54 protein-coding genes, 1 tRNA gene and 1 pseudogene (1 of these 56 running past the window's edge) are annotated in these 56,312 nt (G+C 60.9%); 36 read left to right on the top strand and 20 right to left on the bottom strand.

The genetic code is table 11. The features are described 5' to 3' along the window. Positions 1–619, bottom strand: partial view of an MOSC domain-containing protein gene (locus tag AC13RE_RS26870; RefSeq protein ID WP_488565189.1) — the 5' portion only. 5 nt of this gene lie to the left of the window's left edge; only the first 619 of its 624 coding nucleotides appear in the window; it begins with the start codon at positions 617–619; the stop codon falls past the left edge of the window. A 57-nt stretch (positions 620–676) separates the two neighbouring features. Between AC13RE_RS26870 and recR the strand changes: the two genes are divergently transcribed. From recR to AC13RE_RS26805, 13 genes are all read left to right on the top strand, one after another. Then, the gene (gene recR / locus AC13RE_RS26865) at positions 677–1,282 is read left to right on the top strand and encodes a recombination mediator RecR (RefSeq protein ID WP_112338892.1); all 606 of its coding nucleotides are present in this window, start codon (positions 677–679) and stop codon (positions 1,280–1,282) included. 207 nt (positions 1,283–1,489) lie between these two features. Beyond that, positions 1,490–2,773 (top strand): lytic murein transglycosylase, encoded by a 1,284-nt coding sequence (locus AC13RE_RS26860; RefSeq protein ID WP_488565188.1) that lies wholly within the window; start codon positions 1,490–1,492, stop codon positions 2,771–2,773. Between the two features lie 158 nt (positions 2,774–2,931). Next, positions 2,932–3,540, top strand: coding sequence for a ribosome maturation factor RimP (gene rimP, locus AC13RE_RS26855; RefSeq protein ID WP_488565187.1), 609 nt, complete (start codon positions 2,932–2,934; stop codon positions 3,538–3,540). A gap of 63 nt (positions 3,541–3,603) precedes the next feature. Next, the gene (nusA, locus tag AC13RE_RS26850) at positions 3,604–5,208 is read left to right on the top strand and encodes a transcription termination factor NusA (protein ID WP_015338278.1); all 1,605 of its coding nucleotides are present in this window, start codon (positions 3,604–3,606) and stop codon (positions 5,206–5,208) included. Further along, positions 5,205–5,897 carry an RNA-binding protein gene (locus AC13RE_RS26845; protein WP_015338277.1) on the top strand — a complete coding sequence of 231 codons (693 nt, stop codon included), beginning with the start codon at positions 5,205–5,207 and terminating at the stop codon, positions 5,895–5,897. Before nusA ends, AC13RE_RS26845 begins: the two co-directional genes overlap by 4 nt. A gap of 101 nt (positions 5,898–5,998) precedes the next feature. Continuing rightward, the gene (gene infB, locus AC13RE_RS26840) at positions 5,999–8,716 is read left to right on the top strand and encodes a translation initiation factor IF-2 (protein ID WP_488565186.1); all 2,718 of its coding nucleotides are present in this window, start codon (positions 5,999–6,001) and stop codon (positions 8,714–8,716) included. 89 nt (positions 8,717–8,805) lie between these two features. Continuing rightward, complete coding sequence (locus tag AC13RE_RS26835; RefSeq protein ID WP_488565185.1) at positions 8,806–9,414, top strand: hypothetical protein; 609 nt, start codon at positions 8,806–8,808, stop codon at positions 9,412–9,414. Between the two features lie 69 nt (positions 9,415–9,483). Next, positions 9,484–9,891: a 30S ribosome-binding factor RbfA gene (rbfA, locus tag AC13RE_RS26830; protein ID WP_112338886.1), complete on the top strand. Its 408-nt coding sequence runs from the start codon at positions 9,484–9,486 to the stop codon at positions 9,889–9,891. Between the two features lie 12 nt (positions 9,892–9,903). Then, positions 9,904–10,836, top strand: coding sequence for a tRNA pseudouridine(55) synthase TruB (gene truB / locus AC13RE_RS26825; RefSeq protein ID WP_132721748.1), 933 nt, complete (start codon positions 9,904–9,906; stop codon positions 10,834–10,836). A 92-nt stretch (positions 10,837–10,928) separates the two neighbouring features. Further along, positions 10,929–11,780: an alpha/beta fold hydrolase gene (locus AC13RE_RS26820; protein WP_488565184.1), complete on the top strand. Its 852-nt coding sequence runs from the start codon at positions 10,929–10,931 to the stop codon at positions 11,778–11,780. A 152-nt stretch (positions 11,781–11,932) separates the two neighbouring features. Further along, entirely contained in the window at positions 11,933–12,202 is a 270-nt protein-coding gene (gene rpsO, locus AC13RE_RS26815; protein WP_015338271.1) for a 30S ribosomal protein S15, read from the top strand. A 325-nt stretch (positions 12,203–12,527) separates the two neighbouring features. Beyond that, the gene (pnp, locus tag AC13RE_RS26810; protein WP_112398691.1) at positions 12,528–14,666 is read left to right on the top strand and encodes a polyribonucleotide nucleotidyltransferase; all 2,139 of its coding nucleotides are present in this window, start codon (positions 12,528–12,530) and stop codon (positions 14,664–14,666) included. Between the two features lie 216 nt (positions 14,667–14,882). Further along, entirely contained in the window at positions 14,883–15,899 is a 1,017-nt protein-coding gene (locus tag AC13RE_RS26805; RefSeq protein WP_488565183.1) for a class I SAM-dependent methyltransferase, read from the top strand. Between the two features lie 43 nt (positions 15,900–15,942). Here AC13RE_RS26805 and AC13RE_RS26800 read toward each other — a convergent pair whose 3' ends face one another. The 4 genes from AC13RE_RS26800 to fabA form a co-directional block, all read right to left on the bottom strand. Next, a complete protein-coding gene (locus tag AC13RE_RS26800) occupies positions 15,943–16,521 on the bottom strand; it encodes a GNAT family N-acetyltransferase (RefSeq protein ID WP_488565182.1) in 579 nt (192 codons plus the stop codon). Between the two features lie 77 nt (positions 16,522–16,598). Further along, on the bottom strand, positions 16,599–17,405 hold the full coding sequence (gene fabI, locus AC13RE_RS26795) for an enoyl-ACP reductase FabI (RefSeq protein ID WP_112338882.1): 807 nt from the start codon (positions 17,403–17,405) through the stop codon (positions 16,599–16,601). 4 nt (positions 17,406–17,409) lie between these two features. Next, a complete protein-coding gene (fabB, locus tag AC13RE_RS26790) occupies positions 17,410–18,633 on the bottom strand; it encodes a beta-ketoacyl-ACP synthase I (RefSeq protein WP_092720354.1) in 1,224 nt (407 codons plus the stop codon). A gap of 53 nt (positions 18,634–18,686) precedes the next feature. After that, positions 18,687–19,202, bottom strand: a complete 516-nt coding sequence (fabA, locus tag AC13RE_RS26785) for a 3-hydroxyacyl-[acyl-carrier-protein] dehydratase FabA (RefSeq protein WP_015338264.1) — start codon at positions 19,200–19,202, stop codon at positions 18,687–18,689. A gap of 297 nt (positions 19,203–19,499) precedes the next feature. Here fabA and irrA point away from each other — a divergent pair, with 297 nt between their 5' ends. After that, complete coding sequence (gene irrA, locus AC13RE_RS26780) at positions 19,500–19,922, top strand: iron response transcriptional regulator IrrA (RefSeq protein ID WP_112338881.1); 423 nt, start codon at positions 19,500–19,502, stop codon at positions 19,920–19,922. 40 nt (positions 19,923–19,962) lie between these two features. Here irrA and AC13RE_RS26775 read toward each other — a convergent pair whose 3' ends face one another. Further along, positions 19,963–20,598 carry a trimeric intracellular cation channel family protein gene (locus AC13RE_RS26775; RefSeq protein ID WP_112338929.1) on the bottom strand — a complete coding sequence of 212 codons (636 nt, stop codon included), beginning with the start codon at positions 20,596–20,598 and terminating at the stop codon, positions 19,963–19,965. Positions 20,599–20,738: 140 nt separating this feature from the next. On the opposite strand from AC13RE_RS26775, the gene AC13RE_RS26770 reads away from it, so the two are divergent. After that, positions 20,739–21,218, top strand: coding sequence for a hypothetical protein (locus tag AC13RE_RS26770; RefSeq protein WP_132721758.1), 480 nt, complete (start codon positions 20,739–20,741; stop codon positions 21,216–21,218). 79 nt (positions 21,219–21,297) lie between these two features. Here the strand turns inward: AC13RE_RS26770 and AC13RE_RS26765 are convergent, their stop codons facing one another. The 5 genes and pseudogenes from AC13RE_RS26765 to AC13RE_RS26745 form a co-directional block, all read right to left on the bottom strand. Beyond that, on the bottom strand, positions 21,298–22,089 hold the full coding sequence (locus AC13RE_RS26765) for a YdcF family protein (protein WP_488565181.1): 792 nt from the start codon (positions 22,087–22,089) through the stop codon (positions 21,298–21,300). A gap of 72 nt (positions 22,090–22,161) precedes the next feature. After that, the gene (locus AC13RE_RS26760) at positions 22,162–22,881 is read right to left on the bottom strand and encodes a YoaK family protein (RefSeq protein ID WP_488486380.1); all 720 of its coding nucleotides are present in this window, start codon (positions 22,879–22,881) and stop codon (positions 22,162–22,164) included. A 107-nt stretch (positions 22,882–22,988) separates the two neighbouring features. Continuing rightward, positions 22,989–23,227, bottom strand: a pseudogene (locus tag AC13RE_RS26755) (GIY-YIG nuclease family protein). 185 nt (positions 23,228–23,412) lie between these two features. Continuing rightward, positions 23,413–23,488: transfer RNA gene (locus AC13RE_RS26750), tRNA-Ala, on the bottom strand. Between the two features lie 151 nt (positions 23,489–23,639). After that, positions 23,640–24,020 carry a TIGR02300 family protein gene (locus tag AC13RE_RS26745; RefSeq protein ID WP_015338257.1) on the bottom strand — a complete coding sequence of 127 codons (381 nt, stop codon included), beginning with the start codon at positions 24,018–24,020 and terminating at the stop codon, positions 23,640–23,642. 287 nt (positions 24,021–24,307) lie between these two features. Here AC13RE_RS26745 and AC13RE_RS26740 point away from each other — a divergent pair, with 287 nt between their 5' ends. The 3 genes from AC13RE_RS26740 to rpsA all read left to right on the top strand — a co-directional run bounded on the left by AC13RE_RS26740 (position 24,308) and on the right by rpsA (position 27,015). Beyond that, positions 24,308–24,472: a hypothetical protein gene (locus tag AC13RE_RS26740; RefSeq protein WP_488565180.1), complete on the top strand. Its 165-nt coding sequence runs from the start codon at positions 24,308–24,310 to the stop codon at positions 24,470–24,472. A 26-nt stretch (positions 24,473–24,498) separates the two neighbouring features. Then, the gene (gene cmk, locus AC13RE_RS26735) at positions 24,499–25,131 is read left to right on the top strand and encodes a (d)CMP kinase (RefSeq protein ID WP_488565179.1); all 633 of its coding nucleotides are present in this window, start codon (positions 24,499–24,501) and stop codon (positions 25,129–25,131) included. 180 nt (positions 25,132–25,311) lie between these two features. Then, positions 25,312–27,015, top strand: coding sequence for a 30S ribosomal protein S1 (gene rpsA / locus AC13RE_RS26730; protein WP_132721766.1), 1,704 nt, complete (start codon positions 25,312–25,314; stop codon positions 27,013–27,015). 102 nt (positions 27,016–27,117) lie between these two features. Here rpsA and AC13RE_RS26725 read toward each other — a convergent pair whose 3' ends face one another. The 3 genes from AC13RE_RS26725 to AC13RE_RS26715 all read right to left on the bottom strand — a co-directional run bounded on the left by AC13RE_RS26725 (position 27,118) and on the right by AC13RE_RS26715 (position 30,582). Further along, positions 27,118–28,809 carry a hypothetical protein gene (locus AC13RE_RS26725; RefSeq protein WP_488565178.1) on the bottom strand — a complete coding sequence of 564 codons (1,692 nt, stop codon included), beginning with the start codon at positions 28,807–28,809 and terminating at the stop codon, positions 27,118–27,120. Between the two features lie 237 nt (positions 28,810–29,046). Further along, positions 29,047–29,673: a ribonuclease D gene (locus tag AC13RE_RS26720; RefSeq protein ID WP_112398639.1), complete on the bottom strand. Its 627-nt coding sequence runs from the start codon at positions 29,671–29,673 to the stop codon at positions 29,047–29,049. Positions 29,674–29,754: 81 nt separating this feature from the next. Beyond that, positions 29,755–30,582: a MerR family transcriptional regulator gene (locus AC13RE_RS26715; RefSeq protein ID WP_488565177.1), complete on the bottom strand. Its 828-nt coding sequence runs from the start codon at positions 30,580–30,582 to the stop codon at positions 29,755–29,757. A gap of 221 nt (positions 30,583–30,803) precedes the next feature. Here AC13RE_RS26715 and AC13RE_RS26710 point away from each other — a divergent pair, with 221 nt between their 5' ends. Together AC13RE_RS26710 and AC13RE_RS26705 are read left to right on the top strand one after the other, a co-directional pair. Then, a complete protein-coding gene (locus tag AC13RE_RS26710; RefSeq protein WP_488565176.1) occupies positions 30,804–32,075 on the top strand; it encodes a 4-aminobutyrate--2-oxoglutarate transaminase in 1,272 nt (423 codons plus the stop codon). Between the two features lie 72 nt (positions 32,076–32,147). Further along, positions 32,148–33,629 carry an NAD-dependent succinate-semialdehyde dehydrogenase gene (locus AC13RE_RS26705; RefSeq protein WP_488565175.1) on the top strand — a complete coding sequence of 494 codons (1,482 nt, stop codon included), beginning with the start codon at positions 32,148–32,150 and terminating at the stop codon, positions 33,627–33,629. 7 nt (positions 33,630–33,636) lie between these two features. Here AC13RE_RS26705 and AC13RE_RS26700 read toward each other — a convergent pair whose 3' ends face one another. Continuing rightward, complete coding sequence (locus AC13RE_RS26700) at positions 33,637–34,410, bottom strand: metallophosphoesterase (RefSeq protein ID WP_488565174.1); 774 nt, start codon at positions 34,408–34,410, stop codon at positions 33,637–33,639. A 350-nt stretch (positions 34,411–34,760) separates the two neighbouring features. Here AC13RE_RS26700 and copD point away from each other — a divergent pair, with 350 nt between their 5' ends. Further along, the gene (gene copD, locus AC13RE_RS26695) at positions 34,761–35,645 is read left to right on the top strand and encodes a copper homeostasis membrane protein CopD (RefSeq protein WP_488565173.1); all 885 of its coding nucleotides are present in this window, start codon (positions 34,761–34,763) and stop codon (positions 35,643–35,645) included. On the opposite strand, the gene AC13RE_RS26690 is transcribed toward copD, so the two are convergent. After that, complete coding sequence (locus AC13RE_RS26690) at positions 35,642–36,412, bottom strand: TIM barrel protein (RefSeq protein WP_488565172.1); 771 nt, start codon at positions 36,410–36,412, stop codon at positions 35,642–35,644. The genes copD and AC13RE_RS26690 overlap by 4 nt on opposite strands. A 64-nt stretch (positions 36,413–36,476) precedes the next feature. After that, positions 36,477–37,427 (bottom strand): helix-turn-helix domain-containing protein, encoded by a 951-nt coding sequence (locus AC13RE_RS26685; protein ID WP_488565171.1) that lies wholly within the window; start codon positions 37,425–37,427, stop codon positions 36,477–36,479. 86 nt (positions 37,428–37,513) lie between these two features. Between AC13RE_RS26685 and AC13RE_RS26680 the strand changes: the two genes are divergently transcribed. The 5 genes from AC13RE_RS26680 (at position 37,514) to AC13RE_RS26660 (ending at position 43,816) form a co-directional block, all read left to right on the top strand. Next, positions 37,514–38,788 (top strand): ABC transporter substrate-binding protein, encoded by a 1,275-nt coding sequence (locus AC13RE_RS26680; RefSeq protein WP_488486369.1) that lies wholly within the window; start codon positions 37,514–37,516, stop codon positions 38,786–38,788. Between the two features lie 175 nt (positions 38,789–38,963). Beyond that, the gene (locus tag AC13RE_RS26675) at positions 38,964–39,824 is read left to right on the top strand and encodes a carbohydrate ABC transporter permease (protein ID WP_488565170.1); all 861 of its coding nucleotides are present in this window, start codon (positions 38,964–38,966) and stop codon (positions 39,822–39,824) included. Continuing rightward, complete coding sequence (locus AC13RE_RS26670; protein WP_015338242.1) at positions 39,821–40,657, top strand: carbohydrate ABC transporter permease; 837 nt, start codon at positions 39,821–39,823, stop codon at positions 40,655–40,657. Before AC13RE_RS26675 ends, AC13RE_RS26670 begins: the two co-directional genes overlap by 4 nt. A 15-nt stretch (positions 40,658–40,672) precedes the next feature. Next, positions 40,673–41,761, top strand: a complete 1,089-nt coding sequence (locus tag AC13RE_RS26665; protein ID WP_488565169.1) for an ABC transporter ATP-binding protein — start codon at positions 40,673–40,675, stop codon at positions 41,759–41,761. Positions 41,762–41,812: 51 nt separating this feature from the next. Then, positions 41,813–43,816, top strand: a complete 2,004-nt coding sequence (locus tag AC13RE_RS26660) for an aldo/keto reductase (protein WP_488565168.1) — start codon at positions 41,813–41,815, stop codon at positions 43,814–43,816. 96 nt (positions 43,817–43,912) lie between these two features. Here AC13RE_RS26660 and AC13RE_RS26655 read toward each other — a convergent pair whose 3' ends face one another. Further along, complete coding sequence (locus AC13RE_RS26655) at positions 43,913–44,446, bottom strand: methylated-DNA--[protein]-cysteine S-methyltransferase (RefSeq protein ID WP_488565167.1); 534 nt, start codon at positions 44,444–44,446, stop codon at positions 43,913–43,915. 254 nt (positions 44,447–44,700) lie between these two features. On the opposite strand from AC13RE_RS26655, the gene AC13RE_RS26650 reads away from it, so the two are divergent. Beyond that, positions 44,701–45,036 (top strand): DUF6665 family protein, encoded by a 336-nt coding sequence (locus AC13RE_RS26650; protein ID WP_488565166.1) that lies wholly within the window; start codon positions 44,701–44,703, stop codon positions 45,034–45,036. 3 nt (positions 45,037–45,039) lie between these two features. Here the strand turns inward: AC13RE_RS26650 and AC13RE_RS26645 are convergent, their stop codons facing one another. After that, entirely contained in the window at positions 45,040–46,242 is a 1,203-nt protein-coding gene (locus AC13RE_RS26645) for an ROK family transcriptional regulator (protein ID WP_488565165.1), read from the bottom strand. Positions 46,243–46,473: 231 nt separating this feature from the next. On the opposite strand from AC13RE_RS26645, the gene AC13RE_RS26640 reads away from it, so the two are divergent. From AC13RE_RS26640 to AC13RE_RS26600, 9 genes are all read left to right on the top strand, one after another. Beyond that, positions 46,474–47,712, top strand: coding sequence for an extracellular solute-binding protein (locus AC13RE_RS26640; protein WP_488565164.1), 1,239 nt, complete (start codon positions 46,474–46,476; stop codon positions 47,710–47,712). Between the two features lie 74 nt (positions 47,713–47,786). Next, a complete protein-coding gene (locus tag AC13RE_RS26635; protein ID WP_488565163.1) occupies positions 47,787–48,671 on the top strand; it encodes a carbohydrate ABC transporter permease in 885 nt (294 codons plus the stop codon). Further along, positions 48,671–49,516: a carbohydrate ABC transporter permease gene (locus tag AC13RE_RS26630; RefSeq protein ID WP_488565162.1), complete on the top strand. Its 846-nt coding sequence runs from the start codon at positions 48,671–48,673 to the stop codon at positions 49,514–49,516. Before AC13RE_RS26635 ends, AC13RE_RS26630 begins: the two co-directional genes overlap by 1 nt. After that, the gene (locus AC13RE_RS26625) at positions 49,513–50,535 is read left to right on the top strand and encodes an SIS domain-containing protein (RefSeq protein WP_488565161.1); all 1,023 of its coding nucleotides are present in this window, start codon (positions 49,513–49,515) and stop codon (positions 50,533–50,535) included. The genes AC13RE_RS26630 and AC13RE_RS26625 overlap by 4 nt, the downstream gene beginning before the upstream one ends. Further along, the gene (locus AC13RE_RS26620) at positions 50,536–51,465 is read left to right on the top strand and encodes a PfkB family carbohydrate kinase (RefSeq protein WP_488565160.1); all 930 of its coding nucleotides are present in this window, start codon (positions 50,536–50,538) and stop codon (positions 51,463–51,465) included. Continuing rightward, positions 51,462–52,526, top strand: a complete 1,065-nt coding sequence (locus AC13RE_RS26615; protein WP_488565159.1) for an ABC transporter ATP-binding protein — start codon at positions 51,462–51,464, stop codon at positions 52,524–52,526. The genes AC13RE_RS26620 and AC13RE_RS26615 overlap by 4 nt, the downstream gene beginning before the upstream one ends. 148 nt (positions 52,527–52,674) lie before the next feature. Further along, positions 52,675–53,892, top strand: a complete 1,218-nt coding sequence (locus AC13RE_RS26610; RefSeq protein ID WP_488565158.1) for an MFS transporter — start codon at positions 52,675–52,677, stop codon at positions 53,890–53,892. Positions 53,893–54,277: 385 nt separating this feature from the next. Then, on the top strand, positions 54,278–54,910 hold the full coding sequence (locus tag AC13RE_RS26605) for an outer membrane protein (RefSeq protein WP_488565157.1): 633 nt from the start codon (positions 54,278–54,280) through the stop codon (positions 54,908–54,910). A gap of 266 nt (positions 54,911–55,176) precedes the next feature. Further along, positions 55,177–55,494 (top strand): hypothetical protein, encoded by a 318-nt coding sequence (locus tag AC13RE_RS26600; RefSeq protein ID WP_488565156.1) that lies wholly within the window; start codon positions 55,177–55,179, stop codon positions 55,492–55,494. 6 nt (positions 55,495–55,500) lie between these two features. Here AC13RE_RS26600 and AC13RE_RS26595 read toward each other — a convergent pair whose 3' ends face one another. Then, positions 55,501–55,872 (bottom strand): hypothetical protein, encoded by a 372-nt coding sequence (locus tag AC13RE_RS26595; protein WP_488565209.1) that lies wholly within the window; start codon positions 55,870–55,872, stop codon positions 55,501–55,503. Positions 55,873–56,312 lie beyond the last annotated feature (440 nt).

The raw sequence follows: 56,312 nt of genomic DNA, 5'->3' as shown, positions 1-56,312 counted from the left end.
CCGCTGCGTCGCTTTCGATGAACGCACGCAGCTTATAGTGGATAGGCGCCGCCAGATAGCGCGCCCGATCTTGCGGCGACAATCGCCTGCCGAAGGTCGCCATCATTTCCGGCATGGTGACCCTCGCGCCGGCATAAGGCAGATAGGTGACCGGCATGTCAGCGCTCACCGTGCCGCTCGCAAGAACGCGGCAATAGATGCCGGGCCGTCCGGCCCGGATATAGCGCTTGACGAATTGCGGATCGCCCATCTTCGCTGCGAAGGTGGAACAGGGAATACGCGCCGAGGTCACTTCCAGAACCAGATCGCCGGCTATGAATTGATCGCCGACGGCGATCTCGCGATTGTCCAGGCCTTCGATGATGAGATTTTCACCGAAGGTGCCCGGTTCCAGCGATCGTCCAAGCTCGCTTGCCCACCAGTCCAGCGTCACCGAACCCTCGACATAAACCGCCTGGTCACGGCCGCCATGATGCTTGCGATTGCAGATGGCATCACCGAGCAGCCCTAGCTCGTCGATCATGACGGCACCGTTGACGGCATGCTTGTTGATGCCTGTCTTCGCTTTCTTGCCCGGCAGCGTTTCAGGAACACCACGGCACACGGCGAGAATTTTCATCGGTCAACCGTTCCTTCCGAGATTCCGTTCCTTGAGCATATGAGCTAAAAGCCTCCCATGGCAAAGCGAGTCACCGGCCCCGAAATCGAAAAACTCATCCAGCTCCTGGCGAAAGTGCCGGGCCTCGGGCCGCGCTCGGCGCGCCGCGCGGCGCTGCATCTGATCAAGAAGAAGGACCAGCTGCTCGGGCCATTGTCCCATGCCATGGGCGATGCCTATGACAAGGTGAAGATCTGCTCGCGCTGCGGCAATGTCGATACCGTCGATCCCTGCACCGTCTGCACCGACGACCGCCGCGACCAGTCCGTTATCATCGTCGTCGAGGATGTCTCCGACCTCTGGGCTCTGGAGCGCTCAGGCGCGATGAACGCCGCCTATCACGTTCTCGGCGGCGTCCTGTCGCCCCTCGACGGCGTCGGGCCTGACGATCTCAACATTCGCGGATTGATCGCCCGCGTCGGCGAAGGCGGTGTCCGTGAGATCATCATCGCGGTCAATGCGACGGTCGAGGGGCAAACCACAGCACACTATATAACCGACCAGCTTGATGGCCTTGAGGTCAAGATCACCCGCCTTGCCCATGGCGTGCCCGTCGGCGGCGAGCTCGATTATCTTGACGAGGGCACGCTTGCGGCGGCGCTGAGGGCGCGGACGGCGATTTGATTTGAGAGCTGCAACAAAGGAAAGAGTATGAGGAGAGTTTTTACCCCCCTCTGTCAGCTTTCGCTGACATCTCCCCCACAAGGGGGGAGATTGGTCGCTCGCAGCACCGACCTGCCTCAAACCAATATTCTGCCTGCAGATGCCGAGAGAGATTTTACGGATAGGGGCCGCAGCGAACTCCCAACAATCTCCCCCCATGTGGGGGAGATGTCGCGAAAGCGACAGAGGGGGGTATCAGCGGCTCGGCATGCGCAAAGACTATTTTCCCTATTCTACATCCTCCTCCTCGCCCTCCTTCCCCTCCCCGCTCTCGCCGCCTCGAAAGCCGATGTCGAAGCGCAGTTTCAGGTCTGGATCCAGAAGGATCTCTGGCCGGAGGCGCGAAAGGCCGGAATTTCGGAAAAGACCTTCCAGGCCGCGTTTGCCGGCGTAACGCTGAACTGGGATCTGCCCGATCTCGAGCCGCCGGGCTTCCCGAAACCGAAGCAACAGGCGCAGACCCAGGCCGAATTCTCCTCGCCGGCCCCCTATTTCAATGAGGGACGGCTGCAGAAACTGGCCGTAACCGGGCGGAGCCTCGCCTCGCAATATGGGCCGGTGCTGCGGCGGATCGAGAAGACCTATGGCGTACCGGGGCCGATCCTGCTTGCCATCTGGGGCCGCGAAACCGGCTTCGGCATCGCCAAGCTGCCGAATTCGGCAATTCAGGTCCTGGCGACCAAAGCATTCATGTCGACGCGCAAGGACATGTTCCGCAACGAGCTGATCGCTGGACTGCGCATCCTCGAACATGGCGACGTTACGCCTGATCAGTTCAAGGGCTCCTGGGCCGGCGCACTCGGCCAGCCGCAATTCATGCCGACCAACTACCTGAAATATGCCGTCGATTTCGATGGCGACGGCCATCGCAACATCTGGACTTCAGTGCCCGACACGCTGGCATCCATCGCCAACTATATGGTTCAGAAGGGCTGGCAGCGTGGCCGCGGCTGGGGCTATGAAGTCACCATTCCGCAGAACGTCTCCTGCGCCCAGGAAGGGCCCGATCTCGCCAAGCCGATTTCGCAATGGGCCTCGCTCGGCATTCAGCGGGTTTCCGGCAAGTCATTTCCATCCGACGAAATGCGGGCGAGCGGCATGATGCTGGTGCCGGCCGGCCGCGACGGGCCGGAATTCATCGTCACGCCGAACTTCTACGTCATCAAGGAATACAACAATTCCGACCTCTACGGCCTCTATATCGGCAATCTAGCCGACCGCATCGCCAATGGCAGCGGCGCCTTCCAGGAAAAATGGGGTGATGTCGGCAAGATGCTACGCTCCGACGTCGCAAACATGCAGAAGGCTCTGGAGCGCAAGGGCTACGATGTCGGCGGTACCGACGGCCTGCCCGGCTATAAGACCCGACGCTCGATCGGCCAGTGGCAGGAAAAGAGCAGCATGAAACCCACCTGCTATCCGGACAGCTCCATGCTTGGCGTGCTGAAATAGCTGCGGAAACGCCTTTCGGCGCGAATGCCTTGCAATTTGCCGGAAAGAGGCTTATATCCGCATCAAATTCTTGATCGTGTGATGAAGAGTGGGCCGCAAGGACCCGCTCTTTTTTATTAGCGCGATCTCCCAATGCATGAACAATGCGGAGTGAATGCTTGTCGGACGTGACAAACGCAGACGATACCAATGAACCCCGGCTGATCGTCGAAACTGGCCTTGATCAGCGCGTCGCCGCCATCATCGAGCCCGTCCTTGTGGGCATGGGCTTCCGTCTGGTGCGCGTGCGTCTCCTCAATCTGAACGGCCTGACGCTGCAGGTCATGACCGAGCGCAACGACGGCACCATGACCGTCGAGGACTGCGAAGAGGTCTCCACGGCCATTTCTCCGGTCCTAGATGTGGAAGATCCGATCGATAAGGCGTATCATCTCGAAGTGTCTTCGCCGGGCATCGACCGCCCGATGGTGCGAAAGTCGGATTTCCAGCGCTGGATCGGCCACATCGTCAAGTGCGAAACGTCGATCCTCGTCGATAACCGCAAGCGTTTCCGCGGCAAGATCGTCGCCGTCGATGCCGATGGCTTCACGATCGAACGCGATGAAGCGACCCGCGGCGAGGAACAGAAGGTAACCATTCCGTTCAGCACGCTGGCTGAGGCCAAGCTGATCCTGACGGACGATCTCATCCGCGACGCGCTGCGCGCCGACAAGCTTGCGAAAGCCGAGGCAGCGAACCAGAACGAAGCGAACGACGAAGAAGAATAACCGATCAACGAACCGCCTGACGGAACGGGAAACCTGAAGGCAGGAAGACGGAGACTAAGAACAATGGCAGTCAGTGCGAACCGGCTAGAACTTCTGCAGATCGCAGATGCAGTGGCGCGCGAAAAGGTCATCGACCGCGAGATCGTGCTTGCCGCAATGGCGGATGCGATCCAGAAGGCCGCGCGCTCGCGTTACGGCACGGAGTCGAATATCCGCGCCGACATCAACCCGAAGACGGGTGAAATCCGCCTGCAGCGTCTGCTCGAAGTGGTCGAGAAGGCCGAGGACTATTCCACGCAGATCCCGCTGGAGCTGGCCCGCGACCGCAATCCGGACGCAGCCCTCGGCGATTTCATCGCCGATCCACTGCCGCCGATGGACTTCGGCCGCATTGCCGCCCAGTCGGCCAAGCAGGTCATCGTGCAGAAGGTGCGCGAAGCCGAGCGTGACCGCCAGTTCGACGAATTCAAGGATCGCGTCGGCGAAATCGTCAACGGCACCGTCAAGCGCGTCGAATACGGCAACGTCATCGTCGATCTCGGCCGTGGTGAAGGCATCATCCGCCGCGACGAAATGATCCCGCGCGAAAACTTCCGCTACGGCGACCGCGTTCGCGCCTATGTCTACGACGTACGCCGCGAGCAGCGCGGCCCGCAGATCTTCCTGTCGCGCACGCATCCGCAGTTCATGGTCAAGCTCTTCACCATGGAAGTGCCCGAAATCTACGACGGCATCATCCAGGTGAAGTCGGTTGCCCGCGATCCGGGTTCGCGTGCCAAGATCGCCGTCATCTCGAACGACTCGTCGATCGATCCGGTCGGTGCCTGCGTCGGTATGCGCGGTTCGCGCGTTCAGGCCGTCGTCGGTGAGCTGCAGGGTGAAAAGATCGACATCATTCCCTGGTCCAGCGAGCCGGCGAACTTCGTCGTCAACGCGCTGCAGCCGGCCGAAGTCGCCAAGGTCGTTCTCGACGAAGATGCAGAGCGCATCGAAGTCGTGGTGCCGGACGAGCAGCTTTCGCTTGCCATCGGCCGCCGCGGCCAAAACGTCCGCCTCGCATCGCAGCTGACCGGCTGGGATATCGACATCATGACGGAAGCCGAGGAATCGGAACGCCGCCAGAAGGAATTCAACGAGCGTACCAACCTGTTCATGGATGCGCTCGACGTCGACGAAATGGTCGGCCAGGTTCTGGCCTCGGAAGGCTTTGCCGCCGTTGAGGAACTGGCTTACGTAGATCTCGACGAAATCTCCTCGATCGACGGTTTCGACGAAGATACCGCGCAGGAAATCCAGACCCGCGCCCGCGAATATCTCGAGAAGCTCGAAGCCGAGATGGACGAAAAGCGCAAGGCGCTCGGCGTCTCCGACGAGCTGCGCGAAATCAACGGCATGACCGCACAGATGATGGTCGCTCTCGGCGAGGACGGCATCAAGACGATCGAGGACTTCGCCGGCTGCGCCGCTGACGACCTCGTCGGCTGGAGCGAACGCAAGAACGGCGAAACGAAGAAGTTCGAAGGCCTGTTCTCCAAGCTTGAAGTCTCGCGCGTCGAAGCCGAACAGATGGTCGTGCAGGCTCGCCTGCTGGCCGGCTGGATCACCGAAGCCGATCTCGCCGCTGAGACCGAAGAGGTCGCGGAGGACGAAACCGAGCAACAAGCATGACGATCACCGAGGGGCCTAGCGCACCGACCGAGGACAATGATCTCGGCGGTAACGACGCAAATGGCCGCATGTGCATCGTAACACGCGAAAGCGGATCACCCGACGAATTGATCCGCTTCGTAGCCGCTCCGGACGGAACTGTCGTTCCCGATCTGAAGCGGCAACTGCCGGGACGCGGCTGCTGGGTTAAGATAGACCGGGCACTGGTGGACAAGGCAGTGGCGAAGAAACTGTTTTCCCGCGCTTTGAAGGCGGAAGTGACGGCACCGGCAGATCTCGGTGCCGTGGTCGACCGGCTTCTCTTGGCGCAACTGGCCGGGATGATGCACATGGCTCGCAAGGCGGGCCGGTTCGTCAGCGGTTCGTCGAAGGTTGATGGCGCCGTTCGCAACGGCTCGGCAATTGCCGTGTTTCATGCGATCGCCGCCGCCGCCGATGGCGTCCGCAAGATCGACCAGGCACGAAAAGCCTGGCATCTCGGTATGGAAACCGAAAAGGAAATACCTTCCTTCCGTGTCTTTACGGAAGCGGAGATGGAAGAACTGATGGGCCAGAATGCTTTTATCCATGCCGCAGCGCTTGCAGGGCAGGCGGGTGAGGGTGTAGTGAAGCGCGCAAACCTGCTCGAACGGTACCGCAACGGCGGTCAGTCCCGGGCAACGGGCGGCGCTGGCCGGCGAAAACAATGACGCGGTCACCGGCCTTTGCCGGACGCCTCATTAAGGTACATGCATTGAACGACAGGGTCTGACGGACGTTTCCGTGCCCTGTCCGAAGGAACAGGAACGGAATGACCGACAATCAAGACGACAAGACGCTGAATGTTTCAGGTAAGAAGACTCTCACCCTGAAGCCATCAGGCGTAAACCAGGGCACCGTGCGCCAGGACATGGGCCGCGGTCGCACCAAGGCGGTCGTGGTTGAGACCCGTAAGCGCCGCCCGCTACGTCCTGAAGACGAAAAGCCAATCACGCCGGTAACGACCGCCGCGCCCTCGGTGACGCGCGTCGCCGAACCGACGCCGCAGCCGCCGCGCCCGCCGCAGCCGGCTCCGCGCATTCATCAGCCTGGTGGCCAGCAACAGCGGCCGGGGCAGCCCAACCAGGGTAGCCAGCAGCGCCCGCAGCAGGAGCGTTCGTCGCGACCGGTGGTCTTGAACCATCTGTCGGCCGGCGAAATGGATGCTCGCCGCCGTGCACTCGCCGAAGCCCAGGTTCGCGACGCTGCCGATGCCGTGCGCCGTGCCGAGGAAGAAGCACGCCGCGCTCAGGAAGAAGAGGCACGCCGCATCGCCGAACAGGCTGAAACTGCACGCCGCGCCGCAGAAGAGGCCGCGCGCGCCGCCGAAGCCAAGGTCGAGACACCCGCACCGGTGGAAGCGCCGAAGCCGGCAGTCCAGGCGCCTGCGGCTCCCGTCGTTGCACGTCGTCCGGATGCGGCTCCTCAGCCGGCACGCCCTGGCGCTCCTGCCGGCGAGGCACCGGCCAACCGCCGTCGCGTCAATGAAGAAGAGAGCGATCGCGGCCCGCCCCGAGGCGCTCCGGCACGCGGCAAAATCGTACGTCCGGAACCGGCAAAGCCTGTTACCACGCGTCCGAAGACCGAGGACGAGCGCCGCCGCGGCAAGCTGACGGTCACCACGGCCAATGTCGACGAAGACGGCAATGCCCGCGGCCGGTCACTTTCGGCCATGCGCCGCCGCCAGGAAAAGTTCCGGCGCAGCCAGATGCAGGAAACGCGCGAGAAGATCTCGCGTGAAGTCGTGCTCCCCGAGACCATCACCATTCAGGAACTGTCGCAGCGCATGTCCGAACGCGCCGTCGACGTCATCAAGTACCTGATGAAGGAAGGTCAGATGATGAAGCCGGGCGACGTCATCGACGCCGATCTGGCCGAACTCATCGCCGGCGAATTCGGCCACACGGTCAAGCGCGTTTCGGAATCCGACGTCGAACAGGGCATCTTCAACGTTGCCGACGAGGAAGGCGAACTGGTTTCCCGTCCGCCCGTCGTCACGATCATGGGCCACGTCGACCACGGCAAGACCTCGCTGCTTGACGCCATCCGTCATGCGAACGTGGTGGCCGGCGAAGCCGGTGGCATCACCCAGCATATCGGTGCCTATCAGGTCGAGCAGAACGGTCAGAAGATCACCTTCATCGACACCCCCGGCCACGCCGCCTTCACGGCGATGCGTGCTCGCGGTGCCCAGGCGACCGATATCGCGATCCTGGTCGTCGCAGCCGACGACAGCGTGATGCCGCAGACGATCGAATCGATCAACCACGCCAAGGCGGCGGGTGTTCCGATCATCGTGGCGATCAACAAGATCGACAAGCACGAAGCCAACCCGCAGAAGGTCCGCACGGAACTGCTGCAGCACGAAGTCTTCGTCGAATCAATGGGCGGTGAAGTGCTCGACGTGGAAGTCTCCGCGAAGAACCGAACCAACCTCGACAAGCTGCTCGAAGCCATCCTGTTGCAGGCGGAAATCCTTGACCTCAAGGCCAATCCGAACCGCACGGCCGAAGGCACCGTCATCGAAGCTCAGCTCGACCGCGGCCGCGGCTCCGTCGCCACCGTGCTCGTGCAGAAGGGTACGTTGCGTCCCGGCCAGATCGTCGTTGCCGGCGATCAGTGGGGCCGCGTTCGTGCGCTCGTCAACGACAAGGGTGAGCATGTGAAGGAAGCAGGCCCGGCCATGCCGGTCGAACTGCTCGGCCTTTCCGGCGCACCACAGGCCGGCGACAAGTTCGCCGTCGTCGAAAGCGAAAGCCGCGCCCGCGAGATCTCGGAATATCGCCAGCGCCTCACCCGCGACAAGGCGGCTGCCCGCCTGTCCGGCCAGCGCGGTTCGCTCGAGCAGATGATGACCCAGCTTCAGACGGTCGGCGTGAAGGAATTCCCGCTGGTCATCAAGGGCGACGTGCAGGGCTCGATCGAAGCCATTGCCGGCGCTCTCGACAAGCTCGGCACCGACGAAGTTCGTGCCCGCATCGTCCATTCGGGCGCAGGCGGCATCACCGAGTCGGACGTCTCGCTGGCGGAAGCCTCCAATGCAGCGATCATCGGCTTCAACGTCCGCGCCAATGCGCAGGCACGTCAGTTCGCCGAGCGTCAGGGCATCGAGATCCGCTACTACAACATCATCTACGACCTGGTGGATGACGTGAAGGCGGCGATGTCGGGCCTGCTCTCTCCGGAGCGCCGCGAAACCTTCCTCGGCAATGCCGAGATCCTCGAGGTGTTCAACATCACGAAGGTCGGCAAGGTCGCAGGTTGCCGCGTCACCGAAGGCAAGGTCGAGCGTGGCGTCGGCGTCCGCCTGGTGCGCGACAACGTCGTCATCCACGAAGGCAAGCTCAAGACCCTCAAGCGCTTCAAGGACGAAGTGTCGGAAGTCAATGTCGGCCAGGAATGCGGCATGGCCTTCGAGAACTACGAAGACATCCGCGCCGGCGACACGATCGAGTGCTTCCGCGTCGAGCATATCACCCGTACGCTGTAAGCGATCCTTCGATTTGCGAGATATCAAAACCGCCGGCCAAAACCGGCGGTTTTTCATTGGATGCTACCGAACGGGGATGCGCAACCGATATGACGACAGGATCTGAGGACGAACATTCAATCTCCGTCTCCTTCATTCGCCAGCCGGACGAGCACGTCGCGGTGATGCTGAGGGCGGGCAGGCGCGTGGCGCGCCGCAGCCCGCAAAAAGTCCAGAACGAGGTGGCATGGTTCTTCATATCGGCGATCGCCGTCGGCGTTGGCCTGCCGGTTCTCTTCTATTTGCTAAGACACTATGTCTATGTCCCCGTCTTCGGACTATCGCCTTCCATCCACGAAGCCGAGCTTGCTATTATATGGCTCGTGCCTTCCCTCATGATCTACGCGCTCATTCTGGTCTACTATCGCTGGGCAATGCGGCGGCGACGGGCGGTGATGCGCTCGCGCATTCGCCCCGGTGTCAGGATCACCGCGACGGCCAATGCTCAGGGTGCGTCCTGGGCGTCGACAGATACCAGGATCTGGTTCGGCTGGAGCGAAATCATCAATATCAGCCGCGCCGACGGGCGGATCGAGTTCGATCTCGAATCCTTCGTTACCTATATTCCTGCCTCCGCCTTTTCCGATCAGCAGGCGCAGGATGCCGCTTTCGCAAGGATTCTCGGCTTCTGGCAGGCCGCAAACCCTGTCCAGCCTTGACCTTTGGCTCGGATCGAGTCATTTGACCCCCTTTATCGCGTCCAATGGGACGCTGCCAACGGAACAACCATGACCAAACCAACTTCCTCCGCGCCGTCGCAGCGCATGCTTCGCGTCGGCGAGCAGGTGCGCTCAGCGATCACGCAGGTTCTGCAGCGCGGCGAAGTGCGCGACGACCTGATCGAGCGCACCGTGATCTCCATTTCCGAAGTGCGCATGTCGCCCGATCTGAAGATCGCGACGGCCTTCGTGACGCCGCTCGGCGTTTCCGACCACGGCGCCGTCATCGAAGCGCTGAACCGCCATGCAAAATACATCCGCGGTCGCCTCGGCCCGCAACTGCGCCAGATGAAGTACATGCCGGAAGTTCGCTTCCGCGATGATACGAGCTTCGACAATTACAAGAAGATCGACGCGCTTCTGCGCTCGCCCGAGGTCAGCCGCGATCTCGACGACGACAACGACCAAGATCAATAACAGAGACAGAGAATGTCCAAGCCACGCAAGCCCAAGGGCCGTCCGATTTCGGGCTGGCTCATCCTCGACAAGCCGATTGATTTCGGCTCGACCGAAGCCGTTTCCAAGATCAAGTGGTTGTTCAAGGCCCAGAAGGCCGGCCATGCCGGCACGCTCGATCCGCTCGCCTCCGGCATGCTGCCGATCGCGCTCGGCGACGCCACGAAGACGGTTCCCTACGTCATGGATGGCCGCAAGATCTATGAATTCACCGTGACCTGGGGCGAGGAACGCGCTTCCGACGACCTCGAGGGCGCAGTAACCGCCACCTCCGACAAGCGTCCGAGCGAAGAGGATATCCGCGCGCTGCTGCCGAACTATACCGGCGTCATCAACCAGATTCCGCCGCAGTTCTCCGCCATCAAAATATCAGGCGAGCGCGCCTATGACCTCGCCCGCGAAGGCGAGACGGTCGAGATCCCCTCGCGCGAAGTCGAGATTTTCCGCCTGACGCTGCTTGCCTGCCCGGATGCCAATACGGCGCATTTCGAAGTCGAATGCGGCAAGGGCACCTATGTGCGCGCGCTCGCCCGCGATTTCGGCCGCGATCTCGGCTGCTACGGCCATATTTCCGGTCTGCGCCGCAGCTTCGTCGCGCCCTTTGCCGAGGAGGCGATGGTACCGCTTGCCGATCTCGTGGCGCTGGAGGAGATCGAAGATGCTGACGAGCGACTGGCAGCCCTCGATGCGCTGCTGATCGATACGGCGGAAGCTCTTTCTTCGCTGCCGCATCTCGTCATCAGCGACGACCAGGCGCACCGCCTGAAGATGGGCAACCCGATCCTGGTGCGCGGCCGCGATGCGCCGATTGCCGAGACCGAGGCCTATGCCACCTCCCGCGGCAAGCTGATCGCCATCGGCGAGATCGGCCAGGGCGAATTCCGCCCCAAGCGCGTGTTCGGCTGACCTCGATCAACCGGAAATAGCGGCTATTGCGGGCAATGGCGATGCGATATGTTCCCCGACGGGCCATCATGGCCCGTCCAAAGGGGGCAAACATGCGCGGAGTTGCATTCGGAATACTTGCATTCCTTTCCCTGTTCCTGACAGTTGCGAACGCCCAATCTGCCGAGCGGTGGGCCGGGCTACCGCCATTTCCGCCAATGCCGCAGCCGAAAACGAGCGGCATGGCCGATGTCAACGACATCAAGATGTATTATGCCGAATATGGCGCGGGCGACCCGATCCTCTTCATCCATGGCGGCCTCGGGAATGCCGACGTCTGGGGCGCTCAGGTCGCCGATTTCGCGAGAAATCATCTCGTCATCGTCGCCGACAGCCGCGGGCATGGCCGCTCGACGCGCAGCGAAAAACCCTTCGGCTACGATCTGATGACTTCGGATTATGTTGCACTGCTCGACTATCTGAAGGTCGGCAAGGTGACGTTGGTCGGATGGTCTGACGGCGGCATCATCGGCATCGACATGGCGATGAAACATCCCGAAAAGCTGACGCGCGTGATCGCGCAAGCCGCCAATGTTACGACCGACGGCGTGAAGCCCGACGTCATGAGCAACAAGACTTTCAACGATTACATCAACGTCGCCGGCGAATATTACAAAAAACTGTCGCCGACCCCGAACGAATATGAGGCTTTCGTCAACCAGATCTCGCAAATGTGGGCGACGCAGCCGGCATGGACCGCAGCCGACCTCAGCAAGATCACGGTGCCGGTGACGCTTGCCATCGGGGACCATGACGAAGCGGTGAAGCTTGACCATACCGAGATGATGGCGAAGGAGATCCCGGGCGCGAAGCTTGTTATTCTGAAGGATGCCAGCCATTTCGCCATGCTGCAGGATCCGGAAGGCTACAATGCCATGATCCGGGACGCCATGGCGGGGCGCTGAAAAGCGCCCAGGGAGAACCCTCTTTCAATTGGCGCTCAATTGGTTTATAGGCAGCGCCAGCATCAGGCATGCCTGATTGCATTCGCGGCCAATGCTGGACGACATCCCGGCGTTTGGCGACTTCAATCTCCTCTCATAGAAAGGACCATCCGATGTCGATCACTGCTGAGCGCAAGGCTGCGCTGATCAAGGAATACGCTACCGTCGAAGGCGACACCGGTTCTCCGGAAGTCCAGGTTGCGATCCTGACCGAGCGCATCAACAACCTCACGGAACACTTCAAGGACCACAAGAAGGACAATCACTCCCGTCGTGGCCTCCTGACGATGGTTTCCAGCCGGCGCTCGCTTCTTGACTACCTCAAGAAGAAGGACGAAGGCCGTTATACCAAGCTGATCACCAGCCTCGGTATCCGCCGCTAACGGAATTTCCGGCGGGCGTTCACCTGAACGTCCGCCGGATGCTTATGAAGGGTATGAACCCTTGAGACCAGTTTCCCTCGCGCCTTATGCCGGTGCGACGCGAAACTGCCGGCAGGCCGGATGGGCCGGTGCTGCCAACAACAACCGTTGACCTGTCATGGGGCAGGATTGCCGGATGCTTTCAGCCGAAGCCTAGCGCTTCGGCCTGATTTCGAAAGCCTCTCGTTGTCTTGCCCGTGATGCGTCACACTTCGTGCGGTCGAAGATGTGCCCTGCCGAATTCGTCGGCGACGGCGCCTTTTCCCGCATCATGCAAGGACAAGATATGTTCGATATCCATACCGTCGAAATCGAGTGGGCAGGCCGCCCGCTGAAGCTCGAAACCGGCAAGATCGCCCGTCAGGCTGACGGCGCCGTTGTCGCCACCTACGGCGAGACCGTGGTGCTTGCGACCGTCGTTTCCGCCAAGGCGCCGAAGCCGGGCCAGGACTTCTTCCCGCTCACCGTCAACTACCAGGAAAAGACCTACGCAGCCGGCAAGATCCCCGGCGGCTACTTCAAGCGCGAGGGTCGTCCGAGCGAAAATGAAACGCTCGTTTCGCGCCTGATCGACCGCCCGATCCGCCCGCTCTTCCCGGAAGGCTACAAGAACGACACCCAGGTCGTCGTCACGGTCATCCAGCATGACCTCGAAAACAATCCGGACATCCTGTCGATGGTCGCAACCTCGGCTGCCCTGACGCTCTCGGGCGTTCCCTTCATGGGTCCGGTCGGCGGCGCGCGCGTTGGCTACATCAACGGCGAATACGTGCTCAACCCGCATCTCGACGAGATGGACGAATCGAGCCTCGACCTCGTCGTCGCCGGGACGCAGGACGCCGTTCTGATGGTTGAATCCGAAGCCAAGGAACTGCCTGAGGACGTCATGCTCGGCGCCGTCATGTTCGGTCATCGCGGCTTCCAGCCCGTCATCGACGCGATCATCAAGCTCGCCGAAGTCGCCGCCAAGGAACCGCGCGACTTCCAGCCGGAAGATTATTCCGAGCTCGAGAAGGAAATGCTCGGTCTCGCCGAAGCCGAACTACGCGACGCCTACAAGATCACCCAGAAGGCCGATCGCTACGCCGCCGTCGACGCCGTCAAGGCGAAGGTGAAGGCACACTTCCTGCCGGAAGAAGGCGAAGCCAAGTACACGGCCGAAGAAGTCGGCGCCATCTTCAAGCACCTGCAGGCGAAGATCGTTCGCTGGAACATCCTCGACACGTCGAGCCGCATCGACGGCCGCGACCTGTCGACCGTTCGCCCGATCGTTTCGGAAGTCGGCCTTCTGCCGCGCACGCATGGTTCTGCGCTGTTTACCCGCGGTGAAACGCAGGCAATCGTCGTCGCCACGCTCGGCACCGGCGAAGACGAACAGTATGTCGACAGCCTGACCGGCATGTACAAGGAGCGTTTCCTGCTCCATTACAACTTCCCTCCCTACTCGGTTGGCGAAACCGGCCGTATGGGCTCCCCGGGTCGTCGCGAAATCGGTCACGGCAAGCTCGCATGGCGCGCTATCCGCCCGATGCTGCCGTCGGCGGAACAGTTCCCCTACACGCTGCGCGTCGTTTCCGAGATCACCGAGTCCAACGGCTCGTCCTCGATGGCAACGGTTTGCGGCACCTCGCTCGCCCTCATGGACGCCGGCGTGCCGCTGGCGAAGCCGGTTGCCGGCATTGCCATGGGTCTGATCCTGGAAGGCGATCGCTTCGCCGTTCTCTCCGACATTCTCGGTGACGAAGACCACCTCGGCGACATGGACTTCAAGGTCGCCGGCACTGCCGACGGCATCACCTCGCTACAGATGGACATCAAGATCGCCGGCATCACCGAAGAGATCATGAAGGTCGCGCTCGGCCAGGCGCAGGGCGGTCGTGCCCACATCCTCGGCGAAATGTCCAAGGCAATCACCGAAAGCCGTGGCCAGCTCGGCGAATTCGCTCCGCGCATCGAAGTCATGAACATCCCGGTCGACAAGATCCGCGAAGTCATCGGCTCCGGCGGCAAGGTCATCCGCGAAATCGTCGAAAAGACCGGCGCCAAGATCAACATCGAGGACGACGGCACCGTCAAGATCGCCTCCTCCTCCGGTAAGGAAATCGAAGCGGCCCGCAAGTGGATCCACTCGATCGTCGCAGAACCGGAAGTCGGCCAGATCTACGAAGGTACCGTTGTCAAGACCGCCGACTTCGGCGCGTTCGTCAACTTCTTCGGCGCCCGCGACGGCCTCGTCCACATCTCGCAGCTCGCTTCCGAGCGCGTTGCCAAGACGCAGGATGTCGTCAAGGAAGGCGACAAGGTCTGGGTCAAGCTGCTCGGCTTCGACGAGCGCGGCAAGGTTCGCCTGTCCATGAAGGTCGTCGATCAGGCCACCGGCCAGGAAATCGCTGCCGACAAGAAGAAGGACGACGCAGCCGAATAAGCTGCGCCTTCATCCAAGTTCCGGGGCGCGGGATTTTTTCCGCGCCCTTTTTATATTTAAGAGGTTAGCCGGTTCGGTTTTGCCGAAACTACGTGCCTGGCCCCTCACCCTAACCCTCTCCCCGCATTGCGGGGAGAGGGTTAGGGTGAGGGGCACGCGCGGAAACAGATACCTGCCAGCAAGCCCGACCAACGAAACAATAACGAGACCACGCCCATGAGCCGCGATGCCCTGAAGACCCTGTTCCATCCCTTTGCCTCCGGCACTGTCGACGCACCCGGCGAGGGCGAGCGGATCCTGTTTCTCGGCGCCGAGGCGGGCTTTGCGCTGCCGGAGGGGTTTGCTGCCGAGCTTTCGGCCGTCCAGGGCTTCCGCCCCTTCTATCGCCAGCTGCAGGCGCAGCGCATCAACGTGACGCCGGAGATCGAGGGTGAAGGCTACGACGGAGCGCTGGTGCTCTGCGGCAAGCACAAGGGCGAGAATGAGGATCATATCGCCGAAGCGCTATCGCGGGTAAAGGAAGGCGGCCTCATCGTCGTCGCCGGCGGCAAGGAAGATGGCATCCAACCGCTGCGCAAGCGCGTCGAGGCCTTCGGGCTCGAAATCGAGCACATGCCGAAATATCACGGCGTGGCCTTCTGGTTTGCGCGCCCTGCCGATATCAAGCTGTTGACGGCGCAGCTCGCAAAGCCGGCGATCCTCGTCGACGACAGCTTCACCACGGCGCCCGGCATGTTCTCCCATGATCGTATCGATGCCGGCTCGGAACTGCTCGCCTCGCGCCTGCCGACCGATTTTGTCGGCGATGCCGCCGATTTCGGCGCCGGCTGGGGCTATCTCTCGGTCGAGCTCGCAACGAAATCGCCGAGGATCGAGCGCATCGACCTCTACGAGGCCCACTACGGCGCCCTGGAGGCCGCACGCGCCAATCTGCTGTCGCACTGCCCGAAAGTCGCTCAGCGCTTCTTCTGGCACGATCTGGCAAGTGAGCCGGTCAAGGACAAATACGACCTGATCATCATGAACCCGCCCTTCCATGAGGGCCACGCCGCCGAGCCTTCGCTCGGTCAGGCGATGATCAAGACGGCCGCCTCGGCTCTGCGCGGCGGCGGCCGGCTGATGCTGGTCGCCAATCGCGGCCTGCCCTACGAGCCGGTGCTGGCCGAAAATTTCAAGGAATTCGGCGAGACCTGCCGCAACGCCCGCTACAAGGTGCTCTGGGCAAAGAAATAAGGAATGATGGCGGTCAGATGGCCGCCATTTTTTTGAGTGGAGATCAGGAAGTTCGTTTCGCAGCTCTTGCGGCCCATTCGCGGTCGAGCACGGCGTAGACGCATTCGTCGCCCCAGACACCATTGAAGCGATCGTTTTCGATCAAAAGGGCCTCGCGGCGCAGACCGAGGCGTTCGACAACGCCAATGGATCCGGCATTTTTCGCATCCAGCCGTGCAAAGATCCTGTGAAAGCCGAATTTTTCAAAACCGAGGGTAATCACGGCTTGCGCCGCCTCGGTAGCATATCCCTTCCTGGCATAGGCTGGGTTGGAGGTATAGCCGAGTTCGGCCTGAAGTGCGGCCTTATTTGCGAATGTCAGGCTGACGTCACCTACCAAGGCGCCATCCTCCCGCCGAATGGCAGCGCAGAGCAGAGTATCCCCATCTTCGGAGAAAGGGGAATTCAGGCGGATATCGAAACGTTCCCTCATCTCTTCGGGCGAGGGAGGATTGCGGTAAAGAAAACGATAGATCTCCGGCAGGGAGCGATAGGCACTGTAGGCGACAAAATCCTCGGGCACAAAGCGGCGGAGGACGAGGCGATCAGTCGATGCCAAAAGTTCTGCGTCGTTAAACGTCATCGGGAATCCTCTGGAAGGATATCCGGAAATTCGATCCTCCCGGCCAAAACCGGGAGGACACGACTGAGATCGGGAGCTTATTCCGTATCCGCGCTCGACAGCGTTTCCAAGGTCGGCATGGAGGTGATGTTGTAGCCGGCATCGACGAAGTGGATTTCGCCGGTTACGCCGGCCGAGAGATCCGACAGGAGATAGAGCGAGGAGGAACCGACCTGGTCGATGGTGACGGACTTGCGCAGCGGTGCGTTGCGCTGGTTCCACGAGAGAATGGCGCGGGCGTCGGAAATGCCGGCGCCGGCGAGCGTCCGGATCGGGCCGGCGGAGACGGCGTTGACGCGGATGCCGCGCGGGCCGTAATCGGCCGCGAGATAGCGCACGGATGCCTCGAGCGCGGCCTTGGCGACGCCCATGACGTTGTAGTTCGGGATCACGCGCGTCGAACCATTATAGGTTAGCGTCAGCATGCTGCCGCCTTCCGTCATCAGTTCGGCGGCACGCTTGGCGACCTCGGTGAAGGAGAAGCAGGAAATCACCATCGTGCGGGTGAAATTCTCCCGCGTGGTGTTGGCGTAGAGCCCCTTCAGCTCGTTCTTGTCGGAAAAGCCGATGGCATGGACGATGAAGTCCAGCTTGCCCCAGCGCTCCTTGATGGCGTCGAAGACGGCATCGACCGAAGCGAGATCCTCGACGTCGCATGGCAGAAGGAAATCCGAGCCGACTTCGGCTGCCAGCGGCTTGACGCGCTTGCCGAGAGCTTCACCCTGAAAGGTGAAAGCCAGTTCCGCGCCTTCGGCTGCCAGCGCCTTTGAAATACCCCAGGCAATCGAATGATTGTTTGCGACGCCCATGATGAGGCCGCGCTTACCCTGCATAATTCCCGTCATTGCCTTATCCGTTGTAGCGCTGGAATACGAGCGTGGCGTTGGTGCCGCCGAAGCCGAAAGAGTTCGAAAGAGCGATATCGAACTTGGCGTTGTCGATACGCTTGCGCACGACCGGCACGCCTTCGAATTCCGGATCGAGTTCGGTGATATGGGCGCTTTCCCCGATGAAGCGCTCCTGCATCATCAGGATCGAATAGATCGATTCCTGAACGCCCGCTGCGCCGAGCGAATGGCCCGTCAGCGACTTGGTCGACTGGATCGGCGGGATCTTGTCGCCGAAGACTTCGCGGATCGCGCCGATTTCCTTGCTGTCGCCCACCGGCGTCGAGGTGCCGTGGGTATTGATGTAGTCGATATCGCCCTTCACCGTGGCAAGCGCCTGCCGCATGCAGCGTACCGCACCCTCGCCCGAAGGTGCTACCATATCGTACCCATCAGAGGTGGCGCCGTAGCCGATGATTTCGGCATAGATCTTGGCGCCGCGGGCCTTGGCATGCTCAAGCTCTTCCAGAACCAGCACGCCGGCGCCGCCGGCAATGACGAAGCCGTCACGCTTGGCGTCATAGGCACGCGAGGCGGTTTCCGGATGGTTCTCGTTGAAATCGGAGGACATCGCGCCCATGGCGTCAAAGAGGTTCGACATGGTCCAATCGAGATCCTCGTGACCGCCGGCGAACATGACGTCCTGCTTGCCCCATTGGATCATTTCGGCGGCATTGCCGATGCAGTGCGCCGAGGTCGAGCAGGCTGACGAGATGGAGTAGTTGACGCCGTGGATCTTGAACCAGGTCGCAAGCGTGGCCGACGCGGTCGACGACATCGACTTCGGCACGGCGAAAGGGCCGATGCGCTTCGGGCTATTGTTCTTGCGGGTGATATCGGCCGCCTCGATCAGTGTGCGGGTCGAGGGGCCGCCGGAGCCCATGATGATGCCGGTGCGCTCGTTGGTGATATCACCTTCCTCGAGACCGCTATCGGCGATCGCCTGCTTCATGGCGACGTGGTTCCAGGCACCGCCCTGCGACAGGAAGCGCATCGCGCGGCGATCCACCAGGTCGGTCGTATCGATCTTCGGCGCGCCCCAGACCTGGCACTTGAAGCCATGCTCGGCGAAATCAGGAGAGAAGGAAATGCCGGATTTGGCGTCGCGCAGCGAGGCGGTCACTTCTTGAGCATTGTTTCCAATCGAAGAGACAATACCCAGACCCGTAACAACTACCCGTCTCATGTCGATGACCTTTTCTAAAACATCTGTCTTTGTGGAGGCGGCGATGCCGCGGTTCAGGCAACCTTGTCCTTGGACAGGCCCACGCGCAGGTCCGTCGCCTGATAGATGGTCTCGCCATCGGCCTTCAGCCAACCGTCAGCGGTGCCAAGGACGAGGCGGCCGCGCATGACGCGCTTGAAATCGATGCCGTATTCGAGAAGCTTCGTGTCCGGGCGAACCATGCCCTTGAACTTCACTTCGCCTGTCGAAAGCGCCATGCCGCGACCGGGCTCACCGAGCCAGCCGAGGAAGAAGCCGGTCAGCTGCCACATGCCGTCGAGGCCGAGGCAGCCCGGCATGATCGGGTTACCGGCAAAATGGCAGGGGAAGTACCAATCATCGGGGCGCACGTCGTATTCGGCGCGGATATAGCCCTTGTCGAAGGCCCCGCCCGTTTCGGAAATATCTGTAATGCGATGGACCATCAGCATCGGCGGCAGGGGAAGCTGTGCGTTGCCCGGGCCGAACAGCTCGCCGCGGCCACAGGACAGGATTTCCTCGTAATTGAAGCTGGATTGTCTCGTCGTCATAAAAATTCCGTTTCCCCCGCATGAATGCCGATGGATGTGAAGCTTTAGTGCAAGATCGACAGAAAATGAAGCGTAACCATCACACTCTCATTCAGTCGTTCGATCGAACGCAGTAGCTCTTATGTGGTGGTCGCATACAGGAACGCCAGAGCCGCTACCAGTGCCAAATGCGGCAAAAGCCCGATTTTTCCGGCTTTTGAGCACCTTCCCACCCCACGGAAACTATTGAAAGCAATCAAGGCAAAAGTTATATGGCTTAGTAAAGAATTATAGAGATCAGGAATCTGGAGTCCCTGGATGGCAGAACATGCCGAAATCGCGATCGAAACCAGGCTGCGTAATGTGGGCCTAAGGCCGACTAGGCAGCGGATCGCACTGGGAGACCTCCTTTTCGCCAAGGGTGACCGCCATCTGACCGTGGAAGAGCTTCACGAGGAAGCCGTTGCCGCCGGCGTGCCCGTCTCGCTCGCGACCGTCTACAACACGCTGCATCAATTTACCGAAGCAGGCCTGATCCGTGTGCTCGCTGTCGAAAGCACCAAGACCTATTTCGACACCAATGTCTCCGATCACCATCACTTTTTCGTGGAAGGCCACAACGAGGTGCTGGATATTCCGATCAGCAATCTGACGATCGACAATCTGCCCGAGCCGCCGCAGGGCATGGAAATCGCCCATGTCGACGTAGTGATCCGCCTGCGGCGCAAGCAACAGCGCTGAAATAAGCGCCGCATCAGCTCACCTGCGACAAGATTCTCCCTCACATTACATCGTCCGGATGCCGGCCTGGCTTATGGTGATAGGTCGGAAAGGTCCAGCCGAACCAGAGCGCGCCGCCGCGCACCGCAAAGGCCGCGATCACTCCCAGCCCCGCCGAGGCATAAAGCGGCAGCATCGTTGCATTGGCGGCGGTGAAGACGCTGGCGCCGACGAGCGAAGCGGTCACGTAGATTTCCGGACGCAGCAGCACCGAAGGTTCGTTTGCCAAGAGATCACGTAAAATGCCGCCGAAGGTCGCCGTCAGCGCGCCGGTGACGATGGCGACGGTGGGCGAGCCCGTCGCCGCCATGCCCTTAGCCGCCCCCATCACGCAATAGGCCGACAGTCCTACCGCATCGAGCCAGATAAGCAGCCGATAGCGCGATTCGAAGAGATGCGCGGTGAAGAAGACCAGGACGCCGACCACGGCGCAGATAATGATATAGGTCGGGTTCAGTACCCAAAAGACCGGCACGCGGCCAAGGACGATATCGCGCAGCGTGCCGCCGCCGATGCCAGTGACGGCCGCCAGGAACAGGAAGCCGATCAGATCGAGCTGCTTGCGCGAGGCCGCGAGCGCGCCGGTTGCGGCAAAAAGGGCGACGCCGGCATAATCAAGAAACGAGAGAAGCGACATCGAAAACTCCAGCGGAACGCCCGCGATTTTTCCGAAATGAATCACGACGGCAAGGGCCGCGCAAGCAGGCGCGTGCAAAGATGTCGCAGCGGCTGCGGCTGTTATCGCGGCCGTAACGGCGCTTCGAAAAGGAATCCCCCGTGAAATCCCTGCTGATCGTAATCCTCAATCTCTTCGCTCTCGTGGTCATGCCCGCCGTGGCCGAGGCGCAGCAATCGATCCTGCAGGACCCCGTGGCCTTCGAGAAGGACCATTTCACCAAGAGCTGTGACGGCCAGGTGAGCTTCGGCGACAAATTCGCCACCCAGCAGGACATCAACAACGACAAGCTGATGGATATTGTCGTCAATGAAGGCGAGATCACCTGCAAGGGCGAAAAGGGACCCTACTGCACGGACGAAGGCTGCCCCTACAATTTCTATGTCCAGGTGGCCGAAGGCGGCTACCTGATGATCGCCACGGCGAAGATCTACGGCTACGATTTCATCCAGCGCTTCGGCAACATGGTGCTGGTCATGAAGATGCATCCGCGCTTCTGCGACCGCAAGGATGGCGAAGCGGTCTGCGAAATCACCGTCAGGGTGCGCGGCACCAAATTCGTCACCATATCCCAGAAATAGGTTTTACGGCGCGAACACGTCATTTCAGACCGGACAGATGGTCACGGTCCGGACACGTGGCAACGGTCCGGTCACGTGGTTATGGTCCTGGATATAGCGCCGAGGTGCGGCCGGCGGCGTAATAGCCGACCAGACCGACCCATTCGCGCAATCCGGTCGCCAGCAGTTGCGCATTGCGCGAAGGCTGGGTGAAATCGAAGCCGAGACTTTCCTTGCCGGTGCTGCGATAGTCGACCGGCCAGGGCACGACATTGATGCCCTGCTTGCGGAAAATGCCCATCGAGCGCGGCATGTGGAAGCCCGAAGTGATGAGCAGGCAATCCGAAAGCCCGTTCTGCGCCAGCAGCTCCTTCGTATTGACGGCATTCTCGAAGGTGGTGCGCGAGGTCTTGTCCTCGACCATGCGGCTTGTCGGAATGCCGAGCGCGGTAAAGAAACGCTCGGAAATCACGGCATCGCCCTCATAGGTGCCGCCGATCGAGCCGTCGCCGCCCGAGATCACGATGCGCGCCTGCGGGTATTTCTGCGCGAGACGCAGCGCTTCGATCAGGCGATCGCCGGCCGAATCGAGTTCGTAGCCACCTCGGACCGTCGTCACCTCGTTCTGCGTGGCGCCGCCGAGAACGATCATGCATTTGAGATCGGCGGGATCGGCAGCCGGATGCGGAAAGCGCTCTTCGAGCGTTTGAACGACATAGGCGCCGGCCGTCGTATAAAGCGAGACAAACAGGATCAGCGCCGACAAGAGCGCCGAGGTGATGACGGTTGCTCGCCAGCGCAGCAGTGCGGCGATGAATGCCAACAGGACAAACAAGAAGGCCAGCGACAGCGGCTGACCGAAGATCCAGACAAGTTTCGAAAAAACGAACACGGCACATCCTTACGCTTGTCGGCAAAACGATTCGCTTTACTCCCTAGCAGATTTTTGTGCACTGCAATGTGGCTATTTCGCCCGCCGTGCCAGCGGCGGCGGCGCGAAGCGCTGATTGAAGCGGCGCTGCAGCGGACGGGGGATGAAAAGCGTCGACAGCGCCAGGACAAGCGCGACCATCGACACCAGCCAGAGCGCGTGTGCGCCAAAGGCGCCGGCCAGAAGCGCGCCGATGATGGCGCCTGATATCATGCCGCTCCAGGGCACGATCTGCACCGTCCAGAGAAAATCCCGATCCCCCAGCAGGAAACGGCCAAGACCACGCCCGAAGCGCGACAGCGCCCCGGTAACATAGGTGAGGCCGATGGGCAGGCCTTCGATATGCTCGACCGTGGCATTGACCATCCCCATAGCAAGAACCACCAGATAGAACTGCACCAGAAGCAGCGACGGCTCCGCAAAGCCCGCGGCAGCGGCCAGAAGGATGCTGACGCAGGCAAGCACCACGAAAGCTCGCCGATCCGCGGCATGGGCAATGACGATGCCGAGCGCATTGCCGATGATGAATGTCAGGATGGCCGAGAAAAGCACCGCCGCATGACCAAACTCGCCCATTCCGAGGGCAATCGCCGCCCGTGTCGTATTTCCCGTCATGAAGGACACGAAATTGCCCGTCAGCATCAGCCCGACGGCATCGGTCATGCCCGCCAGAAAGGCAATCGAGGCAACGAGCAGAAACCCCGTCACGGTACGGCGGGTCTTGATGAGACGACGGCGGCGCTGTCTGGTCATGGGCGATTCGGGGCGAGTTACGGAGGATTGGAGGTTAGCATGAAGTTGGGGGGATGCGGAGGATTATAGCGCCGGTTTACAACGGAGGACGTCTCTCCAAAGCGCGGTTACAATCTCTTCCTGGCAAAGGCGCGACCCGATCCGGATTTGAGATATTTTTCAAATGCGAACGCCTGCGCCTCATCGGAAAAGCCGATGTAGGTTTTGACCGACCACGGCGCATACTTCGATGTATGAGGCACTTCTCTGGCATTGTGCTTCGCCAGACGAGCTTTCAAGTCTCCGGTCACGCCGATATAGTAACGATCAGGAAAATCATGGCTTTGAGGATATAGACGTACTTCATGCACCGCATGATAGCTAATAGCAACGTCGACACAACCGATGCATTATCGACCAGTCGTACAAAACCCATCTTACAGTTTAGCTCATTGAGTCCGCTTGGAGAAAGTCCGCTTTCGTTACTGCGTAACTTCAGCGCGACAGCCTTCGTCTACTGACTTGCCGAGCCGAAGCTCGGAGAGCGAAGGCTGGTGGAGCTAAGCGGGATCGAACCGCTGACCTCTTGCATGCCATGCAAGCGCTCTCCCAGCTGAGCTATAGCCCCATCAAGATGGTGCCGTTTGACCGGCCCTGGGTCCCTTCCGAGCGCTTCGCCCGTCGGGGTGGCGGCTTATTACTTGTGGTTTTCACAGATAGCAAGCCGAAAAATTCGGCCCGGGAAATTTTTTCTTTCACCGGGCCGATCGTCTTTCAGATCAGACGTCGTCTTCGTCGCCGGTGACGCCGATGATGTCGCTCATGTCGTCATCGTCTTCATCTTCATCGGCTTCGAGGAAGGTATCGTCGTCATCGTCGCCGATTTCGACATCGTCATCGCCGATATCCGGAATGTCGTCGCCGCTTGCAGCCTCATCGGCATCTTCGAGCGATACCAGTTCGACTTCCGTGTTTTCGGTATCGACTTCGGCCACTTCATCCTCTTCCGGAACTTCCTTGGAAGCGGAGGTTTCTTCGAAGAAGGACAAGGGCCAGGACTTGCCGGTATAGGGCGAGACCACCGGATCCCGGTTCAGGTCATAGAACTTCTTGCCGGTATCGGGGTCGGTACGTTTTGTTCCAAGTTCCGCTTTCGCCACTGTCAAAGCCTCATGAATGGCCGAATGAAAATTCGGCAATGCCGGGGAAGCCGGCGTTTTAAGGGAAATATCAGCCGGTCCCCTTAATCGTTGCCGCCGTTTCTGTCAAAGCTAAAGTTCACGCCGCTTTGCATAGGGTTTTAGTATAGTGGTCGGCAGGCCTTTGCCAAAGGGCTGTACGAAGCGGGAGGTCGTCGAGGAGATGCTCACCCGGAAAATGCAATGGCCCAGGCGCGCTGAGCCATAGACCGTGGAAAGATGGGCTGCCGGAATTCATCGCAACCCAGATGAAAGGCATCGCCGGCATCAAAATCGACATCGAAGCGATTGACGGCAAATGGAAGGTGAGCCAGAACCGGCCGCTGGTTGACCGACAGGGCGTCGCCGAGGGCCTTTCGGCAATCGAGCGCTCGGCGGCGGCGGAAATGGTGCGTCGCTACAGCAAACAATGAGAGACCGGTTAGGGACGGAAGAAGACATGATCATCGCCATCGACGGACCAGCGGCTGCCGGCAAGGGAACTCTGGCACGCCGGATCGCCGAAGCCTATGGCTATCATCATCTCGACACCGGCCTCACCTATCGCGCCACGGCCAAGGCGCTGCTCGATGCCGGGCTGCCGCTCGACGATGAAGCGATTGCCGAAGGCATGGCGCGCAAGGTCGATCTCGCCGGGCTCGACCGGGCCGTTCTGTCCCGACATGAGATCGGCGAGGCCGCCTCGAAGATCGCCGTCATGCCGGCCGTCCGCCGGGCGCTGGTCGAGGCGCAGCGTCGCTTTGCCGAAAAGACGCCAGGTGCCGTGCTCGACGGCCGCGATATCGGCACCGTGGTCTGCCCGGGCGCACCGGTAAAACTCTATGTGACGGCCTCGGCCGAAGTCCGGGCGAAGCGGCGCTACGAGGAAATCGTCGACGCCGGCGGCAGCGCCGATTACGACGCCATTTTCGAGGACGTGAAACGGCGCGACGAGCGCGATATGGGACGTACCGACAGCCCTTTGAAACCAGCTGAAGACGCGCACTTGCTAGATACCTCAGAAATGAGTATAGAAGCGGCGTTTCAGACGGCGAAATCGATCATCGACGCCGCTCTGAGCCGAAATGCCTGAAAATTTGAGCGGCCTTCGCGCGCCTCGCGCCGGAAACCGCCGATTTCAAGATAGCCTGACATTCCGTCCAAGCGCCGGATAGCTTCCCGAAGGGAGGCGGACTGGGGTCAGGCCTGTTCAACGCGAACCACCGGCGCATCAGTGTCCAGATTGCATGATCGGGACACGCCAGGAGATTTTATGTCTGTAACTTCCCCCTCTCGCGAAGATTTCGCGGCCCTTCTCGAAGAATCCTTTGCCAAGAACGATCTGGCTGAAGGCTATGTCACCAAGGGCATCATCACCGCCATCGAAAAGGATGTCGCCGTTGTAGACGTCGGCCTCAAGGTCGAAGGCCGCATCGCGCTGAAGGAATTCGGTGCACGCGCCAAGGACGGCACGCTCAAGGTTGGCGATGAAGTCGAAGTCTACGTCGAGCGTATCGAAAACGCGCTTGGCGAAGCCGTTCTGTCGCGCGAAAAGGCTCGCCGCGAAGAAAGCTGGATCAAGCTCGAAGTCAAGTTCGAAGCTGGCGAGCGCGTCGAAGGCGTCATCTTCAACCAGGTCAAGGGCGGCTTCACCGTCGATCTGGATGGCGCTATCGCCTTTCTGCCGCGTTCGCAGGTCGACATCCGTCCGATCCGCGACGTTACCCCGCTGATGCACAACCCGCAGCCCTTCGAAATCCTCAAGATGGACAAGCGCCGCGGCAACATCGTCGTTTCGCGTCGTACGGTTCTGGAAGAGTCCCGTGCCGAGCAGCGTTCTGAAATCGTTCAGAACCTCGAAGAAGGCCAGGTTGTTGACGGCGTCGTCAAGAACATCACCGATTACGGTGCGTTCGTTGACCTCGGCGGCATCGACGGCCTGCTGCACGTCACCGACATGGCATGGCGCCGTGTGAACCATCCGTCGGAAATCCTGTCCATCGGCCAGCAGGTCAAGGTACAGATCATCCGCATCAACCAGGAAACCCACCGCATCTCGCTCGGCATGAAGCAGCTCGAGAGCGATCCGTGGGATGGCATCCAGGCCAAGTATCCGGAAGGCAAGAAGATCTCCGGTACCGTCACGAACATCACCGACTACGGTGCGTTCGTCGAGCTGGAGCCGGGCATCGAAGGCCTCATCCACATTTCGGAAATGTCCTGGACCAAGAAGAACGTTCACCCCGGCAAGATCCTGTCCACGAGCCAGGAAGTCGAAGTCGTCGTTCTCGAAGTGGATCCGACCAAGCGTCGTATCTCGCTCGGCCTGAAGCAGACGCTGGAAAATCCGTGGGCAGCATTCGCCCGCAACCATCCGGCTGGCACCGAAGTCGAAGGCGAAGTCAAGAACAAGACCGAATTCGGCCTATTCATCGGCCTCGACGGCGATGTGGACGGCATGGTTCACCTCTCCGACCTCGACTGGAACCGTCCGGGCGAGCAGGTCATCGAAGAGTACAACAAGGGTGACGTCGTCAAGGCTGTCGTTCTCGACGTTGACGTCGAGAAGGAACGCATCTCGCTCGGCATCAAGCAGCTCGGCAAGGATGCAGTCGGCGAAGCAGCAGCTTCCGGCGACCTGCGCAAGAATGCAGTCGTTTCCTGCGAAGTCATCGCAGTCAACGAAGGCGGCATCGAAGTGAAGCTCGTCAACCACGAAGACATCACCTCGTTCATCCGCCGCGCCGATCTGTCGCGTGACCGTGACGAGCAGCGCCCTGAGCGTTTCTCGGTTGGTCAGGTTGTCGACGCTCGCGTCACCAACTTCTCCAAGAAGGACCGCAAGATCATGCTGTCCATCAAGGCTCTGGAAATCGCAGAAGAGAAGGAAGCCGTTGCTCAGTTCGGTTCTTCCGACTCGGGCGCTTCGCTCGGCGATATCTTGGGTGCGGCTCTGAAGAACCGCAACGCCGAATAATCTTCGGTCGAAGCCTGGAAACAAAAGACCCGCCGGAGCGATCCGGCGGGTTTTTCTTTGTCCACTATGCGGTGCCCGTGCCGCCTGTCTGCTGCGAGCCGGCTATTCCCAGGCGACCATGCGCTGGTAGAAATCGAAGGCATGGTCGTGCAGAGGGTCGCGCAGAGGCTGCGGCAAGGCAACGAGCTCCGGCCTGACGCTATCATCCCTCGCGGAGGCCGGGCCAGCTTCCGCTTCGTCAGATGCCTCGCCCTCTGACTTTGCCGATGCTTCCTCCGCATCGGCGTGCTCTTCATCCTGACCTTGCCGGCTCTCCTCGTCCTGAGCTTGTCCGCCCTCCTCATCGCCGACGGGATCGACGCGATTGAGCAATTTCGATTCGCTGTTCTTGGCGGGGGTGTCTGCCGGTAAATAATTCGCCACGACGAAGGGAACGCCGAGCGGCAGGGATGCCGACATCGTCGCCTGCTCCGCAGCCTCATACACCGCCATCGGCGTTACAGGCGACGTCTGCAACGTCGGCTTGCCGGAAGCGATGGCGAGAGCACCGGATGTTTCGGATCCTTCCGCCAATAACACCGGCATGGCCGCCGCCGCGACCGGGCTCTTGAGACCTTCATGGACGGCCGTCGGCTGCGTGGACGATGCCTGCGCCGCGGTATTGCCGGTCAGCGCCTGGGCGATGATCTTCTCGACGGAAGAGGAGGGATTGTTGATGATCTGAAGAAGATCGGAACTGGTTGCCATCGCTGGCGGACTGATGACGACCTGCAGGCCCTGTTTGATGTCGGCTTCTATCTGCTGGATATCGCGCGGCACCGGCGGCGGCGCGAGCGGCGACCGGATCAGCGCGACTTCGGTCGGTAGTTCGGCTTCGGCGGCGATCGCCGTCAGCAGCACGCTCGCGGTCAAATCATCGACAAGAGAAGCGAGCTCGGAAGGCTGGACGGTGACGGCCGCAGGGGCAGCGGCACCGCTACTGGCAGGCGCGGCTTGCGGGGCGGCGACGGTAGCGTTTTGCGCAACCGTCTGTGTTTGAGCCGCCTGGGCAGCAGCCGGCGCGGATTGAGATTGTACGGAAATGCCCGATTGTGGCGTCGGCTGCGCCGCAGGTGCCGGCTGTGCAGCAGGCTGAGCCGTCGGTGGTGTGACCGGCGCAGGCGCAGATGCGGGCATAGCGGAGGCCGGTTCTTCTGCGGCAGCTGCGAGTGCCGTTGCCTGGGCGGCCAGATCGGCTACCTTCTGCAGCGGAGCCAATGTCGGTCCCTGCGCAGCTGGCGTTTCCACTTTGCCGGCATTCTGCCCATAGGAATTGACGACCGCCTTCAGGACGGCGTCCGGCTCGGTGACCGACGCCTGCTCCAGGCGGAGAGCCAGCTGCACCGCCTGCGGGCTTTCCGGATCCTGCAATGCCGCTGCCAGAAGCGGCAAGGATACCGGCGTCCTCATCTGCGCATCCATCCGCTGCTGCGCGGCGGCGAGTTGCGGCGGCGTCAGGCTGCGGATTGCGGCGGCAATACGTTGCGCATAGGCGGTATTGCTTTCGCCCGGCTCACGGGAAACATTCACCACCTTGCTGGCGGCATCGATCGCGGAAAGCAGGCTGTCGAGCATGCGTTCGCGGGCCGCGACCAGCAACATGTTCAACTTTCCCTCGACGCTGGCATTGACGGTGCTCGATAGAACGGCGAGCGGCGTTGCCGTCGTCTGAAGCCCAGAGGTCTCGGCCGTCGCGGCAATCGGCTTCTCAACGGACACACCCACAGCGGACACGGCACCAACGGGAAGCAACATGACATGCTCCTTTATCTGGCAAGACGACGATGGAAGCGGGAAGCAGGTTCAATCGAGGTCCGCTCATGCGGCCTGTGGATTTCCTAGCGCCGGATGACCGAACTGACGAGGCGCGAACGCGCAGAACTGGAAATCATCCGCAAAATAGCAGTCGAATCCTTAACAGATCCCTAAATAAAAGGGCCAATGCCACTTCCGCGACACTGGCCCCTGGATTTCGCGCTGCAAGCGAAGCAATCAGCTATGCGCGAAGATATCCGCCTCTTCCCAGCCAAGGAGGTCGAGCTTGGCGCGCGTCGGCAGGAAGGCGAAACAGTCATCCGCATAGTCCATGCGGCCATCGCGCAGCAGGCGTTGTGTCAGCTTTTCACGCAGGGCATGCAGATAAAGCACGTCGGATGCGGCATATTCGAGCTGCGCCGGGGATAGCGTTTCCGCCGCCCAGTCGGACGATTGCTGCGCCTTGGAGATGTCTACCTCGAGCATCTCCTTGAGATTGTCCTTCAGGCCGTGACGGTCGGTATAGGTACGGCAGAGGCGCGAGGCGATCTTGGTACAGAAGACCGGTGTCGTGGTGACGCCGAAGGTGTGAAACAGCACGGCGATGTCGAAGCGACCATAGTGAAAGATCTTCTGATGCGTCGGGTCGGCCAGCATGGCAACGAGATTGGGGGCCTGCTTCTGGCCAGCCGCAATGCGGATGATGTCAGCCGTGCCGTCGCCGGGCGAAAGCTGCACGAGGCAAAGTCGGTCACGGCGTGGGACGAGGCCGAGAGTTTCGGTGTCGATGGCTATCGCGCCGGTGTAGCGGGCGGCATCCTCAGTAGAAATATCGCCTTCATGATAGCGGATGGTGGCAGCCATGAGATTCTCCCGGCTCTGTCGTTCTGAATTCGCTTTTCGTCCGTTCTATAGAACGGAGAGGATGAGAACCATACCGGCCGGTCAAAATGTCGGCGGCGTGTTGATCCAGAGCAATATGGTCTCACCATCATGGCGATTGCGCCAGGAATGATAGCGGCGGCTTTCGAAATAAAGGGAATCGCCTGGCAGGAGATCGAAGAACTGGTCGCTGTCGAGCACCAGCTCCAGGTGACCGGCGAGAACATGGATGAACTCCTCGCCCTCGTGGCGATAGGCACCCTCGCTCGTCGCACCAGGTGCGAGCACGAAGCGATGGCAGTCCATCATCGTCCGTCCTTCGGCGAGAAGCTGGACAGTGACGCCCGGCGTCGTTGCCGGCCAGGCACGCCATTCGCCGGATCGGACGAGCGCGGAAGCATCCTCCCGCTCCTCGCCGGACAGGCGCGATACCGTCGTGCCATAATAATCAGCCAGATCATGCAGGGTCTTGAAGCTGACGCCTTGTGAGGTGCGTTCCAGGGTCGACAGCGTCGAGGACGTCATGCCCATGTCGGCGGCGACCTGCTCCAGTGTCTTGCCGGCGGCATGGCGCAGTGACCGGAGCCTGCGGCCGATATCGGAGGAGGCCAGCTGCTCACCATTTTCAAGACCGGCAGTCCCTTCCTCCGTGTCGAGCGCTTCGCGAATCGCTGCAGGATTGAGGCCACGTTCAGCGCGGAACCATGCAATACGCTTCAATCGCGCCACATCCTCGGCGCTGTACTGCCGGTGCCCGGTCTCGGAGCGGGAGGGAACCACAAGCCCCTGGCTTTCCCATAGCCGCAGCGTGGAGGCCGACACGCCGGCAAGACGCGCCGCTTCCGCCACCTTGTAGCGCACCGGATATCGCTCCGGCTCGATGCTGCTCATTCGCCAAGATCCCTGGTTATCGTTTTTCGATCCGTTTAGCACGGATGAAACGACTTAGCGCGCCTTAAAGGAAAGCTGCAACCTTCTGCCCGCCTTCGGCTCATTCTTGTCTCTCTCACAAAATCCCGCTTGAAATCCTACAGGAAAAATGTAGGAGTTTTGTAAATAACTTGCAGAACTTCTGCAAGATAATTCGAAAACACCTTGTGGGAGCCACTGCAATGACCTTGACCGAGCGGAAGAACGCCGCCATTTCCCGCGGCGTCGGCATGACGACGCAGATCTATGCTGACCGTGCCGAAAATGCTGAGATCTGGGACAAGGAAGGGCATCGCTATATCGATTTCGCTTCCGGCATTGCTGTGGTGAATACAGGCCATCGCCATCCCCGCGTGATTGCCGCCGTCAAGGACCAGCTCGACCGCTTCACGCATACCTGCCATCAGGTCGTACCCTATGAGAGCTATGTGCATCTGGCCGAGCGGCTGAACGCGATCGTTCCCGGCGATTTCGCCAAGAAGACGATCTTCGTGACGACGGGTGCCGAAGCGGTCGAAAATGCCGTCAAGATCGCCCGCGCCGCCACCGGCCGCTCCGCCATCATCGCCTTTGGCGGCGGCTTTCACGGCCGTACCTTCATGGGCATGGCGCTGACCGGCAAGGTCGCACCTTATAAGATCGGCTTCGGCCCGATGCCGGGCGATGTTTTCCATGCACCCTTCCCGGTGCCGCTGCACGGTATCAGTGTCGAGCAGTCGCTGGCGACACTGAAGAAGCTGTTTGCCGCCGATGTCGATCCACAGCGTGTGGCCGCGATCATCCTCGAGCCCGTGCAGGGCGAAGGCGGCTTCTATCCCGCGCCAGCCGCCTTCATGAAAGCGCTGCGCGAGATCTGCGACCAGCACGGCATTCTCCTGATCGCCGACGAGGTGCAGACCGGCTTTGCGCGCACCGGCAAGATGTTTGCGATGGACCACCATGAGGTGGCGGCCGATCTCGTCACCATGGCAAAGAGCCTTGCCGGCGGCTTTCCGCTCGCCGCCGTCACCGGCCGCGCCGAAATCATGGATGCACCCGCTCCAGGCGGCCTCGGTGGCACCTATGGCGGCAATCCGCTCAGCATCGCCGCAGCCCATGCGGTGCTCGACGTCATCGCCGACGAGGGTCTGTGCGACCGCGCCAATCAGCTCGGCTCACGCCTGAAACAGCGACTGGAATCGCTGCGCGACAAGGTACCCGAAATCGTCGATATCCGCGGCCCCGGCTTCATGAATGCGGTTGAATTCAACGACGCGACGACGAAGCTGCCGAGCGCGGATTTCGCCAACAAGGTGCGGCTGATCGCGCTCGACAAGGGCCTGATCCTTTTGACCTGCGGTGTTTACGGCAATGTCATCCGCTTCCTATCGCCGATCACCATTCAGGACGGCGTCTTCAGCGAAGCACTCGACATTCTCGAGGCATCGCTGCTGCAGGCAAGCGCCGCCCGCTAATCGCCGCCATCAGCATTTTCTTAATTATCCGCCCGCGCGGCCAGCCGGGTGAAACCTGTCGGAGTGCATAGCATGTCCTTTACAACAGCAATGACCAAGCATGTGCCGTTCTCCTCGCGCTTCCTGCGCGCCGCCGGTTATATCAACGGCGCCTGGACGGCTGGCGGGGCAACGAAGACATTCGATGTCGTCAATCCCGCCACCGGCGAAGTGCTTGCCTCGCTGCCCGATATGGGCGCCGCCGAGACGACCGCAGCCATCGATGCCGCCTATATCGCCCAGGCCGCCTGGGCCGCCCGTCCGGCTAAAGAGCGGGCAGCAATCTTACGGAAATGGTTCGATCTCATGATCGCCAATGCCGATGAGCTGGCGGCAATCCTGACCGCCGAAATGGGCAAGCCGCTTCCTGAAGCCAGAGGCGAGATTCTCTACGCCGCTTCCTATGTCGAATGGTATGCGGAAGAGGCTAAACGCATCTATGGCGAAACCATCCCCGCCCCCTCCAACGACAAGCGCATGGTCGTCATCAAGCAGCCGGTCGGCGTCGTCGGCACGATCACGCCCTGGAACTTCCCGGCGGCCATGATCGCCCGCAAGATCGCGCCGGCGCTGGCCGTCGGCTGCACCGTGGTCTCGAAGCCGGCCGAACAGACGCCGCTGACGGCGATCGCGCTTGCCGTGCTTGCCGAGGAGGCAGGCATTCCCCCAGGCGTCCTCAACATCATCGTCGGCATCGATGGCCCGGCGATCGGCCGCGAGCTTTGCGGTAATGCGAAGGTGCGCAAGATCAGCTTCACCGGCTCGACCGAAGTCGGCCGCATCCTGATGCGCCAGTGCGCCGACCAGATCAAGAAAGTCAGCCTTGAGCTCGGCGGCAACGCGCCCTTCATCGTTTTCGACGATGCCGATCTCGACGCAGCCGTCGAAGGCGCCATGGCTTCGAAATATCGCAATGCCGGCCAGACATGCGTCTGCGCCAACCGGATCTATGTGCAATCCAGTGTCTACGACGCCTTTGCCGCCAAGCTCGCCGCGAAAGTGGGCGAACTTTCCGTCGGTGACGGCTTCAAGCCGGGCGTAACCGTGGGGCCGCTGATCGACGAACAGGGCGTCGCCAAGGCGGAAGACCATGTTCGGGATGCCGTTTCGAAGGGTGCTCGCGTCGTGGCAGGTGGCAAGCGCATCGAAGGCGTCGGCACCTTCTTCGCGCCGACCATCCTGACTGGCGTCGACCGGAGCATGAAGGTCGCCCGCGAGGAGACATTCGGGCCGGTGGCACCGCTCTTCCGCTTCGACACCGTCGAGGATGTCATCGCCCAGGCGAACGACACCGAATTCGGCCTCGCCGCCTATTTCTTCGCCGGTGACCTCAAGAAGGTTTGGCGCGTGGCGGAAGCGCTGGAATACGGCATGGTCGGCATCAATACCGGCCTGATGTCGACAGAGACGGCACCCTTCGGCGGCATCAAGCAATCCGGCCTCGGTCGTGAAGGCTCGCGCCATGGCGCCGACGACTATCTCGAAATGAAGTATCTCTGCATCGGCAATCTGTAGCCGGCTATCAGGTTGAGGTGATATGAATGCGGCCCTGCCACAGGCGGGCCGCGCTCAGCCGGTCGGTGTAAAAGGCGCCGGTATCGAGATTGAGCCTGAGACCATTGACTTCGGCCTGCTGGATCGGTGTATGGCCATGGATGATCAGCTTCGGCAGCGGCTGTGCGCTGTCGTAGAAGCGCGAGCGGATGAAGACGAGGTCGTCGTCTTGCTGATCGGCAATCGACCGATCCGGATCGATGCCGGCATGGACGAATAGCACCTCTGGCGTATCCAGCAGGATCGGCAGTCGGCGCAGGAAATCAACGTGATCCTCTGGCAGCCAGCTTCGGATAAAGGTATCGAGCTTCTTCCGCTTTGGATATAGCTGCTGCAAACGAGGGATATCCACGCCATAGGAAGCAAGCGTCGCATCCCCGCCGAGCGCCACCCAATCCTCAAGCGATATCTCGCCGTCGACATAGGACAGCATCGCCATCTCGTGATTGCCGGTCAGGCAGATGCGGTCGAAACCGTTCGGCGGCGGCGCCATCAGGCGACTGACGACCTGCGCCGAGGCAGGACCGCGATCGATGAAATCCCCCAGCATGACGATGAGCTTTCGGCCGGGAAGCCCCGCCGCGTCGGCAAAGATCTTGCGCTCCAGTGCGCTCAGGAGATCGTAACGGCCGTGGACATCGCCGATGACGTAGGTGGGCATGTCGAGGTGTTCGAGCCATTCCCGGCGTCGACGATGGCCGAAGCCATTGGTCATTTTTTCGCGTATCCTGGACGCCGCCATGAAACTGCCTTTCGAGCGCACACCCCGGAACGCCTCAACTGTGTCTGCAAAAAGAACTCAAAAGCGACGATTCTTTGCCAGAAAGGCGGAAATTATCGCTGGTGACGGTTCTGGCAGCAGGACCGAACCTGCAGCACCAACCCGCCTTGCGGCAAAGCGTCCCGAACGGCACCTTTATGCATGGAGAAAGTTGACAGTGCGTATCCGCAATCTTATCGCGCTACCCACGCTGGCGCGAGACCTTCCGCCGTCAACCCTGGAAACCCAGAAGTTGGGGGCCTCGGCACGGGCTGCCGCCTCAAATTGGAACGTCCCATTCATGGCGACTGTAAACTTATCGTGAAGCCCTGATGGATACGACGATAGCGCTCCAACTCTGCCGCTTTCTGCATGATGCATCCCTGATGCTTCTATGGGGCGCATGCGCCTATCTCTCTCTCCTCGTACCAAGAGCACTTGCTGACACCGTTTGGCGCATGATTGCGAGACCGTTTGTGCTGATTGCCGTGGTTGCGGTTTTAACGGCACTGGCCGCGCTGCCGGTGACGACGGCGGATATCGGCAATGGCTGGAGCGATGCGCTCGATGCCGGCATGATCCATGAAGTGGCTTTCGAAACCACGGTCGGGCTCGCCTGGCAGGCGCAGATGCTGGCGGCCATCGTGATGATTTGCGCTTTGCTGCCGCCACAGAACTGGCGCCGCCACGGGCTGGCCCTGGGCGCCGGCATTGGCCTTGCCTCTCTGTCATTGACTGGGCATGCCTCGATGCTGGAGGGGTGGATGCAGCAGGTGCATCGGGCCAATGATATCCTGCACGTGCTTGCCGGCGGCGGCTGGCTGGGGGCGCTGGTGCCGCTGATCCCTATCCTTAAGCTTCTCGGCCGGCCGGAATATAGGACGGAAGCGCAACTCGCGCTGCGCCGGTTCTCCAATGCCGGTCATGTTGCGGTCGCGCTCGTCATCCTCTCCGGTATCGTCAATACGCTGCTGATCCTGAAACGGCTGCCGACGGACTGGTCTTCGTCCTATCAGAAGCTGCTTGCCATCAAGATCGCCCTGGTTGCCGTCATGACCGTATTGGCGATCATCAACCGCTACGTCTTCGTTCCCTGGATCGGCCGCAAGCCGGACCGGGCGTTGCTAGCCCTCCGGCTCGGCGGTATCTCCGAGATCGTGATCGGCATTATCGTCATCGCGCTGGTTGCCGTCTTTGGCATGATGGAGCCAGTCTAGCCGCCGAGCGATTTCACGACCGAACGAACGGCCGCCGGATCTTGTGTCGTCGGCTTGTATTCCAGGCCCGCCCTGCCGCGATAGCCTTGGGCGTACAGCCAATCCAGCCGTTCCGCCAGATCGATATGGCCGGTGCCGGGATCGTTGCGGCCGGGATGATCGGCAACATGGAGATGGACGATGCGGTCGATGCGATCGCCGATCACCTGCTGCGTGTCCTCGCCCATGACGGCCGAATGATAGAGATCGTAGACAATGCCTATTTCCGGACGGCCGACCTCATCGACGATATCAAGGCCCTCCGCCGTCGAAGACAGGTAATAGCCGACATGGTCTATCTTCGTATTCAGCGGCTCAAGGCCGAGCCGGACGCCGGAGCCTTCTAGAAGGTCAGCACCGGCGCGAAGGGTAGCGACGATGGCCGCGCGCTGCTCGGCGCGGGAAAATTCCGCCAGATCATCGCCGGCCTGCGCGATCAGAACTGGCGCGCCGAGGCGCTGGGCGACAACGACGGACTCCTGCAGTCCCTTCAGCCAAATTTGTTTGTTTGCCGGATTCGTCAGCGCAATCATCGGCTCCGCGACGAGACCGGACACCGGGACGCCGGTTTCGGCGACGGCAGCTGCAATTGCGTCCAGATCCTTGTTCGTCCAGTGCCAGAACTCGACCGCATCGAGTCCCGCCGCATGTGCCAGCCGGACACGATCGGCAAAGACATCGCCATCGCGCGCAAACAACCACTCGATACAGGCCGAAAACTGTCGCATGAGATTCTCCTCCCTCGATTTGGTCAGGAGCAATGCGCGAGATCATGCGCAACGGCAAGCCTCTCTAGCGATGATACTGCTGTGGCAGCCGCGGCATCGAAGGTTTGATGGCCTCTACCTTCACTGCTGAGAGCACGCGCATATCACGGCGGAAATCGGAAGGCGACATCCCGGCAATATGGCGGAAGGACTTGTTGAAAGCGCTGATGGAGCCAAAGCCGCTATCCATGGCGACCTGCAGAACATTGGCGCCGTCGCACATCAACATCGCCTGCGCCCGCGAAAGGCGCAGCAGGTTCACATATTTGGCCAGCGTCATGCCGGTGGATTTCTTGAAGAGGTTCATTGCGTATTTCGGATGGAGGTGAGCCGCCTTGGCGATGTCAACCGTATCGATGTCATGGAGGAAATTATCGGCGATGAAATCGCACATTCGCGCGAGGCTGCGCGAAGATTGCGGATGAGCCTGGTCATTGGCCGCATTCCCAGTCTTTTCCGGAACCATGCGATAGGGCTCGAAGGCGATGCGCTCCAAACGCAGCAGGAGTTCCGCGACGGCATGTTCCGCCTTGGCACCGTCGCCGGACATGACATAGCGGTGCCATCGGGCGAAATTTTCGTCATCGGCGGCATCTGTCGCCGAGCTTATCAATGCCTGTCCGCGAATGAGGCGGCCGGAGATATCAAGCGGCAGCCGCAGGCGGAAAAAATGGACGAGCGGCAGATGCGCGCCGGCATAGATCGAATCGTCGGACAGTTCGTCCAGCTGATGCGGCTGGCCGCCCCAGAAAAGACAGATCTCACCGGCTCGCAAAGTAAGCTCGTGATCGCCTATGCGGTAGTGCACGGTCCCGCGGACAATGTAATTGACTTCCACCTGTGCGTGCCAATGCGGCTTTGCCATCGGCAACGGCTGGTTATGAAACATCTGCAGGACGTTTGGGAGCCCTTCGACACTGCTTGCACCCGGCTGATAAACTGCCCGTTGACCCACCTTACTTTTCGCCAAGTCCATGTTCCCTTTTTAGGAGACAGAAGCGTACCGGCGGATAGTTTAAGCGTGTTCTACTGAGGACGGCAATTGAAAAGGGAGGATTTTCAATGCGTTTAAAACTTGCTGGAGCGACGGCACTTGCTGCCCTGCTTGCTTCCGGTTCTGCCTTTGCTGAGCAAACCACCATCACCGTATGGAGCTGGAACATCGCCGCGTCGGCCCTGAAGTCGACGGTCGAGGGATTCAATAAGAAAAATCCTGACATCAAGGTCGAGGTTCAAGACATCGGCAACCCAGGGGTCTTCGACAAGATGCTGGCCGCCTGCGCTGCCGGCGGCGATGGGCTGCCCGACGTCGTGTCGATCGAAAACCACAAGGCTTCGATCTTCTGGAACCGCTTTCCGGACTGCCTGACCGATCTCACGAAACTCGGCTACAAGGATGAGCTGAAGAAGCAGTTCCCGGATTTCAAGCGCGCCGAGCTTGAGGTCGGCGATGCTGCCTATGCGATGCCATGGGATTCCGGTCCGGTCACCATGTTCTATCGCCGCGACATGTATGAAAAAGCAGGCGTCGATCCGGCAACGATCAAGACCTGGGACGATTTCATCGCCGCCGGCAAGAAGATCTCCGCCGCCAATCCGGGCGTGATCATGACGCAGGCCGATCTCAACGGCGACACCGAATGGTTCCGCATGCTCGCCAATGAACAGGGCTGTGGGTATTTTTCAGGTGACAGCCAAAACATTACCGTCAATCAGCCCGGCTGCGTCAAGGCATTGGAGAAGGTAAAGGAAATCAAGGACGCGGGCCTGATGAGCGCCGCGAACTGGAACGAGAAAATCCAGGCGAACACGGCAAGCAAGGTGGCGTCGCAGCTCTATGGCGGCTGGTATGAAGGCACTGTCCGCTCCACCTCACCGGATCTTGCCGGCAAATGGGGCGTCTACCCGATGCCGAGCATGACAGCCGACGGCCCGCACGCAGCCAATCTTGGCGGCTCGTCGCTCGCAATCGCCAGCGGATCCAAGCACAAGGAAGCCGCCTGGAAGTTTCTCGAATACACACTTGGCACCAATGAGGGCCAGGTGACCATGCTAAAATCCTTCGGCCTCGTGCCGTCGCTGCTGACGGCGGTCCAAGATCCTTTCGTCAATCAGCCGCAGCCCTATTGGGGCGGGCAAAAGGTCTGGGCCGATATTCTCGCCACCCTGCCGAAAATCAACCCGAGCCCGGGCACCCAGTATTTCAGTGATGCCGATGAGGTCATAAAGGCTGTCCAGACGAAATATCTCGCTGGCGGCTATCCGAATGGCAAGGCCGCGCTCGACGATGCAGCCCAGCAGATCGCTTCGGCGACAGGTCTGCCGCTCGCGAAATGAGTGACACTACCGGGCGTGCCTCCCAAGCCGCGCCCGGCATCCCCGCCGCCCTAGAATCAAAGAAGTAGCGCGTGACGTCGTCCGAAAACCGCCTACATTTTTCGGCGTCACGCTCTAGGGGCGGCGGGGATGTGATGTCACGCATCATTTTCCTGCGCTAAAGGAGAAGGCTTTCATGCGGTTGCGAAACCGGAGCGCCTATGCGTTCCTTGCACCCTATCTTCTGGTATTCGCCGCTTTCTGGGTCTGGCCGATCATCGATTCGTTCCTGATATCGTTCCAGAATACCCGGGCTAATCCCTGGACCTTCAATCTGTCGCTCAATTGGGGGCGGCTGTTCGGCGATCCGGCATTCTACAATGCGCTTGAAAATACGCTGATCATCCTGATCGTTCAGGTGCCGGTCATGATCACGCTCGCCACCGTCATGGCGGTGCTGCTGAATTCGCCGCTGCTGAAGGCGCGTGGCATTTTTCGCTTTGCTTTCTTCGCGCCCGTGGTTGTCGGAGAAGTGGCCTATGCCGCCGTCTTCCGCCTGATGTTCAACGTCGACTTCGGCATCATCAACAAGCTGCTCGGCGGCGTGGGCATAGCGCCGGTGTCGTGGTTTGCCGACTCGCATGTCGCAATGGTACTCATCGTTATCGCCGTCACCTGGCGCTGGGCGGGTTACAACGCCATCATCATTCTTTCCGGGCTGCAGTCGATCCCCGAGGATGTTTACGAGGCCGCGACCCTCGACCGCGTCAGCCGCTTCAAGCAGTTCATCCACATCACCCTGCCGCTCTTAAAGCCGATCATCCTCTTCTGCGTCGTCCTGTCCGTCATCGGCACCATGCAGCTCTTCACCGAACCATATCTGATCACCAATAGAGGAGGCCCCGGCGGCGGGACGGAAACGCTCGGCCTGCTGCTCTATCGCCAGGCTTTCCAGTCCACCAACTTCGGCTACGCCTCTGCGATCGCCTATACGATGGCGGCGCTTGCGGTGGCCATCTCTCTTCTCAATCTCTGGGTGGGGCGCGAACCGAAATGAAATCAAAGTCCAAATCCACTCTGATCCGCTCGATCGCCTTGCACGGCCTGCTGGCGCCGCTCGCCATCATCTGGCTGTTTCCGATCTGGATGATGTTCGTCTTCTCGACCATGCCCGATTACGGCATTTTCAGCCCCGGCATCGTCCTGACACCGTCGACTGGTTTCATGGACAACTTCCGGAACCTGCAGGCCGACACCAACTTCGTCGGCGCGATGACGATCTCCATCGTCGTTGCCGTCGTCTATACCTGCCTGTCTGTGCTGCTGACGTCGATGGCCGGATGGGCGCTGGCGCGCTACCAGTTCGCCGGTCGCTCGGGCGTCATCGGGATCATCCTCGGCACGATCACGCTGCCCTACTCCGTCGTCATCATTCCGCAATTCATCATGGTGGCACGCGATTTCGGGCTGGCGAACACGTGGGTAGCGCTGATCGTTCCGCCGCTCTTCAACTCGCTCGGCGTCCTCTTCATGCGCCAGGCCTTCTCGATGATGCCGGGCGAACTCTTTGACGCCGCCCGCGTCGAGGGCGTCAAGGAATGGCAGATTTTCCTGCGCATCGCCCTACCGCTGGCGCGGCCGACGATGGCGGCACTCGCCATCATCCTGTTCCTGGCTTCCTGGAACAATTATCTCTGGCCGTTGCTCATCAACTCCCGGCCAGGAATGATGACCGCGCCCGTGGCGCTCGGAACGCTGATCGGCCTCACCAGGGTCTCCTGGGGCGGCATCATGGCCGGTGCCGTGATGCTGACGGCGCCGATCCTCATCATCTTTGTTCTCCTGCAACGCCACTTCATCGCCGGCATTGCCGCCGGCGCAATCAAATAATTCCGGGAGACCCGTATGGCTGAACTGTCTCTTACCAATGTCGTCAAACGCTACGGTTCGCTGGAAATCATCCACGGCGCCAATCTCGAGGTGAAGGACGGCGAGTTCGTCGTCTTCGTCGGGCCGTCCGGATGCGGCAAGTCCACGCTGTTGCGCATGATCGCCGGGCTTGAAGACATTACCGGCGGCGAACTCAAGATCGGCGGGCGCGTCGTCAACGATGTGGAGCCGGCCGATCGCGGCATCGCCATGGTCTTCCAGTCCTATGCCCTCTATCCGCACCTGACCGTCGAACAGAACCTCAATTTCGGGCTGCGTATGAACGGCAATCCGAAGGCCGACACCGACCGTCGCGTCAAGCAGGCGGCCGAGATCCTGCAGATATCAGAGCTGATGCAACGCCGGCCGAAACAGCTCTCCGGCGGCCAGCGCCAGCGCGTCGCCATCGGCCGCGCCATCGTGCGTGAACCGCAGATCTTCCTGTTCGACGAGCCGCTCTCGAACCTCGATGCCGAACTGCGCGTGCAGATGCGCGTGGAAATCTCCCGCCTTCACAAGAAGCTCGGCACCACGATGATCTACGTCACGCACGACCAGACGGAAGCGATGACGCTCGCCGACAAGATCGTCGTGCTGCGCGGCGGCAACATCGAGCAGGTGGGCGCGCCGCTCGATCTCTATGACGATCCGGCCAATCAGTTCGTCGCCGGCTTCGTCGGCTCGCCGAAAATGAACTTCCTGCAGGCCGAGGTCGCAGACAATCAGCAGGGCCGCGTCGCCGTGGTACTCAAGGGTCAGCGCAACGTTCGCCTGACATTGCCCGTCTCCTCGGCAAAGTTGGAGGTCGGCCAGCCGGTGACGCTTGGCGTCCGCCCGGAACATTTCCTCGAGGCCGGACGGGGTGATGTGGACATGACCGTCGATGTCGATGTCGCAGAGCATCTCGGCAATACCAGCTACATCTACGCCAATGTCGAAGGCGGCGAGCAGATCGTCATCGAGCGCGAGGAGTCCCGCAACACGGGCAATCGCGACAAGCTCACCGTGGCGCTATCGGCCGCCAAGACATTCCTGTTCGACAGCGCCGGCAACCGATTGCGGTAGGCGCTGCCCTTACTCCCAAGACAGCATGCAGATTTAGGAAAGGATCGTTCCATGACCACTGAGACACCAATCCGCTGGGGCATTATCGGCCCCGGCAGGATCGCACAGACTTTTGCCGAAGGTATCGCCCATTCCCGCAGCGGCAAGCTGGTGGCCATCGGCAGCCGCAACCCGGACAAGCCGGGCCTGAGCGACGGCTTCCCAGGCGCGCGCATCGTCAATGGCTATGAAGCCCTGCTCGCCGACAGGGAGATCGACGCCGTCTATATCGCCACGCCGCACACCGGCCATGCCGAATGGGCGATCAAGGCGATCCGCGCCGGCAAGCATGTGCTCGTCGAAAAGCCGATCGCGCTTTCCGCCTTCGATGCGGAGGCCATCTATTACGAGGCCAAGAAAGCCGGTGTCTTCGCCGGCGAAGCCTTCATGTATCGCGTCCATCCACAGACGGCGAAACTGATCGAGCTCGTCAAAAGCGGCGTGATCGGCGATCTGCGCATCATCCGTACCTCCTTCGGCTTCAACATGGGCAAGGTCAATCCGGAACACCGGCTGTTTGCCAATGAGACTGCCGGCGGCGGCATCCTCGATGTCGGCGGCTATCCGGTCTCTATGGCCCGCCTGATCGCCGGTGCGGTCGACGGCAAGCCGTTCCTCGATCCTGAAAAGGTCTCGGGCGTCGGCCATCTCGGCCAGACCGGCGTCGACGAATGGGCTTCCGCCGTCTTGAAGTTCCCGAACAACGTCATTGCCGAAGTGTCCTGCTCGATCATGGCGAACCAGGACAACACGCTGCGCATCATCGGCTCCGAAGGTCGCATCGAAGTCGCCGACTTCTGGTTCGCCTCCGGCCATAAGGGCGGCGTCGGCAAGATCGACGTCATCAAGGGCGGCGAGACCCAGACGATCGAGGTCAAGGAAGATCGCTGGCTCTATTCCTTCGAAGTCGATGCGGCCGGCGATGCCATTCACGCCGGACAAAAGGAATTCGCCTATCCTGGCATCAGCTGGGCCGATTCGATCGGCAACCTCAAGGTGCTCGACCAATGGCGCGCCTCGATCGGCCTCGAATATAGCATCGAGAAGGCAGCAAAGCGGACGAAGAACATCGCCGGCGCGACCGTCACCAAGGGCAACAGCATTCCGAAGCGCAGCATTCCCGGCATCTCCAAGCCGGCATCGCTCGTCACGCTCGGCTTCGAGTTCTTCCCGAATTTCGCAGCCGCTTCGCTGACGCTCGACGCCTTCTATGAAGCCGGCGGCAATGCCTTCGACACGGCCTATGTCTATGGTGGCGGCAAGACGGAGAGCATTTTCGGCGACTGGCACACCAGCCGCAACGTGCCGCGCGAGGAGATCGTGCTGATCGGCAAGGGCGCGCATTCGCCGCTTTGCTATCCGGACGTGATCGCCAAGCAGCTCGACCAATCCCTTAACCGCCTGAAGACCGACTATGTCGACATCTACTTCATGCACCGCGACAATACCGACGTTCCGGTCGGCGAGTTCGTCGATGCGATGGACGCCGAGGTGAAGGCTGGCCGCATTCGCGGCATCTTCGGCGGCTCGAACTGGACGCGCGCCCGCTTCGACGAAGCGATCGCCTATGCTCAGAAGAACGGCAAGACGGCACCGGCTGCACTTTCCAACAACTTCTCGCTGGCGGAAATGCTCGATCCGATCTGGGCCGGATGCGTCGCCGCCTCCGACGACGAGTGGAAGTCCTGGCTCAACGCCAAACAGATCCCGAACTTCGCCTGGTCGAGCCAGGGCCGCGGCTTCTTCACCGACCGCGCCGGGCGCGACAAGCGTGACGACGAGGAATTGGTGCGCGTCTGGTATTCCGACCGCAATTTCGGCCGCCGCGACAGGGCGATCGAACTGGCGCAGAAGCTCGGCCGGAGCCCGATCCACATCGCGCTTGCCTATGTCGTCGCCCAGCCCTTCCCGGTGATCCCGCTGATCGGCCCGCGCACGGTCGCCGAACTGGAAGACAGCCTGTCGGCGCTCGACATCAAGCTGACGCTGGAACAGGTGAAGTGGCTCGAGGGCTGAGATAGGCCTATCGTTCAAAGGCATTATTGATGCAAAAGGCCCATCCGGAAACCGGATGGGCCTTTTGCATATGCGTCGTTGATAATTGCCAAATGATCAGGCAGCGAAATCGAATGTCTTCGTATCAGCCCCTTCGAGGCGCAGCAGATAGGCCTTGCGCTCGAGACCGCCGGCAAATCCTCTGAGATCACCAGCCGATCCCACTACGCGATGGCAGGGCGCGATGATCGAGATCGGGTTGCGGCCATTGGCGGCGCCGACGGCACGGATCGCCTTTGCAGAGCCGATCTCGGTCGCTATCTGGCGGTAGCTGCGCGTCTCGCCGAAGGGAATGGCGAGCAGAGCCTGCCAGACCTTCTGCTGGAACTCCGTTCCGGCAAAGTCGAGCGGCAGATCGAAAACCTGTCGTTCGCCGGCGAAGTATTCGCGCAGCTGCCGTTCGGTCTCCAGCAGCACGGGATGGCTCGCGTCTTCCGCGACGATCAGCAGCGGTACGCGGCCCGGGCGATCATTGTCCCAGAGGATCGCGGCAAGTCCATCATCGCTGCCGACGAGCTTCAAGGCGCCGACGGGCGAATTCACAATCCGATAGACATACTGCTTTTCCGCATTTTTTTGAGCTTTGGTCATGCCGATATCCTTTCTTTGAAGTGCACTCGTGGCATCGGGCGAGATTGCCTCGGATGGAGCGCTTATGTCCCTATTGGACCTCAAATGACGGTCGCCAACCACCCGAAAACGGACGACGGGTAGGAAAATCCCGGCATTTCCTGATTCATTTGCTCGGCCGCAAGATAACGCAGCCTCCATGCGCACGCTTGGGGAATGGGCTGGAATTGTGTAGAATCGCGGAAAGCCAGATCGTCAAGCATGCGGAGCTCGATATGACAGTTCGCCCGCCACGGAACTTCAATCCATCGCAAACCAAGGAAACCGGCCTCGGCATCCTCGAATATGAGATGATGTCGGAACGCGCCAGCACGCTCGGCCATCACGGCATGAAGGTGGAAGCGGCGCTTGCCGCGTTGCAAGAGGGCGAAGCCAAGGGCAAGGCGGGCGTGGAGCACGAGCGGCTGGTGGATATCGCGGCGCAAGCCGTCTGGGGAATGTTCATCCATCGCGAGATCTGCGGTCTGCGCAATGGCCGCGATGTCATTCAGCGCTATGGCATTCCGAACAAGGTGCTTGCGCGCCTCGGGGCCAGCCCGAGACATCCCTGAATATCAGGATTTCAAGATCGCCTGGAAACGCGGATCGAAGGCGTGGCCGATCGGCTCCGCCGCCGCACCGCGCGCTACAGCCCAAGGGTCGGTCATGCCGAGCTGCAGGCGCGGCAGCAATCGGTCGGGACGATCGGCATTGGAGGGCAACAGCGGCTGCATGGCGGCGATCAGCCGTGTTGCCAACGCGACGGGGGCACCGCCGCACAGAATCACCGTTTGCGGATCGAAGACGGTTTCGATGAGCTGGACACTCCAGCGCAGATCGATCGCCGCCCTTTCGATCCAGGCGAGAATATCCGGATCGTCGGCGGCAGCTCGATCATTGATCAGCGAGTAAATATCAGGCGCCATCGGATCGACGCCGAGGTGATCGTAGAGCGAAGCCAGCGACGCGCGATGCTCGAGCTGGGTTTGTTTTCCGCCTGATGTCAGCAGCGCCATGCCGATTTCGCCGGCATTGCCATGGGCGCCGCTATAGAGCTCGCCCCCGAGGATCAACCCGGCACCGATACCATAGCCGACATAGAGGCAGACGGCGTGATCGAGCCCATGCGCGGCACCGACCATGCGCTCCGCCGTCGCGCAGGCGGCGGCGTCATTCTGCAAGGTGACATTGAGGCCGGTGCCCGCGGCGAGCGTTTCCAGCAGCGGAAAGCGTTGCCAGGCGCCCATCATCCAGGGATTGTCGGCATCTTCCTGCTCGATGCCGAAGGGACCCGGCATCGCCACGCCGAGGCCGACGAGGCGTTTCTCCGCCTGCGCCACGCGTTGTTTCAGTTCGCTGCGCACATCCTGCACGAGCTGCAGGACGACGGGCGTACCGGTGACAGGCCCGCCAACCGGCAGGTTCGCTTCCTTGCGTATCAGCACATTACCGACAAGATCGACGGCGATAGCGCGGGTGATGTGACGGTCGATCTGCAGGCCGATGGCGAAAGCTCCTTCCGGCACGAGACCATAGGGAGTCGAAGGCTGGCCGCGGCCGCGGCGCACCGTTTCCCTTGAGGTCACCAACCCGTCGTGTTCCAGCTCCTCCATGATGTTGGAGACGGTCTGTTTCGTCAGGCGCGTGGCGCGCGCGAGATCGGCGCGGGAGAGCGCACCATTGAGCCGCAAGGCGTCGATGATTACCCGCCGGTTATGGGCGCTGGTGCCCTCGTGGTTCGTTCCGCTCGTAGCCCTGATCGGGCGAATATCGTTCATCTGCTTTTGCCTCTTGACAGCAATAGAATATTGAAGAACAAATTAGTCAAGACAATTGACTTAAAAGAAACCACAGAGTTTCATTAGGGAACAAAACGGAGCCTTATGGCTCAGAGACGCGCCGATCGATGTTCGGCGGCCAGCCCGGCCAATTGCCTGCTCGACAACCGATGGCGACGCTTCAGCCGCCGTTGGAAAAATCGCGTGACTGTCAAAAAACCGGAGGATGGAATGTTGAAATCATTGAACAAGACATTGCTCGGCGCAGCGCTGATCGGCGCATCTTTCGCCTCGCACGCCTTTGCCGAAACCACGATCAATGCCCTCTTCATGGCACAGGCTGCCTATAGCGAAGCCGACGTACGCGCCATGACGGATGCCTTCTCCAAGGCCAACCCGGACATCAAGGTCAATCTCGAATTCGTCCCTTATGAAGGCCTGCACGACAAGACCGTGCTGGCTCAAGGGTCCGGCGGCGGCTATGACGTCGTGCTCTTCGATGTGATCTGGCCTGCCGAATACGTGACCAACAAGGTTCTGGTCGACGTTTCCTCGCGCATCTCCGACGATACGAAGAAGAGCGTGCTGCCGGGTGCCTGGACGACGGTCCAGTATGACGGCAAGTCCTATGGCATGCCGTGGATCCTCGACACCAAGTATCTGTTCTACAACAAGGACATCCTGGAAAAGGCCGGCATCAAGACGCCGCCGAAGACGTGGGATGAACTGAACGAACAGGCGAAGATCATCAAGGATAAGGGTCTTCTCGCCACCCCGATCGCCTGGAGCTGGTCGCAGGCCGAAGCCGCGATCTGCGACTACGCGACGCTCGTCAGCGCCTATAAGGGCGACTTCATCAAGGACGGCAAGCCGGCCTTCCAGACCGGTGGCGGCCTCGATGCCCTGAAGTACATGGTCACCAGCTACAAGTCCGGCCTCACCAACCCGAACTCCAAGGAATTCCTCGAAGAGGATGTCCGCAAGGTCTTCGAAAACGGCGATGCCGCCTTCGCGCTGAACTGGACCTACATGTACAACATGGCCAATGACCCGAAGGACAGCAAGGTCGCTGGCAAGGTCGGCGTCGTACCGGCACCGGGCGTTGCCGGCAAGAGCGAGGCTTCTGCCGTCAACGGCTCGATGGGCCTCGGCATCACGTCTGCCAGCAAGCATCCAGACGAGGCCTGGAAGTACATCACTTTCATGACCTCGCAGGCAACGCAGAACCAGTATGCCAAGCTCAGCCTGCCGATCTGGGCATCGTCCTATGACGATCCGGCCGTGACAAAAGGCCAGGAAGAACTGATCGCGGCCGCAAAGGTCGGCCTCGCTGCCATGTATCCGCGTCCGACGACGCCGAAATATCAGGAACTGTCGACCGCACTGCAGCAGGCGATCCAGGAATCGCTGCTCGGCCAGTCTTCTCCGGAAGATGCGCTGAAGTCTGCTGCCGACAATAGCGGTCTCTGATACCCTTATCGGGCGGCGCCAGTCGCCGCCCGCCTCTCTAGATCCTCCATGAAGAATGAAAGAAGGGGCCCGCCATGTCCGGCACCTCTATGACAACCCGCGCCTGGCTTTTGATGCTGCCGCTGCTTGTGGTGATGATCGCCGTCATCGGCTGGCCTCTCGTCGACACGGTCGGCCTTTCTTTCACCGATGCGAAGCTTGTGGGAACCGGCGGCAATTTCGTCGGTATCGACAACTATGCAAAGATGCTGGCGAATTCCAATTTCCAGCGCACCCTGATCACCACGGCCTGGTTCGCAATCGTCTCCGTCGCCGCCGAAATGGTGCTCGGCGTGCTGGCCGCCCTGCTGCTGAATCAGAATTTCAAGGGCCGTGGCGTGCTGCGCGCGCTGATGATCCTGCCCTGGGCGCTACCAACAGTCGTCAACGCAACGCTCTGGCGGCTGATCTACAATCCCGAATATGGCGCGCTCAACGCGGCCCTCACCCAACTCGGCCTGCTCGACACCTATCGTTCCTGGCTCGGCGAGCCGGGCACGGCGCTGACAGCCCTGATCGTTGCCGACTGCTGGAAGAATTTCCCGCTGGTGGCGCTGATTGCGCTGGCCGCCCTGCAGGCCGTGCCGCGCGATATCACCGCCGCCTCGCTGGTTGACGGCGCCGGCCCCTTCAAGCGCTTCCGTTTCGTCATCCTGCCCTATCTTGTCGGGCCATTGATGGTCGCGCTGGTGCTGCGCACGATCGAGGCTTTCAAGGTGTTCGACATCATCTGGGTGATGACCCGCGGCGGCCCGGCAAACAGCACGCGCACGCTCTCCATCCTCGTCTACCAGGAAGCCTTCTCCTTCCAGCGGGCGGGATCGGGCGCATCGCTTGCCCTCATCGTCACGCTGCTGGTCACGGTGCTTGCCGCCGCCTATGCAGCCCTTGTCCGTAAGACCGCAGGGAGTGCCGCCTGATGGAACGCAAGAGCCCGCTCTTCACCTGCTTCATCTATGTCTGCGCTATCCTGCTCGCCATCGTCATCCTGGCGCCGATCGCCTGGCTCTTCATCATGAGCATTTCGCCGGCTGCCGATCTTGCCGCCAAGCCTCTGCGCTGGTGGCCGCAGACGGCGGATTTCTCACGCTACAAAGTGCTGCTGTCGACGCTGGAAAACAGCGAGGGCGCGGCCTTCACCTCGTCGCTTCGCAACAGCATCGAAGTGGCCGGCATGGCGACCATCGCGGCGATCGCGCTCGCCATTCCCGCCGGCTGGGCCGTGTCGCGCACTCCGTCCGTCGGGTGGTCACTTTCCATGGTCATCGCCACCTATATGCTGCCGCCGGTGGCCCTTGCCGTGCCGCTCTATATGGGCCTTGCCTATCTCAGCCTGCTCAACAACGTCTTCGGCCTGGCGCTCGTCTATTTGACGATTCTCGCGCCGTTCACGACCTGGCTGATGAAATCCGGCTTCGATTCCATTCCGAAGGAAATCGAGGCCGCCGCGATGATCGATGGCGCCGGACTGTTCCAGACGCTGAAGATCATCACGCTGCCGCTTGCCATGCCTGTGATGGCGACCTCGGCGCTCTTCGCCTTCCTGCTTGCCTGGGATGAATTCTTCTATGCGCTGCTCTTTACCTCAGATCAGCGCGCCAAGACCCTCACCGTCGCCATAGCAGATCTGGCCGGCGGCCGTGTCTCGGATTACGGACTGATCGCGACTGCCGGTGTGCTGGCCGCCCTGCCCCCGGTGCTGATCGGCCTTGTCATGCAGCGTGCCCTGATCTCGGGCCTGACCAATGGCGGCGTCAAGGGATGACCATGACCAAAGAGAACACACGCCCCGCCGGCCTTGCCGCGATCGACCGCGAAATGGCTCGCCAGCATGCCGATGCGCTCGCTTCCTTTGACACTGCCGCCGATATGGCCGCTAAGGCCGCAGCCTCGCTGAAGCGCACCGGCAAGCTCTTGCTGCTCGGCATGGGCGGCTCGCACGCCGTCAACCGCGCCGTTGAGCCGCTCTATCGCGCAGCGGGCATCGATGCGATCGCGCTGCCGCTCTCCGAACAGCTCGGCCAGCCGCTGTCGCTGGAGGGCCGCACGATCTTCATGACCTCGCAATCCGGCGAGAGCGCCGAGGTGGTGCGCTGGTTCAACGAGACGGGCGGCACTGCCGAGACCTTTGGCCTGACGCTGGAAGGCGGCTCCTTCCTTGCGAAAACCGCGCCTTCTCTCGTCGGCGCCGGCGGCACCGAGCTTGCCTTTGCGGCAACCCGCAGCCTCACCGTCAGCTTCGCGCTGCATCTGGCGATCTTCGCCGCGCTGGGGCAGGATCCGGCTCGAGCGCTCGCCGTGCTTCGTGCGCCCGAAGCGCTCGATATCAAGCCGGCACTTGCGGCCCTCGCCAATGTCGCGACGGTCGTCACCTCAGGCCGCCGCCTGCAGGGCGTGGCCGAGGCGCTGGCGCTCGGCCTCACCGAACTTTCCCGTCGTCCCTGCTTCTCGCTTGAAGGCGGCCAACTGCGCCATGGTCCGATGGAAATGCTCGGCCCGTCGGTCGGCGTCGTGCTCTTCCGCGGCAATGATGCGACGGCCGGCCTCGTGACGGCCATGACCGTTTCCGCGCTCGAAACCGGCGCGCCGGTTATCGTCTTCGATGGTTCCGAAGAAGAGCCGGTGCCCGGCTGCGTCACGCTGCGCTTCAAGCCGGAAACCGGCCTTGCCGCCATCTTCCAGATGCTGCCCGTCGCCCAGTCGCTGATGATCGCCTTTGCCGACGAGCGGGTGGAGAATGCCGGCACGCCGGTTCGCTCGACCAAAATCACCCGGAGCGAATGAATGAAGCCGCTTGCAGTCATCGGCGACGTCAATATCGACCTGATCCTCGGGCCGGCGGCACCATGGCCGAAGGCCGGCACGGAGATCATCGTCGATCACGACGAGGTGCGCGTCGGCGGCCAGGCGGGCAATAGTGCGCTTGCCTGGGAAGGCCTCGGCGTCGATTACGAGATCGCAGCCAATGTCGGCAGCGATCAGTTCGGACGCTGGCTCAGCGAAGCCTTTGGTGCGCGCAGCAGCAAATGGCCGGTACGTCCCGAGGGGACGACGCTCTCGGTGGGCATCACCCACCCCGATGGCGAGCGCACATTCTTCACAACGCGCGGCCATCTGCCGCGTTTCAATCTCGGCGACGTGCTGGCGGTTCTCGACGGGGGGAAACTTGCCGGCGGCTATGCGCTGCTCTGCGGCGCCTTCCTCACCGAGGATCTCACGCGGGATTACGATGCGTTGTTCGACTGGGCTGACAAGCATGGAATCACCGTCGCGCTCGACACAGGCTGGCCGCTAGACGGCTGGACTAAAAAGAATTGCGATGCCACGCGGCGCTGGCTTTCCCGCTGCGGCGTGGCGCTCATGAACGAAGTCGAGACGACGACCTTAGCCGGCATGGATGACCCTGCCGAAGCCGCGCGCGCGCTCCATGCGTTAATGCCTCAAGGTGCCATCTTCGTCGTCAAGCGCGGTCCGGATGGCGCGATCGCCATCGATGCTGACGGCAGGCTCGTTTCGGCTACGGCGCCAAAAGTCACAGTGGTCGATACAATCGGCGCCGGCGATGTCTTCAATTCCGGCTTCCTGGCCGCCCTTGCCCGCGGAAAGCCGATTGCGGCCTGCCTTTCGGCGGGGACCGCAGTCGCTTCCCGCGCCATTTCCACTCTGCCGCGCAGCTACGGCCCGGCCCAAGCATCCGAGGAGGCCGTTCAATGAGCGCGCTCGAAATCCAGAACATCCGCAAGAGCTACGGCGAAGTGGAGACGCTGAAAGGCATCGATATTTCGCTTGAAAGCGGCGAGTTCCTGGTGCTGCTCGGCTCGTCCGGCTGCGGCAAGTCCACACTTCTGAACATCATCGCCGGCCTTGCCGAGGCAACCAGCGGCGATATCCGCATTGGCGATCGTTCCGTGCTCGGCGTGCACCCGAAGGATCGGGATATCGCCATGGTGTTCCAGTCCTATGCGCTCTATCCGAACCTCTCGGTCCACCGCAACATCGGCTTCGGCCTGGAAATGCGCAAGGTGCCTGCCGCAGAGCGCGACAAGGCGGTGCGCGAGGCAGCGAAGCTCTTGCAGATCGAAGCGCTGCTGGAGCGCAAGCCGAGCCAGCTTTCCGGCGGCCAGCGTCAGCGCGTGGCGATCGGCCGGGCGCTGGTGCGCAAGCCGGAGGTCTTCCTCTTCGATGAGCCGCTCTCCAATCTCGACGCCAAGCTGCGCATGGAAATGCGCACGGAGCTGAAGCGCCTGCACCAGATGCTGAAGACCACCGTCGTCTATGTGACGCACGACCAGATCGAGGCGATGACGCTCGCAACGCGCATCGCCGTGATGCGCGACGGCCGGATCGAGCAGCTCGGCACGCCGGACGAAATCTACAATCATCCGGCAACGCTCTATGTCGCGACCTTCGTCGGTGCGCCGCCGATGAACCTTTTGAACGCGACCGCTGACCAGGGTTCGCTGCGCATCGACGGCACCTCGATCACCCTGCCGCTGCCGTCGACGAAAGCGCCGATCAACCAAGGCCAGGAGCTGGTCATCGGCATCCGGCCGGAAACACTGCATCTCGATGAGGGCGGCAAGCTCGAAGCCATATGCGAAGTCGCGGAATTAACCGGCCCCGAACTGATCGTGACAGCGCAGGCGGGCTCGCAGCGGCTGATGGCCTGCCTGCCGCCGCGCACAGTGATTGCCGAAGGACAGAAATTCAAACTCGGCTTCGATGCCGGCGCGCTGCATCTCTTCGATCGCGCCACCGGCCAGCGCTGCGAATAGATCTTCGCACCCTGGAGACATGATCGCTGAGGGTGCGCAGGCGGCCGCTGTGGTCCCCGGAGCTCGCCTGCAATAATTTTATTTCCGTAATGTTGCCGCAAGGCGGAGCGCCGAACCTGACGATGCAGATGATCGTCAGGAAAGAGCCATGTTTCAACTTCAACGCCGCGTGCGATGGCCTTTCGTCGGGCTTCAATTGAGCAATATCGCTCTGAATTCCAGCCATGCCTTTGCAGCCGTCCTCTATCCCTGGATCATGTACGATCTCACCCGCAGCGTCGTGTGCATGGCGCTGATCGCTTTCGTGAACGGCATGGTTCTTCTGATCGGCATGGTCTTTGGCGGTTATGTGGCAGAGATGCTGGGCACGCGCCACACCGCGCTCATCTCCGCGAAGATCGGCATGCTGGCGTCGCTGATGATCGCGATCCTCTATATGGCGGATTTCCTGCATCCGGGCACCTTCCTCCTTCTCAGCTTCGCGGGGTCGATCCTCGACGGCCCGGCAACTGTCGCCACAGAGGCAAAGACGCCGGAAATCGCCCGGCTTTCGAGGCTGTCATCAGCCACAGCGGTTTCCATCGACGATACGATCGATGGCCTCTTGCTGTTGACGGCTTCTGCCGCCAGCGCTTTCATCATTGCCGTCATCGACCCGAAAGATGCGGCATGGTGGATCGTAATCGGCAATTTCATCGCCATGGTGCTGCTGTCCTTCAGCCTGCCACGGTTCCGGCTGGGGCCAGCGCCGAAGCTTGGCGATATCCTCCACGCCGGCAGGCGGTTCCGCACTGCAGCCGTGTCTTTGCCATTCGCTCTTTGCGCAAGCGCGGCGCTCGGCTTCTTCATGGTACTGCAGATTTTTATCGTGCCGGCCGCCTTGCGCCTGCAGGGCGAATCGGTGGCGTGGCTCGGGCTCTTCGTTGCAGCATCGGCGACGGGCACGATCATGATGAACCTGCATCTCGCATCGCGCCATGTCTTACCGGCGCCTACGGCTATCGTTTCCAAGGCTCTGCTCGGCCTGGCGCTTTCGATGGGCATTCTATGGATCGAGATTTCGCCGATGACGATGATGGTGGCCGGTCTCGTCGCCGGATTGGCGAACGGCTGGCTTTCACCCGCCTTCGTCGCGATCCTGCAATTGAGGCCGCCACGCGACTGCCGACTCCATGTGATGGGTCTTTCCTATTCGATCGCTCTGCTATTCCTGCCGGTCGAATACATGCTGACGGGCGCTGCGATGGGTTTGACCTCATTTCGCACGACCTGCATCTTTCTGGCATTCTTGCTGTCGCTGGGCGCGGCCGTCGGCGCGGCGTGGCTGGAATCCGTTCATTACGAGGAGCCGCAAGCAGTCGACTAAAACGAAGGATGGGCGGGTAGACTGCGCGCAAGGACGCTAATCGGTCGGGAAATGAACATCGCGATCGAGATTGATAGAGACGCCATCATCAAGCCAACGGACGAAGGTCCTGCATACCCATCGCGATCCTCCGACTGCTAAACCTTAACAAAGAGTTAAGGAAGTCCGATCAACTATCTTAAAATACTAGATAATTTCTGAACATTTTCAACCCTGCAATGTACTCGCAATTCTCACCGGCAAAATGACCTCCATCTCCTGAAGACGACCCGTTCCCCAAGGCGGTCTGTCCCGGAGAACAGCAGGAACCGATGTCCGGTTCTCCAACGCAACAGAGACCTTGCGAGCGTCGATAGTGGCGCATGGGTTTCGTATGGAGTTAGCAATGTCGCTCAGCGTAAAATCTTTCCTGTTCGCGGCTCTGGCCATAGCGGCCGCAAACAATGCATCAGCCGCCGATCTCACCACCTACCAGGCGCCGGATGCCTCCGCCTATGACAGGCCGCCGGCCTTTCAGTGGAGCGGCGCCTATTTCGGCGCCCATGGCGGTATCGCCTCGCCGAAGTTCAATCCTTTCGCCAGCGGCAAGGGGCTGACCGGCGGCGTGCAAGCCGGCTACAATTTCCAGGTGGGGCCAGGCATCGTCGGCGCCGAACTGGAAGGCTCCTATCTCGGAAACAACGAACTGCACGTACCGAACGGCAAGGTGGAAGAACGCTTCCGCGGCGCCGCCAAGGCCAAGGCCGGCCTGACCTTCGACCGCACGCTGGTCTATGGCACCGCGGGTCTGACGATGACGAAATTCGAAGGCGGCAAGGGCGTTTCCACCTCGACCGGCTGGAAGCAGGGCTATCTTGTCGGCGGCGGCGTCGAACAGGGATTCGGTGGCGGTCTGACGGCCAAGATCGAATATAACTACGTCATGACCAACGACGTCTCCACGACGACATCGAGCGGCAAGTCGAAGACCGATCTGCGCGATCACGTCATCAAGGCCGGCCTGAACTATCGCTTCTGATCGCCGATTTGCAGAGGTCGGCACGCTTTTTTCAAGCCAAGGCGGGCCTGACGGAGAGCGGCGGAGGATGGCTGATCGAACCCCAAATCAGCGCTTTCGCCGCTTTCGATCATGAAAGTCAGCCGCGTCATGCTTACGCAATCGAACCATTCGCTGCCATCGCGTTTCGCACGATCGGCGGTCTTGTGGTTGCCCGAAAGTTGCCGGACAATCCCGGTGGAAAAGTGCAGCGGAGCGATGACTGATCCACCGAAGGATCCGACCGCATGAGACACCAAGCCCCGTGGTTCCATGTCAAAGCCTATGGTTACGGAGCCGGCCGGCCTTGCTGCTGGCAGGGCTGGATGGCGCTTGTTATCTATGCGCTGGTGCTGATGGCCTTTATCTTCGTCGACGGGCCTAATGCGGATAGTCATCCAATCGACTACACCACGGCGATCATCGTCCCGACGGCATTGCTGATTTTCGTTGCCTGGTGGAAAAGGGATGCCCCATGGCGATGGCCATGGGGCAAAATTGACGACCAAGTCGGGATTGAGTTGGTCCCTTGCGAGCAGCGGAATTATCCGGCTTCCCGCCGCTAGAGGGATTTATTCGCATTCAAGCGAAGGTTGGCGAAAACTCGTTACATACCAATCGGAACCGGAGCCTCGGGTATAGAAGGTGTAGAAACATTCCGTATGCTCGACATAGCCGGGCGTTTCGGTGACTTCATAACGTTTGCCGCGACGTGTATCCCGGATTTCGCCGCTGGATTGGCCTGACACCACCTGCGTCTTCTGCTTGCGCCATTGATAGGCACGCGCGCCCGAGCCTAGATCATAGACATTGTCCGGCGGACCATAGTCCAGCATCACGCTGCTGATCGGCGCGCCAATATAGCTCTTCATGATCTGCGAGGCACAGGCCGACAGAATCAGCAGGACTATGAGCGCAGCAATTCCACGGAGGAGCTGCTTCATGCGAATGGCAGTCATCAGAACGTCCTTTGCAACTGGAGAGAGATCGCAGGCAGAGGTACGTTTCATGGATTACGGCAGCATTGCGCCTTCCGGCGTCAGCCGCTTTTTGTCTGGCGCTCAAGGATCTGGCGGATACCTTCCCTGCGGCCTCTCGGTTATGGTTAGTTTTATCGACCGACGCTCTAGCATAGCCATTGAAGCTGAGGTCTTCCCGCCCTGGATATTGTTCTTGGGAGGGATGAGCTTTGTTTTGGGGCAGGCTTTGAAGGTTTTCTGTACCGGTGCGGGGGCTTTGGCTGCTTGCGGGGCGCTGGCGAGGGGTTAACTCCTGGAGGCGTAGCCAAATAGAACAAGCCCGCTGGATGCGGGCCTTTTTGTATTTGGTTTTGGGGCAGGCTTTGAACCGTTCGCGTTGCTCACCCTTAAGGTTATTGTCCTGA

This window comes from Martinezella sp. CNPSo 3959 (assembly GCF_057784355.1).
The sequence above is the reverse complement of the archived record's forward strand: the minus strand, read 5'-3'. Positions and strand labels throughout refer to the sequence as shown.

Bases quoted from the DNA above. Each gene is read 5' to 3' on its own strand.
- recR (WP_112338892.1), top strand. From the start codon at position 677: ATGGCAAAGCGAGTCACCGGCCCCGAAATCGAAAAACTCATCCAGCTC.
- AC13RE_RS26860 (WP_488565188.1), top strand. From the start codon at position 1,490: ATGTCGCGAAAGCGACAGAGGGGGGTATCAGCGGCTCGGCATGCGCAA.
- nusA (WP_015338278.1), top strand. From the start codon at position 3,604: ATGGCAGTCAGTGCGAACCGGCTAGAACTTCTGCAGATCGCAGATGCA.
- AC13RE_RS26845 (WP_015338277.1), top strand. From the start codon at position 5,205: ATGACGATCACCGAGGGGCCTAGCGCACCGACCGAGGACAATGATCTC.
- infB (WP_488565186.1), top strand. From the start codon at position 5,999: ATGACCGACAATCAAGACGACAAGACGCTGAATGTTTCAGGTAAGAAG.
- AC13RE_RS26835 (WP_488565185.1), top strand. From the start codon at position 8,806: ATGACGACAGGATCTGAGGACGAACATTCAATCTCCGTCTCCTTCATT.
- rbfA (WP_112338886.1), top strand. From the start codon at position 9,484: ATGACCAAACCAACTTCCTCCGCGCCGTCGCAGCGCATGCTTCGCGTC.
- truB (WP_132721748.1), top strand. From the start codon at position 9,904: ATGTCCAAGCCACGCAAGCCCAAGGGCCGTCCGATTTCGGGCTGGCTC.
- AC13RE_RS26820 (WP_488565184.1), top strand. From the start codon at position 10,929: ATGCGCGGAGTTGCATTCGGAATACTTGCATTCCTTTCCCTGTTCCTG.
- rpsO (WP_015338271.1), top strand. From the start codon at position 11,933: ATGTCGATCACTGCTGAGCGCAAGGCTGCGCTGATCAAGGAATACGCT.
- pnp (WP_112398691.1), top strand. From the start codon at position 12,528: ATGTTCGATATCCATACCGTCGAAATCGAGTGGGCAGGCCGCCCGCTG.
- AC13RE_RS26805 (WP_488565183.1), top strand. From the start codon at position 14,883: ATGAGCCGCGATGCCCTGAAGACCCTGTTCCATCCCTTTGCCTCCGGC.
- AC13RE_RS26800 (WP_488565182.1), bottom strand. From the start codon at position 16,521: ATGACGTTTAACGACGCAGAACTTTTGGCATCGACTGATCGCCTCGTC.
- fabI (WP_112338882.1), bottom strand. From the start codon at position 17,405: ATGACGGGAATTATGCAGGGTAAGCGCGGCCTCATCATGGGCGTCGCA.
- fabB (WP_092720354.1), bottom strand. From the start codon at position 18,633: ATGAGACGGGTAGTTGTTACGGGTCTGGGTATTGTCTCTTCGATTGGA.
- fabA (WP_015338264.1), bottom strand. From the start codon at position 19,202: ATGACGACGAGACAATCCAGCTTCAATTACGAGGAAATCCTGTCCTGT.
- irrA (WP_112338881.1), top strand. From the start codon at position 19,500: ATGGCAGAACATGCCGAAATCGCGATCGAAACCAGGCTGCGTAATGTG.
- AC13RE_RS26775 (WP_112338929.1), bottom strand. From the start codon at position 20,598: ATGTCGCTTCTCTCGTTTCTTGATTATGCCGGCGTCGCCCTTTTTGCC.
- AC13RE_RS26760 (WP_488486380.1), bottom strand. From the start codon at position 22,881: ATGACCAGACAGCGCCGCCGTCGTCTCATCAAGACCCGCCGTACCGTG.
- AC13RE_RS26740 (WP_488565180.1), top strand. From the start codon at position 24,308: ATGAAAGGCATCGCCGGCATCAAAATCGACATCGAAGCGATTGACGGC.
- cmk (WP_488565179.1), top strand. From the start codon at position 24,499: ATGATCATCGCCATCGACGGACCAGCGGCTGCCGGCAAGGGAACTCTG.
- rpsA (WP_132721766.1), top strand. From the start codon at position 25,312: ATGTCTGTAACTTCCCCCTCTCGCGAAGATTTCGCGGCCCTTCTCGAA.
- AC13RE_RS26725 (WP_488565178.1), bottom strand. From the start codon at position 28,809: ATGTTGCTTCCCGTTGGTGCCGTGTCCGCTGTGGGTGTGTCCGTTGAG.
- AC13RE_RS26720 (WP_112398639.1), bottom strand. From the start codon at position 29,673: ATGGCTGCCACCATCCGCTATCATGAAGGCGATATTTCTACTGAGGAT.
- AC13RE_RS26715 (WP_488565177.1), bottom strand. From the start codon at position 30,582: ATGAGCAGCATCGAGCCGGAGCGATATCCGGTGCGCTACAAGGTGGCG.
- AC13RE_RS26710 (WP_488565176.1), top strand. From the start codon at position 30,804: ATGACCTTGACCGAGCGGAAGAACGCCGCCATTTCCCGCGGCGTCGGC.
- AC13RE_RS26705 (WP_488565175.1), top strand. From the start codon at position 32,148: ATGTCCTTTACAACAGCAATGACCAAGCATGTGCCGTTCTCCTCGCGC.
- AC13RE_RS26700 (WP_488565174.1), bottom strand. From the start codon at position 34,410: ATGGCGGCGTCCAGGATACGCGAAAAAATGACCAATGGCTTCGGCCAT.
- copD (WP_488565173.1), top strand. From the start codon at position 34,761: ATGGATACGACGATAGCGCTCCAACTCTGCCGCTTTCTGCATGATGCA.
- AC13RE_RS26690 (WP_488565172.1), bottom strand. From the start codon at position 36,412: ATGCGACAGTTTTCGGCCTGTATCGAGTGGTTGTTTGCGCGCGATGGC.
- AC13RE_RS26685 (WP_488565171.1), bottom strand. From the start codon at position 37,427: ATGGACTTGGCGAAAAGTAAGGTGGGTCAACGGGCAGTTTATCAGCCG.
- AC13RE_RS26680 (WP_488486369.1), top strand. From the start codon at position 37,514: ATGCGTTTAAAACTTGCTGGAGCGACGGCACTTGCTGCCCTGCTTGCT.
- AC13RE_RS26675 (WP_488565170.1), top strand. From the start codon at position 38,964: ATGCGGTTGCGAAACCGGAGCGCCTATGCGTTCCTTGCACCCTATCTT.
- AC13RE_RS26670 (WP_015338242.1), top strand. From the start codon at position 39,821: ATGAAATCAAAGTCCAAATCCACTCTGATCCGCTCGATCGCCTTGCAC.
- AC13RE_RS26665 (WP_488565169.1), top strand. From the start codon at position 40,673: ATGGCTGAACTGTCTCTTACCAATGTCGTCAAACGCTACGGTTCGCTG.
- AC13RE_RS26660 (WP_488565168.1), top strand. From the start codon at position 41,813: ATGACCACTGAGACACCAATCCGCTGGGGCATTATCGGCCCCGGCAGG.
- AC13RE_RS26655 (WP_488565167.1), bottom strand. From the start codon at position 44,446: ATGACCAAAGCTCAAAAAAATGCGGAAAAGCAGTATGTCTATCGGATT.
- AC13RE_RS26650 (WP_488565166.1), top strand. From the start codon at position 44,701: ATGACAGTTCGCCCGCCACGGAACTTCAATCCATCGCAAACCAAGGAA.
- AC13RE_RS26645 (WP_488565165.1), bottom strand. From the start codon at position 46,242: ATGAACGATATTCGCCCGATCAGGGCTACGAGCGGAACGAACCACGAG.
- AC13RE_RS26640 (WP_488565164.1), top strand. From the start codon at position 46,474: ATGTTGAAATCATTGAACAAGACATTGCTCGGCGCAGCGCTGATCGGC.
- AC13RE_RS26635 (WP_488565163.1), top strand. From the start codon at position 47,787: ATGTCCGGCACCTCTATGACAACCCGCGCCTGGCTTTTGATGCTGCCG.
- AC13RE_RS26630 (WP_488565162.1), top strand. From the start codon at position 48,671: ATGGAACGCAAGAGCCCGCTCTTCACCTGCTTCATCTATGTCTGCGCT.
- AC13RE_RS26625 (WP_488565161.1), top strand. From the start codon at position 49,513: ATGACCATGACCAAAGAGAACACACGCCCCGCCGGCCTTGCCGCGATC.
- AC13RE_RS26620 (WP_488565160.1), top strand. From the start codon at position 50,536: ATGAAGCCGCTTGCAGTCATCGGCGACGTCAATATCGACCTGATCCTC.
- AC13RE_RS26615 (WP_488565159.1), top strand. From the start codon at position 51,462: ATGAGCGCGCTCGAAATCCAGAACATCCGCAAGAGCTACGGCGAAGTG.
- AC13RE_RS26610 (WP_488565158.1), top strand. From the start codon at position 52,675: ATGTTTCAACTTCAACGCCGCGTGCGATGGCCTTTCGTCGGGCTTCAA.
- AC13RE_RS26605 (WP_488565157.1), top strand. From the start codon at position 54,278: ATGTCGCTCAGCGTAAAATCTTTCCTGTTCGCGGCTCTGGCCATAGCG.
- AC13RE_RS26600 (WP_488565156.1), top strand. From the start codon at position 55,177: ATGAGACACCAAGCCCCGTGGTTCCATGTCAAAGCCTATGGTTACGGA.
- AC13RE_RS26595 (WP_488565209.1), bottom strand. From the start codon at position 55,872: ATGAAGCAGCTCCTCCGTGGAATTGCTGCGCTCATAGTCCTGCTGATT.